This is a genomic window from Pseudomonas avellanae BPIC 631, from assembly GCF_000444135.1.
GTDB lineage: Bacteria > Pseudomonadota > Gammaproteobacteria > Pseudomonadales > Pseudomonadaceae > Aquipseudomonas > Aquipseudomonas avellanae.
In genome coordinates this window covers 1-44,979 of record NZ_ATDK01000211.1, presented here as the reverse complement: position 1 = coordinate 44,979, position 44,979 = coordinate 1, and the positions used below count along the sequence as shown (strand labels likewise).

The window sequence follows — 44,979 nt, the reverse complement described above, 5'->3', positions numbered from 1 at the left end:
TGTTGTGTGAGAACTCCAACAATACGGGCCTGTTCTCATAGGGATCAATGGGTTACGTGGAAACGGGAACAGACCCTAGAAAAGCTCATTTTTTTGATCACGTTACAATTTCTCCACAACCTGTTCTCCACAACTTGTTCTCCACAACTTGCGACTCAGCAAGCTAACGAGTTGCTGGGTTAGCGCTGAACACTCACACCCAGCGAAGCCAGCGCATCCCAGTAACCGGGATAGGTCTTGGCGACGCAATCGGGGTCCTGAATATGAACACCTTTGATCTTCAAACCTGCCAAGGCAAAGCACATGGCGATGCGATGGTCGGAATGGGTGTCGATCAGTGCGTTGACCGTGGTACCTGCCAGCGCCGGGTTGGCGTGCACGATCAGGTCGTCGCCCTCTTCAACCGCAAGGCCCGGTGCGATGGCGCACAGGCCGTTACACAGCGCTGAAATTCGGTCACATTCCTTGACCCGCAGGTTGGCGATGCCGACAAAACGCACTGGCTGACGATTGAAGGCCGCGAGCACTGCGAGGGTGGGAATGGCGTCCTGCATTTGCGAACCGTCGATCACCGCCGGCATGTTCGGGAAGCTGTCGATGATCTGGCTGGCCAGCGCGTCAGGCTGAGTGAATGCATCACTGGCCACGCCCAGATCGATGCTGCCTTTGGTCAGGGCTTGTGCGGCCCAGAGGTAGGTGGCTGCCGATGCATCCGGCTCGATGTGGAAATCCGTGGCGTGGTAGCCAGTGGCCGAGACTTTCCAGGCGGCGTCGCCGATGGCTTGAACTTCGGCGCCGAAGGCTTGCATCGCCGCCAGGGTCAGATCGACATAGCCGCGTGCGCCGATCTCGCTGCCGGTCAGCGCCACTTCAAGCGGGCCTTTGCCACAGGCTCCGGCCATCAGCAGCGCCGATACGTACTGGCTGGACAGATTGCCGTCGATTTCAATACGCCCGGCTTCCAGACCGCCCTTGCCCTTGATCGCCACGGGCGGGCAACCGCTGGGCGCGCTGATTTCCACGCCCATGCGCTGCAAGGCATCGACCAGCGGGCCGATCGGGCGTTTACGCATGTACTCGTCGCCATCCACCACGAAGTCGCCTTCAAAGTTGGCCAGCGCAGCGGTCAGAAAGCGCGTTGCGGTCCCGGCGTTGCCGAGAAACAGCGCTTGCTGCGGCGCTTGCCAGTGGCCGCTGCTGGTGACCACAAAGGTGCTGTCATCCGGCTCGTCGACCTGCACGCCCATCAGGCGCAGTGCTTCGGACATCACACGGGTATCGTCACTCTTCAGCGCGCCGGTCAGGCGGCTGGTGCCTTTGGCAAGCCCCGCCAGCAGCAGTGCGCGGTTGGTGATCGACTTGGAGCCCGGCGGGCTGACGCGCCCGACCAGCGGGCGCTCGACAGGCATAACAGTGAGGGTGGCTTGAGGTCGCATGATGTCCCTGAGCGTCAGCGGAAAATCGCGATCCTAGCACGAGCGGGATCAAGCCCACAGGGCGGTTTTGCTCACCCTGCGAGCCTGATGGCCGATTACTTTTGCTCGGCGCCGGTCAATCGCTGCAGCTTGTCGTTGGCCGCCTGCAACTGATTGCGGTTGGCAGCCACGTCGGTGACGTCGTAGATCACCAGGCACACATGGCTGATCGCGCCGGTGGTCGAGCGCAGCGGGAACAGCGTGGTGTTCTGATACATGAACTCTTCATGCCCGGTAATCGGCTGGTAATTCTTGAAGCGCACCAGGTACGGCCGCTGCTCCCAAATCGTAAATGCCGGTGTGCCGAGGGTCACGACGTTATCGATTTTCTTGCTCAACCATTGCCGGTTCACCTCTGGAAACAGCTCGAAAAAGGTTTTGTCGATGGCCACATAGGGCACCACGCCGGAGCGGTTTTCCATGAAGGTGTTCCAGACCGTCACCCGGTAGTTCAGGTCAAGCACCACAATGCCCACGTCAATGTTCTGCGTGACGGCCAGCAACCAATGAAGCTCGTTGATTTCGATAGCGTTGCTCATGGGTCAGCTCATCATGTAGGCGAGTTTTTTGCTGAGCAGGTCGACCGAATCTTCGGTGAACAGCATCAGCAGATCGAAGTGAATGTTGTGGCCTTCCACGCTGTAACTGATTTCGACCGCCAGGGTCTTTTTCCAGCGCTGCGGATTGATACGGATCAGCTCGTCAATGCCGCCCTGCGCACCCAGCAACTGAGGGTGGCCTTGCGAGAACGCGATGTCGATCTGCTCGGCAATCCCGCTCAGGCAGGCACCGATGAGGATGGTGGAAAGGTCCAGCAGCATCTCCATGTTCGAACTGTCGGAATTATCGTCGCCCATCAACTTCGACACGCCGGAGATTTCCGAGTCATGGAAGATCAGCAGCGCTTCGCCGGCAATACCGCCACCGATGTAGCCCTGACACACGGCCGTCAGGTGCTGATCCGCGTGGGCGTCGGCCAGCGCCATGTGCAACTCGCCCACTTCCAGCATGTTGACGTTGGGCACCGGCAATTGCACGAACACACCCAGCACCTTGGCCAGCAGCGCCGCGGCGCGGCCCATCGCAACGTTGATGGTTTCGCGGAAGGCATCCTGAAAGCTGATCACCCCGCCCGTGCTGTTCAGGGCCGGCAGCGCAACGGGAATAGCCGGCGGTTTGCCCAGCAGGCCGAGGCGTTCCAGTGTGCTTTTCAGTTCGTCCGGGTCGGCAGGCTTTTTCAGGAACGCCAGCGCGCCGAGTTCCATGACCCGGCGCACGGCCTCGTCCTGCACGTCGCCTGACACCACGATGACTTTGGCGTCCAGATTTTCGGCACGAATCGCTGCCAGCGTCTGGTAGCCGTCCATCACCGGCATGGTCAGGTCGAGCAGGACAACCTGGCCCTGCCCCTTACGAATGGCCTCCAGACCTTCCTCGCCCTGGGTGGCCAGCGTGACCGCCACATCCCAATCGGCAGGCAGCGCGCGCAGCAGCTGCTTGCGCGCCATGTTCGAGTCATCGCATATCAACAGTGCAAGCGTGGACATCGTGTAGTTCTCACTGCAAAAAAATCAGGCTGGCGACGGGGACAGCACGTACGCGTTCGACGGCACTACCGAGATTGGGCACTGTCGAGATCGATCTGACACTGAGCCTATAACGCTCGCTCAACAACATTCAAACTAAACCTATAAGCCTTAAGTCGGCGCTGTTTGGCGTTTCTGTAATTTAAGTCACTTTTTGTTGCTGCAAATCACTACCGCGACCCGCCAAACGGGCTTACCATCAAGTGATAGATTTAATAGCAATCACTCGATAGATCAATAACGAGGTGTGTCATGTCTCTGCCCATCAGCGATTACCATCCCGCCCTGCCCCGGCAGGACGATTTCTGGCAGCACCTCGGTATTCCGGCGCGTGGCACTCGCTTGTACACAGCGCTGCACAGCGGCTTGCCCTATGAAGTGTTCGAGCGTCTGGCGCAGTACACCGACCTGAACCGCTCGACGCTGGCTGAACATCTGGGTATCGCCCCGGCGACCTTGCAGCGGCGCCTCAAGGTGCGCCGCTTCAATGCCGAGGAAAGTGACCGTCTGTTTCGCTTGGCAGCCGTCTACAAGGCTGCGCTGGACCTGTTTGAAGACGACACCGAAGCCACGCGCCTGTGGCTGGCCAATCCGGTCTATGGGCTGGGCAATCGCAGACCGCTGGAAATGCTCGCCACCTCAGCCGAAGCCCAGGCCGTGCTGGACCTGGTTGGTCGGCTGGAACATGGAGTCGTGGCGTGATTGCGGTGTATCGCCTGGTCAAACGCAAATGGCTGGCCCAAGCGTTCGACGGCGAAGGCGCAAAGCTCTACGGCGGACGCTGGAACAGTAAAGGCAATGCCTGCGTGTACTGCGCGGGCAGCGAATCGCTGGCGTTACTGGAAATACTGGTTCACCTGAACAACAGCGGCGTGGCCCGGCATTACGCCATGCTGGAACTGCAGATCGCCGAAGCACATATCCTCAACGCCCGCCCCGACACCCTGCCCCCCGACTGGCGCGAAGAACCCGCGCCCCAAGCCACCGCCTCATTCGGCGACGCCTGGCTGGCCTCCGGCCAAAGCCTCGCGCTGGCCGTGCCCAGCGTGATCATCCCGCGCGAGTCCAACTACCTGCTCAACGCCCGCCACCCGGAATTTCAGGCTGTTGTGGCAAAGGCCCGGGAACTGGAGTTTGTGGTTGATCCGCGTTTGGAATGAGCTTGATACGGGACAGCCAGTTGCTCGATAAAGTCAGGTGCGAATTTGATATCGTTATGGCCGAAGGTCGACCACCTCATAAACCGTCTGCAAATCCCGCTCCGGGATTTCCCAGATCAGCAGTTTTGGCGGCGTCTGGCGAAAGGCCGGGTTGTCGAAATAGACGTTGGCAGCGCCCGAGAACTCGCCGCCGTCCTTGGCGAAGTTGCCAATCGGTGCACCGAGTTCGCGCTGTATAAACCCGACAAAACCCGAATTGCGTGAGAACGAGGTGCCGATCAAGGCGACGTTGGGCAGGTTGCTGTCGCCGAACAGGTCGTCGAGGTTGTCGCCGCCTGCCGCTGCTTCACTGGCAAGCTCGGTGATTTGCGTGGCGGCGACGCTTTGTGCGGCAGGCTGCAACGACAGCGGTAGCCAGTCGAGCCCGGCCAAACGCACCAGATCGCCGGGGCGCTCGGCAATCGGGGCGATGCTGGTTTGAAACTGCCGTTGTGGAGTGGCCTGAAAGCCGGCTTTGCGCAGGTGCAGTGCCAGCGCTCTGGCGGCCACGTTGGCACCGCATTCGCTCCAGTGCGTGTCGGTGTGCAGGTATGCGGTTTCACCCAGCGGTTGCAGGGTAGCGGTCAGGTCCAGCGTATCGACACCGGCGGCTTTAAGGCTGGTGGTCCATTGCACAACACGGGCCTGCTGCACCTCGGGGCGATAAAGCCCGCACAGTTGGGCTGCAGCAATGCGGCTTTTGTCTGGCACCACGGCGACCAGCAGGTCGATGCCGCGCTTTTTCAGGCTGCGTTGCACATTGATGACGGCCTGCGCCTTGTGTTGCGCATTGGCCTGCGCGTCGCGATTGAGCCTGAATTCATCGGTCAGAAAAAGCCAGCCCGGACACCCCTGACGGACCTGCGGGCCGGTGTCGTGAAACAGCAACCAGCTTGCGCCACGCTCGATATTCGCTGCGCGCTGCGCCAGAAAAGTCCCTGACAGTTGCCTGGCCAGTTTGTGAGTCACCTCGCCATGCAGCGCTGCGTCGAGGGTGAGGGGTTTTGGCAGCAACTCGACCTTGCCGCTGGCCAGCAGCATGCAAGAGGCCAGCAAGCCGACGCCGATGAAAACCGCCAGCGTGATGCCCGCCACGCCACAGGTACGCACGGCCAGTTCGCTGGGAGGAGGCGGTACAGCAGACGGAGCAGTCATGGCCACCGACCTCAGAACTGGAAATATAGAAAAGGAACTGTCTCGCGGCTGGCAATCAGCGCGAACGACAACAGAAAGCCGGCCACCGGCCACAGTGCGGCGCCCGCTATGAACAGAGGGCGACTGGCGAAGCGCTGCTCAACGCGAACCTGCCACAACGGCGCGAGCACACAGGCCACGCCCAGCAGCGCCGCCATGCCGTGCGCCGGGCGCAGGGTCACGGCCAATGCATCGCCCAGCCCCAGGCCATGCAGGCCGAACTGTCCGGCATACATGGTCAGCGCAGTGGCAAAATCCGGCGCGCGGAACAGCGTCCAGGCCAGGCACACAAACAGCAGCGTCAACACGTGCGCCAGTGGTTTGGGAACAGCGGGCAGGCTGGAGCGCGACCAGGCGCGATCCACGCACAGCGCCACGCCATGCGCCGCGCCCCACAACAGGTAGTTCCAGCTGTCGCCGCCATGCCACAGACCGGCGATGGCCATGGTCAGAAACAGGTTGCGATAGGTGTTCCAGACGCCATGCCGATTGCCGCCCAGCGCGATGTACAGGTAGTCGCGCAACCAGCTGGACAGCGACAGGTGCCAGCGTCGCCAGAAGTCCTGAATGCTGCTGGCCAGGTAAGGCCGGTTGAAGTTCTCGGGAAAGTGAAAACCCAGCATCAATCCCAGGCCGATGGCCATGGAGCTGTAACCGGCGAAGTCGAAAAACAGTTGCAGCGAGTACGCCAGGCAGCCGATCCAGGCATCGACCAGCGACGGATCGGGCAAGTGAAACGCCACATCGACCAACGGCGACAAGGTGTCGGCCACCAGCACTTTCATGCTCATGCCGATCATGAAACGGCGCGCGCCCAGCGCGAAATTCAGGCGGTTGAAATGACGCTGCACCAACTCGCGGCGCACCCAGTCATAGCGAATGATCGGCCCGGCAATCGAGTGGCCGAACATCGAGATGTAGGTCGCGTAATTGATGAAGCTGCGCTCGACCGGCACGGTGTGCCGGTGCACATCCACCAGATAGGAAATCGCCTGCAGCACGATGAATGACAGCCCGGCCGGTAACGCCACGCGCTGCCATTCCAGCGGCATCGCCCCGTAATACGTGATCAACTGATTCCAGCTGCCGGCGACGATGTTGGCGTATTTGTACCAGCACAACACGGCGGTGTTGAACACGATCAGTGCCACCAGCAGACGCACTCGCCCTGTTGAACCTTGCCGCGCCCGATCGACCAGCAAACCGCCGACCCAGGCCACGATCGTCAACACGATGTGCAGGCTCAGAAACAGCGGGCTCAGCCAGCCGTAGAACAACCAGCTGCCGATCAACAGAATGACGTTGCGCCAGGCCGCAGGGCTTGCGGCATAGGCCAGCAAAAAAGCCGGCAGGAACACCATCAGAAACTCGAGCGAGGCGAATACCATAACGACGACAGAACCCGATCAGTTGGACAGCGTGTCCGTGGCCGACAACAGGCGCGGGCCTGTGGCGGACGGCACCAGCAATACGCTGTAGCGTTCACCGGCCTTGAGGTCACCCAGATCCAGCGGTGCGCCGACAGTGGCGTTGGCGCAGACCAACTGCACCGACAGGCTCACCGGATTGATCGAACGGCGCTGCAACGTACCGGTCGGGATCGCCTTGAACAGATCAGCCGTGCGACCCGCCGGACGCAGGCTTGCCTCCGCACAACCGGCATCCAGACTGAAAAACGCCAGCGATGCCTTCAAACCGTTGAAATCATCAGGCTGCTCACGCACCGTCACCGGCGCAAGGCTGCCATCAGGCTGCACAGTGAGGACGACGGTGGCGAACTCGCCCGGCTCGACGCTGACGTCCATCGGCAGCTTTTTCTCGCCGCTGATCAACGTGCCTTTTATCGAGCTGCTGGCCTGCACCGGAAAAAACAGCGACACCGGTTTTGCCGCGTCCAGTTGCAACGGTGCCTGGCCTTCCTGGGCAACCACTTGCAGCGGCGCGGCAGTGGCATTGATAAAGCGAATGAACGCCGAATCCTGCGCCGGGCCTGTCGGGTACAGGGCGATGTCGGCCGCCTGCGCTTGAGCACCGATCAACAGGGCCGCGACGCTACCGGCCATCAGGCGCAGGGCGATCATTGCTTCGCTCCGGCTGCGCTGACACTGGTGACCGGGAGTTTGCCCAAGGCATCGCCAATCGCGGTGCCCCAGGATTTATAACCGGCGACGGTAAAATGCTGGCCGTCGGTGGTGATCCATTGTCCCGGTTTAGAGAAGCTCAGCGAGTCGATGTACGTGCAGGGCGCCACGTTGCTGGCCAGAAACTGCGACATCAACTGAGTGCGCGCATCGTTCTTCTGGTACATGCCACCCACCTTGCCCCACGCAGGGCCCACCCAGGCGCACTTGGTGCCCGTGGCCGCAATCGCCTTGGTCAGGCCGGTGACGCTCTGCCATGCCCAGGCCTTGGGAAACGAAGGCTTGTCATAGGAAGCCATGGTGTCGCCGATCACGATCACCACCAGATCAGGCTTGTCGGCCGCAATCAGCTCGCCGATGGGCGTGGTCGTGGCGTCACGTCCCTTGATGACGATCTTGCCGTTGCCTTTTTGCTCGGCCCCACAATCGACCTTTTTAGTGATCAGCCAGTCACCGGCACTCGCGCCACAGGCACCGATCGAATGCACGATAGCGCCCTGTCTGGTCAGGTTGTCGTGCAGCGGTTCCATCAAATGATCGGCCAGACTCATGTGGCTTTCTCCCAAGACCAGAAGGGTCATACCGGCAAGAACGGAAGGCATCGAATTCTCCAGAAATCAGTTGGAATAAGGTGAACGGTAAGGGCTGACCGGCAGTGCCATCGGGCCGGTCATGCCCTCGAACATGTAACGCAGGTAAAGCGCGCCGCTGAACTGGCGATAGTCCCGGGCGTTGTCCAGGCCCAGATTGGCGCCCATGAACAGGCTGGAATCGAGCTTGTACTCGCCTGCCGCGCTCAGGTTGTAGCCAATTCCGGTTTTGCTTTGCCCTGTGTAGCGCTGACCGGACGCGGCCTGCAGCGTGCTGTCGTCGGGGAAGAATTCGGCGCCGTCCTGCTTGAAGTGCTGGACCCCGATCGAACTCTTGACCTGATAGCTGAAACGCTCGGTGCGCTGTGCCCACATCACCGGCACGCCGATGGCATAGAAGCTCTGCGGGCTGAAATAACCACCGTGGCCGTACGTGAAGTAGCTCTGGTCATTGTCATAGCTCATGCCCATCAGGCTCAGGCCTGCGGTCAGTTTGCTGTCCTCGGCATTGCGCAGGTACCAGTAAACGCCGCCACCCACTTCGCCTCGGGTGTTGGATTTCACGTTGTTGCCGACCAGTTTGTGCCACGAGCCGTAGCCATAACCGCCGATGGTCTGGTCGTCATAGCTGAGCTGGCCACGCCCGCCGTTGGCCGTGACGCCGCCCCAGGACAGGCCGCTGCGCTCGTCGGTGGAACCGGCAAACGAGGTCACGCTGTCCGTCACCGGACGCCGTGACACATTGAGGCCGTAGCGCAGGTCCGGGTTGTCACCCAACGGCCGGTCGACACTCGCGCCACCCGCAACCGTGGTGTATTTGAAACCCATTGGCGTGGTGCCGATATCGGCCTTGAGGCCTTCTTCGGGGCGCTCGAACGCTACCGCCAGGCCGACACCCTTGTCGCTCTGCGAACCCGCAGCACCGCTGGTGCCACCGCCAAAGCGGGCACCTGCATCGGACTTCACGCTGCCAGCATTCAGCGACACCGGCGTGACGCGCACGGCCACCCGGTTATCACCGGCAGGCACGTTGATCTCAAGCGGGGTCTCGACCACGGTCAGTTTGCTCAGACCCGACTCGCTGTTATTGCTGCGCACGGTCAGGCCCTGACTGACAAAGCCGCTGCGCTGCTCAAGAATGCGATTGAGCGCCTGCTGTGCGCCGCTGGCCTGATCACGGTCGGTGGCTGCCATGAACGGATTGCCGCGCACGCTTTGCGCACGTGTGGCAGACAGCGGTTGTTGTTGTTGTTGTTGTGCGGCGATCTGGCCGGGGTAAGCCGTGTCACGCGGAGCAGGTGCGTCAGGCGCGTTATTTGTTTCAAGTGCTCTCCCACCGCTTAGCGACACCTGAGCCGGGGCGGGAATCGCCGAAGCCGCCGCCAGACTACGTGAACCACCCGCCGCAAACGGGTTAGACGACGTGGTGCTGGTCGGCACAGCCTGCGCAGCCATCGCGCGCTGCTTTTCAGTCTGTTCGATGGCCACGGCCTTGCGCAGCAACTCGGTGGCCGCGCCAGTCTGCCCCATGCTCTGGTAGATACGTGCGGCTTCGGTCAGGGTCTGCGGTTCGTTGCGCTCCAGTTTGCGGAACTGGCTCAGGGCTTTTTCGGCAAAACCATAATCATGCGCTTTGACCGCCGCATCAGCTGCGCCCAGCAGTACTTGCGGGTCATTGGGCTGACGCTGCAACAACGGTTTGTACAGCTCGAACGCTCGGGCGCTGTCTCCGTTGGCGGTGTACATCCGGGCGAAGGCCGACACCGCCTGAATGTCGTCCGGGCGCTGCGCCAAAGCCGGTGCCAGCGTATCGTATGCGCCCGCCAGATCACCGCCTTCACGCAGCAGATCGGCCTGGCGAATACGGTAGCGGTACAAAAGGTCATCAAAACGTTTGCGGGCCTGCGCGCTCATCGGCTGACCCTGCACGTTGCGCAGGATCGCATTGACCTGCACGTCATCGCCCGCTGCGAGCAGCAGACCGGCGTATTGCAGCATCAGGTCGGCCGACGGCGCAGGGGCCTGAGCGATGGCCGCACGGGCCATGTCCCGACCGCGCGCGGGCTCGCCCGCATCGATGTAAGCGTTGGCCAGCGTGAGTTGACGCTCCGGGCTGCCGCTGGCGACCGGTTGCAAGCGATCGAGCAGCGCCAACGCTTCCTGGCGCTGACCGCGCCGGGCGATGCCGATAGCCAGGTTGATCTGCACGGTCATGGTGATTTCATCAGCGAGCGCTTTCATGTCCGGCGTGCGCTGATCAACCGGGATACGCGCAAACGTGGTCTGTGCGTCCTGCCACTGGCCCATTTCCACCGACAGCAGCGCGCTGGTGTAGAGCGCATCGATATTGTTGGGCTGGGCCTTGAGCAGCTCGTCGATCAGCGCGCGCGCCTTGGGCGCTTCGTCGGTCTTGAGGTACAGGCGCGCCAGGTCAAAACGCGTCCAGACATTGTCCGGGTCGTTCTTCACCGCGTCTTTCAAGGCCGCCTGGGCAGCACGAACATCGCCACGCTGCTCGGCCAGCCGCGCCACCTGGGTGGAACGCAGCGCCTTGAAACGACCGCTGTCGCCCAGTTTGGCCTGTTCGCCCGGCGACAATGTGTCGAGCAGGCGTAGCGCTTCATCAGCCTGACCACGCTGGGCCAGCACATTGATCAGCCCGCGTATTGCCTGCGGGTTGCCGCGCTGGGTGGCCAGTACCTGACGATAGCCCGCTTGCGCGGCGTCCAGTTGCCCGGCCTGCACCTGCACGTCGGCCAGGGTCAAACGCACGTCGATGCTGTCAGGGTTTTGCCGCTGCGCCTGCGCCAGCAGCGCTTGAGCCTGGCTGGTTTGCCCTTTGGCCTGTAGATCACGGGCTTGTTGCAGCGAGGTCCAGAGCTGTGCGTTTTCCAGCGCGTTTTTCCAGCGCGCACCGCCCGGCTGACGCGTGGCGCGGGTCAGCAATTGTTCGGCTTCAGGCAGCCGGTTCTGCTGCTGACGCACCACGCCTAGGCCGCCCAGCGCGTCGGCATCGTCCGCCTTGATTTTCAGGCGGGCGGCAAAGGCTTCTTCGGCCGCCGCGTGATCATTTCTGTCCAGCGCCTTCAACCCGCGCGCCACCAGCGGGTCTTGCTGCCAGCCTGAGGCAGCGCCACTGGAGTTCTGCTGGCGGCCCTTGTTCAACTGGTCGCGGATTTCCTGATCGTCGGGATGAACCTTGAGAAACGCGTCAAACAGTGGCACCTGTGCAGCCGCAGGCGGGCCGATCCAGACCAGCGCCATGCGCCAGCTCTGATCGGCATCGCCGGCGATGTCCGGGTGAGTGCTCAGGCGCGCCAAAGCAGCGATGCCTTCGGCGCGGCTGTCTTCGCGGCGGGCCAAGTGCTTGGCGAAGAACAGCGCCAGAATCGAGTCGTCCGGGTTCTGCCGCATCAGGCGTTCAAAGCCCTTGCGCGCCTCGGGCCAGTCCCCGTTGTTGAAGCCCAGGTTGGTGTAGTACTCGCGGCCCACAGTGCCTTGAGGTAAACGGCCGTTGAACAACTGGCGAAACACCCCGGTCGCCTTGTCACGCTCATCGGCGTCGGCCAGGCGTCGGGCGTCATCCAGCAGCGCCTGATTTTGCGGCTGGCCAAGGGCAATGTCCTGCTCCAGCTGCACCGCCTGCCAGGGCACTGGCGACAGCGCTTGCAGGCGCGTCAGGTAGGTTTGCGCCTGTTGCGGTTTGTTCTGTTTGACGCCGATCAGGCCCATGCCATAAAGCGCTTGCACCTGATTGGCGTCGATCAGCAATACTTTCTGCCAGATTTCGGCGGCGCGCACTGTGTTCGAGCGCGCCTGCCAGTACTGGCCCTGCTCGATCAGTTGCGCCTCCACGGTGGCGCCCTGGGCATGAGATACGCTGGCTGCAATCGCGGCAACCAACCCGATGACTAACGTGTGGCGGCGCGCGGGCATGACGTCTCCCATGACAACTTGAGGGTCCCGTCTTCACGGAACTGATAGCGTTTTTCGACCCAGCCCAAGGCAAACAGGCTGAGCATGAGGTTGTAATAGGCAGGTTCGGTGCGATCTGTCGGGTCGCGGGCCAGCGCCGTGCTGACGCCTGCTTCGACCCTGCGCTGCTGCTGTTCCGCCAGCCACGTCTGACCCTTGGCCTGGAAGTACGGCAGCAGCGCCGCCGAATAACCAAACGGAGCCTGGCCTTGGCTCACGCCACTCATCACCTGGACTTTTTCCGGGGGCGTACCGCTGGAGGCCGTGCTGACCGCCATGCCGTCGAGACGCGCCAGCAAGCGCGCGGCCAACGGGTCGGACGCAGGCGTCATGCCCGCCCAGAGGTAGACGCGAATCGCGTCGTAGCTGCCCAGCTTGCCGGTGACCGGATCGACCACGAACAGCCCGGTTTTCGGTGATGTGCCGCGATAACCCACCCAGTCGGCGATAAAGCCTTTCGGGCTTGATGCGTCAATCAGCTTTGCCGTGTTGTCGGCGATTTCCTTCCACGGGCCAGCCGGTTCTTCCTTGGCCAGACGCCGTAACAGCGGCACCGGCAGGTAGCTGGCGTTCAAACGCCATAAGTGGTCGGGCTGCACGAAACCTTCGGGGCCGGGGAGAAGCATCTTGCCCAGCCCCGGCAGGTTGACCACCAGCCGCGATTCAACGGTATTGAGCAGCGCCAGCGCGTCGTTTCGATACGCCGGGTGCTGCCAGATGCGGGCGGCTTCCAGCAGCGCATAGATGATCCACAGGTCGGCGTCGGACGCAGAGTTGGCGTCCTGCAGTTTCCAGCTGCCATCTTCGCCCTGCCCCCACAACCAGCCGGACAGGCGTGTCCTGGGGTCGGCACCGTTCATGTTTTCGGCAGTCCACGTCCAGAGCCTGTCGAAGCGCTCGCGATCATTGGCCACCAAGGCGAAGAGCATGCCGTAGGACTGGCCTTCGGAAGTGCTGTGGTTGGCTTTCAGGCTGGATTCGAGCATGCGCCCGTCGGCCTGCACGTAGCGCGTGGCGTAGTCCTGCCAGAACGGCCAGGCCGGGCTGTCGCAGGTGCTGGCCGCAAGAACCGGCGTCAGCGTCGCCGACGCCAGCACACCGGTCATCCAGCCAACAGTGCGGCGCAAATTGATTACCAGAGCCGGCATGACTTATTCATGCTCCAGTCGGCGTTTGGCAAGCGAACGCAGGGTCAGGTAAGCCACCCCGGTGATCAGCACCACACCCACGGCGACTATCAACAACAACCACAGCACGTTGCGCGACATCAGCCACTGCACGTATTTGATCGGCCCAAGATCACCGACGTAGTAATTCTGTTCGGCAACCAGTGCTTCGACGGAATCGCCGCGCACCACCACCAGACTGCCCTGCACCTTGTCGCTGTTGCTCAGCGCACGGGCCACGTCGCTCATGCCGCCGGGTTGGCCACTGGAGATCAGCACCACGCTGCGGCCTTTGTGCAGCGGCGATTCGAAACCGGTCAGGAAGGTGCTGCGCGCATCGCTGGAGAACGCCATCGCCAACCGCGCCCGACGCAGGTTTTCATCCGGGTCCGGGCTCATCCAGTCACGCAGGCGGAACGCCATATCGGAAAGCTCGAAGCCCTGCTGCTGACCGTTGCTGGAGGTCGGCAGGCGGTTGGCCCACAGGTTGAGCAAAGGCTGATCGGGTCCGGAAGACATGACCAGAATGTCCTTGTCGGCGGCGCTGGCGATTTGTGCGGCCTGCATCACTGTGACACCGGTCGCCGGGTAACCGGTGGACTCACCAAAACGACCCAGCACGTTCAGGTACGCGCTGACGTCTTCGGTACTCGGCTGGTCAGCCAGCACCACCGCCGTTTGCGACAGGTCAGCCAGACGCGTGAACGGGAAACCCGAGTCCTTGAACACGCCCAGGTTGGGCATCGCCATGAAGTGGTCGTAGCCGCTGAAATCCAGCGTCGATTCCGGGTCGATGCTGCCGCGCATGTTGTCGATGATGATGTCGCCACATTCGCCCTGCTTGAGGTAATCGAACATGTAACGCAGTTGCAGCCGCGATTGCAGCGCCACCGAATTGAGCGGCAGGTACACGTGCGCTTCACGGCTGACTGTGTCGTTGCCACCGGTCAGCCGGGCCAGGATCGAATTGCTCAGATTATCGATCGACGGCAGCGGCTCGGCCTTGATCAGGGTGTCGTTGAGGCTGACCATGATCGACGAATTGTTGGAGCGCTCTTGCGGCGTGTAGCGGTATTTGAGGTTCAGCGGCACACCGTCTTCGCGCCAGCTGAACAGGTCTGGCGGCAGGTTCAGCGGCACAGTGATGTCACCCGGATCGTAACCGGACACATTCAGTTTGTTGGCAGGCATCAGCTCGCCAAGCTTGATCGGCCGATCACTTGGCAGCCAGTTCGGCGCGTCATACGGCTTACGCGGCGCGAGCATGTCGACCCGTTCGATCAGCGCACTGCTGCCGACCAGGCTCTGCCCGCCGACCACCAGCGCGTTGACCGCTTTTTTCAGCTCGGCGGAATTACGCCCGGTGATCACCAGCAACTTGCCGTTCGGGTCGTTGGGGTGCGTCACCATCGTCAGGGTCGGGCCTTTTGGCGCAGGCATGGTCAAAGCGCCCAGTTGCAGCGGACCCTCGCCCTTGAGCAATACCAGCGCATTGCCCTTGGCCGGCAGTTCGTTGAAGTGCGCCGGGAAGCTGGCCATGCGCGAGCGGGTCTTGGCCGCACCGATCCACGACGCCAGCGCACCGGCGGCTTCCAGCGTGGCGTTGTCGGGTGCCGCGCCCATCACCACCGGCAGGTTTACGTCACGGTCATCGCGACGGTCGAAGAACGGCAGCGGCAAAATGGCCAGATCGTTGGGCAACGCGAACGGCGTCACGCGGATGTCCAGACGCGTGTCGTTGTTGATCCGCGCCCACAGGCTGGAATGCTTGGGGTCTTCGCAGCTCATTGTGTAGTGGCCGATGAACTGCAGGTTCAGGCGGTTGAACTCGGTGATCATCTGCGGTGGAATTTCGATCACTTGAGTCTGCGGCTTGCCAGCGCCCTCTTTGGGCAACGGCAGAGTCGCTGCGACTTCGTCGTTGATCATGACGTTGATCTGCGACAGTTCGGCCAGCAATGCCGGTGAGTAGCTGTAACTCAGGGTCAGGCTCGCGCCGGTCACCACCTGATCGGCACGCACGTTGAAGTTGACGCTGTCAGTGGCGTCCACGCCGCGCAGGCTCATAGGGTAATTACGCCCCAACTGCTTCAGCGTCACGCTGTAACCATCGTTTGCAGCAGCCGTTTCGGCCGCTGTTGCGACACCCCCCGTGGAGAGCACGGGCAACGCACAGGCCAACAAAGCCCATGAGCGGCGAACGGCGAACCGTTCGGCACCGATAAAATACCGTTTAGTCATGACTACTCAATCCATCAGTTTACGGGAGGTGGGGAGGTTTTTTTACGTGTGGGTAACAGGCGGCCGAAATCCTTGCGGGTGGCCTTGAGCAGCTCGACAACGCCACGAACGCCGATATGGCTGACTTCGCGCAGCGCGGCCAGCGGCGTATCCGGTTTGCCACGCCCCCAGGTCGATGCCCAGGTGTCGGCCCGCCCGAACGTCAGGCGTACCAGTTCGCTCTGCTGGCGCAGTGACAGATCATCGAAACGAGTGCCCAGATAGCCATCGCGGCAGAACATCACCGTGGCGGGGAAATGGCTGGTCTGCGCACCGCGATACAGCGACACCGTAATGCTGTCGCCACTGTCGATACCGGCATCGGCAGGCAGGACAAGCCCCAGGCCGGTCTGAGAAAAGTCCTGCGTCACAGCGTTGAACACCACGCCATCAGCGCGGGTGACGCGAATCGGCAGTCTGGCCTGTACACGCGGTTCAGTGCGCACCTGGCGGATCTCGCTGGCCACCGCAATCGCGGCGCTGGTGATGATGATGTTGTAGATCGTCCAGGCCATGTTGATGATGATGGTCAGGGTGATCGCATCGTTGTTCCAGCCCAAGTTGATACAGGCTGTAGATACCGAGCGTGAAAACCACAGCGTTGAGCGTCAGCAGCACGATGTAGGGCCGCGCCAGCGTCCAGTCGAAGAACTTCTCCTCGACCACGCCGCCTTTGTCGGTGACGTTGAAACCACCGAATTTCGGGTTGATCAGGGCCATCAATACCGGGCCCATGATGTACCAGGCCAGCACGGCCTCGTAGACCTCGTTCCAGAACGAATGGCGGAATCGCCCCTGAATCCTGGAGTTGGTCAGGCTGGCGTGCGCCAGGTGCGGCAATACGTAAGCGGTGATCATCAGCGCCGAGGCGTGCATGACCTCGGCACCGAACAGCAGGTAGGCCAGTGGTGCAGTGAGAAATACCAGACGCGGCAAGCCATAGAAGAAGTGCAGCATGGAGTTGGCGTAGCACAGCCGCTGGCCGATCGACAGGCCCTTGCCCAGCAACGGATTGTCGGTGCGAAAGATCTGCGCCATACCACGCGCCCAGCGAATGCGCTGAGCCACATGGCGCGACAGGCTTTCGGTCGCCAGCCCCGCTGCCTGCGGGATTGCCAGATACGCGGTGTTGTAACCGGCGCGGTTGAGCTTCAGCGCAGTGTGCGCATCTTCGGTCACGGTTTCGGTGGCCACGCCGCCGATTTCCAGCAGCGACGAACGCCGCAGCACCGCACACGAGCCACAGAAGAAGGTCGCGTTCCACAGGTCGTTACCGTCCTGCAACAGGCCGTAAAACAGCTCGCCTTCGTTGGGCACACTGCGGAAGGTATCGAGGTTCTTTTCGAACGGGTCCGGCGAGAAGAAAAAGTGCGGCGTCTGCAACATCGCAAGCTTTGAGTCCTTGAGGAACCAGCCCATGGCGACCTGCAAAAAAGAGCGGGTCGGCACGTGGTCGGCATCGAACATGGCGATGTATTCGCCATCGGTGGACTTGAGCGCTTCGTTGAGGTTACCGGCCTTGGCGTGGTAATTGTTTTCACGGGTCAGGTAGCCAACACCGATCTGCTCGCAGAACTCGCGAAAGTCTTCTCGGCGGCCGTCATCGAGTACGTAGACGCGCAGTTTGTCTCGCGGCCAATCAATGGACTGCGCCGCAAAAATGGTCAGTTTGACGATGCTCAGCGCTTCGTTGTACGAAGGGATGAACACATCCACAGTCGGCCACTGGCTGGAATCGCTCGGCATGATCACAGGCTTGCGGTGCAGCGGCCAGGCCGTCTGCACGTAACCCAGCACGATGACGATCAGCGTGTAGAACTCGGCGACGATCAGCCCGTAGCCCAGCAAGCTGTCCAGCCAGTTATCGAAATCCAGAGTCGAGGTCAGCCGCCAGTACATGTACCGCAACGACGCCAGCAACGACAGCGTCACCAGCGCCAGCACCGAAATGCGCCCCGGTATCTTGCGAATCACCAGCATCGCGGCAAAACAGGCCAAGGCAAAAAAGCACTGCGCGTAGAGGTCCAGAGGCACCGTGACGACCAGCGCCATCAGCAGCAGGCCGACAACAATGGCCACGGTTTTCAGTGCGCGGCGCAGGGTTCTGGACTGCTGGCCGAACCTTGCCGACAAAGCATTCAGCCACAGCGATGAGCGCGTCCGGGGTGGGGACGCGTCGAGCGACAGGTTAGTCATGACAATCGGGTCTCTTCTACGTCCTGAGTCAGCAGTCTGGTGGTCAGCAAGTGACTCAGCACGCGCAGGTCCTGAGTGCCGGTGGAGGCGCTCGGAACCTGTACTGCGTTGTGTCCGTAAGCCAGCGCTTCTGCGAGCGCGTTATCCTTGTGCACGATGCCCAGCAAACGCCCGCCAAGACGCTTTGCCATGACATCGCGCATGTCGCGACTGAACGTGCGCGATGCATCGAACTGATTGATGACGTAATGACAGACCGGCGGCTGCGGACCGGCCAGCACGGGCTCAAGCCAGCCCTGCATCTGGTCCAGCGTCAGGTAGCACGCCGCATCGGCGGTGAGCACGACCAGCACCTGGCTGGCGGCATTCAGTGCCTGTTCCAGCATGAGCAAATCACCGCACGGCACGTCGAGAATCACCACGTCGCGCGCACTCAATTGCATGCGCGCAATCTGGCGAACCAGCCAGTCCGCGTCACTTTGCTGAAAACGCTCCAGAGAACGACGCTCGTCAAGCTGCAGCGAGCCATACGCCAGCAACTGCGTGTCGGCAGACCCGTTCAACAACAGGGCCCGCCAGTTCTCGCCGCTCAGGCTGGCACCACCCAGGCCTGCCACATCCGGGCTGGCGTTGAGATGGTGCTGCAAGGCGTTCTGCGGGTCGAGGTCGATGGCCAGCGTCTGGCCGCCTGGCACTTTGACCAGGCTGGTCAGCGCCGCGCTCAAGGTGCTTTTACCCACCCCGCCTTTGGCTGACACCACCGCGATGACGTGTGCCGGGGTTCTGGAAAGTTGGCCTTTGCCCATCGACTGAGCCAGTGCCTCGCTGTTACGCGCCTGCGCCTCGGCCTGCCGCGCCTGAACAGCCTCGGCGAGCAGTTTCGCCAATGTGTCAGCGGCTATGCGCCTGGTTTTATCGGGCGTTATCGAATCAGGTGCAGTCGCGTTGTTTTGCGCCGGCAGCGTTGAACAAGGTTGCTCACGAGACGGCTGAGAGGTCGCTCGTTGCAGTGCAACAGACGGGATGCTGGAAACGGACGATTCCTGATAATCCAGGCTGTTGTCCGTCTCCAGATAACCTTCCGAGCTCGCGCCAAAACGTTGAAACAGATTGGCCACATCGTCAGCACGACTCATTCTGCACGACCTCAAGCGGGACCGCTAAACACGATCCCTGTGAAAAAGCATTAATACCAATGGGTAATGTCATTGTGACAGTGTCAATAAACCGATATATGGCGTCCAGAGTTTACCGATGAGCGGTAAATTACTCGCTTTTCGACATTTTATTGGCGTTACAAAATTGTAGATTTGGAAATATTCGGGGTAAAACGGGGTTGAATCGAGGGTTTTACCCACTTGCAGCTATATATCCAATGGATCGGATATATAGCCGCTCAAGGGAAGGATCGAATTAAATCAGTGGCTGGCGGGCGCAGGTGCTGCATCGACAGTCTGCGGCAACGCCATGCCCTTGGGCCATAGCAACCAGATGTTGCCTTTCTGTTTCATGTCACCTGCCAGCTTCCCGGCCTCATCGCCAGTGCCCCAGAACAGATCAGCGCGGACTTCACCCGCAATCGCACCGCCCGTGTCCTGCGCAGCAACCGGGCGCACCACGCTGCTGCCATCCGGTCGCGTGGTAGACAACCAGAGCAGGCTGCCCAGCGGAATCACCTTGCGGTCGATGGCCACGCTGTAACCCGGCGTCAGCGGCACGTTGAGCGAGCCACGCGGGCCTTCGTTGCTGTCAGGGTTACGGCCGAAAAACACGTAGCTGGGGTTACTGGCCAGCAACTCGCTGACCCGCTCCGGATGCGCCTTGGCCCAGGCAGCGATGCTGCCCATCGTCACGTCTTCCTTCTTCAACTCGCCCTGCTCCACCAGCCAACGGCCGATGGCGCGATACGGACGACCGTTCTGATCGGCGTAGCCCAGACGCAACTGTGAGCCGTCTTCCAGGCTAACCCGCCCGGAGCCCTGAATCTGCAGGAACTGCAGGTCCATCGGGTCGGTCAGCCAGGCGATCACCGGCGCATTCAAACCTTGCGCGTTGATGGTCGCGGCATCGTCGTAAGGCTTGAGCACCCGCCCCTCAAGCCGGCCGCGCAGACGCTTGCCTTTGAGCTCAGGGTAAATGCTGTCCAGATTAACCACGATCAGGTCATCGGGAATGCCGTACACCGGCACATTGGCGGTCGCCGTCCGGGTCAGGCTGCCAGGGTAAACAGGTTCGTAGTAGCCGGTGATCAGGCCATCGGCACTGCCACCGTCGGCACGCAAGCTGTAGACCTGCAACTGCCCCTGCAGAAACGTACGGATCTGCGTCGCATCCGGTGCCGCCGCAACGCTCGCCGCCGCCGCACACGTCGGCCCCCAGACCGCATCAGCCTTCAAACGAACACACGCGCTGCGCCATGCGGCGAAACCGGCTTGCAAATCGGCCTCGGAAACCGCTGGCAGCGCCTCCCAAGAGGCCTGAGTGTAAGTGGTGTGCGGCGCAGCCGGCGGCGTTACCGGTTTATCGGACTTGTCACACGCCGTCAGCAAAACGGCCAATGGCAAAGCCAGCGCCAGGCCCCGCGACCACGGCTTGAGGGAGAACATCATCAGCAGCACCAATCCGTTTACAGCCTGCAGCAGGCTGGTGGGTAAAGGGCGTCATTGTGGCGGAATGAGGCCTAGGGGCCTAGTGGGGAGCTGCATTCGCAGCTTAGCCGGTGACCTTAGTAGATTGCCGCCATGCTTATGGCATCTATATATTCACCATTCCGATAAGCGTATTTCTTGTGTATGCCCTCTACCACGAAGCCATTTTTCTTATAAAGCTCGATAGCAGGCTCGTTATCAATGAAGACCACCAACTCCAGACGCTTAATGTTCTGCCAGCGAGAGGCGGTATCGGTCAGCTCTTTTAACATCAGCCCACCAATACCTTGACGATGATGACGGTCGTCGACGCCCATCCAGAAATCAGCTACATGCTGCCTTCTCCCCTGAAATCTATAAAGCATGGCGCACCCCACAACTAAGCCATCCAATTCAGCAACCAATGACAATCCAGAGGACGCTCGATTCTCAACAAGCTTTTTTATATCGTTGGAAGACTGATACGGCATCCGAAGCGTCCACCAGCGAAATACCGGTTGCTCGAACATATGAGCCAGAGAAGACCAATCGCTATCGGCCATCGCACGCACAACCAAGCTCATTTCGAACTCTGGCCCGGATGCGGTTCCGGGTAGTCGCGATTGATGTCGATGGGCTTGGCATACGGCCCATCCCAGAGTTGCGCATGCAACAGACCGATGCGCCTGGCCATCGCGCTGTCGTGCATCACCACTTCCAGGTTGCGCGAGTTGTCGAGGTAGCCGCCGAGCCAGTTGCTGGTGCCGACCCAGGCGACCTGGTCATCGATCTCCATGGTTTTGCTGTGGATCACCCGTGCATAGGGGATGAAACCCTGAGCGGCCATTGGCAACGTCACGATGCGCACTTGTACGTTGGGCACCAGAGCCAGACTTTTCAGATAGGCGACCTCGGGCATGCCGGTGTTCCAGTCCGAAACCATGAGCTTGATGGACACGCCACGGGCGGCGGCGCTGCGCAGGGCGTTGTCGATGACCGCGTAATACGGCCGGGTTTTATCAGGCCCATAGGACAGGGGCGCGTAGTCCAGCAACTGGACACGAACCTCGCTTTTGGCTTGCGCCAGCAAACGCGGCAGCTCGGTCTCGGAGTCGCGCACGCCCGATGGGTTATAACGCTGCGGGCTGGCGACCAGATAATTGCCACCGGGCGATGAGCCGGTGGCGGGAGGTGCAACAGGGGCAGAAACAGGCTTGCCGTCGGCGATGGCCGCCTGGGCACGCCAGTCCTGATCGAACACAGCCTGCGTCTGGCGCACGACCGTGGGCTCGTCAATACGCAAACCGGTTTCGTGAATGTGTTCCAGTGAACGCCAATCGAAATTCTGACTGCCGATAAAAGCCTGTTTGCCGTCTACCACGAAGAACTTGGCGTGGATGATGCCGCTGCCGGTCAGCCTGGCATAAGGCAGCACCCGCAAGGTGAGGTTGGGGATCGCCCGCAATCGCGCAAGGGTTTCTGGATCGGAAAGCTTCAAGCCCTTCTCTTCCAGCAGAAAACGGATGTTTACCCCGCGCTGCCCCGCTGCAGTAAGGCTTTCAAGCACCTTGCCCATCACCGAGCCTGGCTGATCGGCCACATAAAACTGTTCGATATCGATACGCTCGCGAGCCCCATCGAACAGCTCGCGCCAGACATCGCCAGGCGCTCGCAGGTCCGGGGTTTGCAGGTCGGTCCCGACGGGCACGGTGTGCACCAGTTCGAAACCGGGAATGGCGAAATCCGCATAGGCAACCGGACTGCTGAGCAGCAATGCGGCAATCAGGCTGCGATAGCGTATGGACGTCGAGCGTAACCAGATAGAGAAGTGCATGGCAGTCTCATGGCCAGAACAGGCGAAAGCGGCGCACGTCAGAGACCTGCGCCGATGTGTTGATCATGCCGTCCGGAAATTGGGCTGGGGAATGGCGACCGGATGCGGCATTTCACCCTGCACCCGCGCCCCGCTGGCGGCACGGATCAGGAGGATCTTGAGTTGATCGTTGATGCGCTCAAGGCTGTCCTGAAAATAGTTGTGAAAGACTACGCAGAACAACGCAATCGCAATACCCAGACCTGTCGCGAACAACGCTGTACCGATACCGGCAGAAATCTGACCGGGGTCGGACACGCCGGCGCTGGCGAGGGCTTTGAAGGTATCGATGATGCCCAGAATCGTCCCCAGCAACCCCAGCAAGGGCGCTGCGGTGGTGATGGTTTCGATCAGCCAGAGGCTGCGGGACAGCGGCGCGCGAGTGCTCAGGTACTGGGTTTCAATGACGTCATCCAGGTCCCGGCGTGAACCGTGAGCGTTTTTCTGCGCCAGTACCGGCAACACCATTTCCAGCGGCAGGCTGATGCGGCGTGTCAGCGCTTCCGGCAGGTCTTTTTCACTGTGCACTGACGCGCTGAGTGCCGTTTGCAGCGCCCGCGACTGGCGACGCACGTAGGCAAAGTAGATGCCGCGTTCAATCGCGACGAAGATCGCAATCGCGATGGCGGCGTACATCACATAGAAGGTGATGTCGTGGAGCTGATTCATGTCCATGGCGCAGACCTCTGGTCAATGAAGGGTTAGAAATTGGCTTCCAGGGAAACTGTGACGGTACGCTCGACGCCGACGATGTAGGCCGGGTCGCCATCGCGGAAACCGCTGTAAGTGCCTGCGTTGGTTTTGGTGGTGTAAACGCCGTCCAGGTATTTCTTGTCGAACAGGTTGTCGACGTTCAGGCGCAAGGTGGCGTCCTTGACGATTTTCTTGTCCACCGGCAGATAGATACCTGCGCCCAGATTGAAGATGGTCCGTCCCGGAATGCTTTCGTCGTTGGTCAGGTCGCCATAGAGCTTGCTGGTGACCTTGCCGCCGAACGTGCCGTAATAACTGCCGTCGTCGTAACCAATATTGGCCGCCAGCATATTCTTCGGTACGTTGGCGAACTGCTTGCCGCTGGTCGGCAATTCGATGGCTGCGCCGTTGTTGAACACCGTCAGGTCATCTTTCTGTTTGGCGCGGGTGTAGGTGTACGAGGTGTAGTAGTTGAAATGGTTGGGCAGCAGGCCGCTCCACTCCAGTTCCAGACCGCTGTTGTCCACTGCACCGGCGTTGATGTCGGCAAAGTCACCGTTGATATCACGGGATGAGACCTGGCGATCCTTGAACTTCATATAGAACAGGGTGGCCGCCAGCGTCATGTCCTGATCGGTGAAACGCCAGCCCAGTTCGTGGTTCCAGCTGGTTTCCGGTTTGCTGTTGATAGAGCCTGCACCCTGGTCATACAGTACGTAGTTCTGTGGCACGCGCATGTTGCGCGACAGGCTATAGAACAGTTGGTCACGTTCATCCAGCTGGTATTTGAGACCCACGTTGGGCAGCAGCTTGTTATACGTCTGGTCACGCTCTTCCGGGCGCTCGGTCAGGCTGCCGTGGTTGGTGCCTTCGCGCTTCACATTCATGTAAGCCAGGCCGCCAATCAACGTCCAGTCAGGGGCGAAATACCAGGTGTCCTGGGCCCAGACTTTCTGCGCCGGCGTTACGGTATAGCGGTCCCTACCCTGGATCTCATTGCCGTTGGCATCGACCATGTAGTCGGAGTCTGGCCAGATGCTTTCCGGCTTGCCGTTGCTCTTCAGACGGATAAAAGGCTGGGTCTGCAACTGGCGCGCCCGCTCATACCAGTAGCCGACTTGCACGCTGTGCTCGTCGTTGACATCCCAGTTCAGCTTGGTGGTGATGCCCGGGCGCCAGGTCTGGGTACGCGAAGGCCGGTAATAAACGCCAGTGGTCGATGAACCGTCTGCGTTGTAGGCCGCTGCAGTCGGCAGGTTGCTCAGGTCGAATACGCCGTTCTGATTCGAGCCGCGATTGAGCGCGTAAGAAGAGCTGTTGACACCGCTGCCGTTACCCCAGAAGTAATACGGAATGACTGACAGTGCCAGATTGTCGGCCAGTTTGAATTGGGTATTGAGCACACCGGTGAAGGTCTGGAAGGGGTTTTGCGCCAGCTCGTAATAACTGGACAGCTTGCCGTTACTGCCCAGCGCTGGCGTCGACGGGTAGGGGTCGAACTTGCGCCCGCCCTGCTGGAACTGGCTCTTGGTGAGCTGGCTGTAACTGTTGTTGTCCTGCTCGTGATACTTGAGGATCAGGTTGGCGGTGTTGCCCGAGCCCATGTCGAAAAAGCTGTTCCACTCCACCTTGTCAGCGCGCACAGCACCCTCACCGCGCCACTTCTGGCCTTCGGTGTGAGACATCGACAGCCAGTTGCTCAGCCCGTTGATTTCGCCGGTGTTGAGCCGTGCAAAGGTCTTGTAAGTGCCGTTGCTGCCCGCCACCTGCTTGACGAACACGCCGGTTTCCTTGGTGGGCCGAATGGTCACAATACCGATGTTGCCGCCGCTGGAGCCGATATGCGGGCCATCGCTTTCGGCAGAACCTTGGGTGACGAATATCTGATCGATGTTTTCCGGGTCACCCAACAAGTTGGAATACAGCGCGTAGTTGCCGGAGTCATTGATCGGCATGCCGTCTACCGACATGCCGACCTGATCGGAGTTAAGCCCGCGCATGGTAAAACGGAAGCCCGAAAGACCGGTGGCGTCTTCGCTCGAGATATTCAGGCCCGGGGTGTACTTGAGCTTGTCGATCGCGTTACCGGTAGCAGTCTGTTTGTCGAGCGCCTCCTTGGTCACGGTGGAACGCGCCTTGATGCTTTCCTCCTGAACCATGTAACCGCCACCGGCAGTCGCTTTGCCCTGCACGCCAATGGTACCGACGTCACTCACACTCTGGTCAGCCATGACCATGCCGTGGCTCATGCCAGCGGCGACCAACGCAAGGTGAATCCTGGAAAACTTCATCACTTTGTTCCTTGTCAGTGCTATTGCACGCTGTAGTTGAAGGTGGCGGTAAAGCGCTGTTCGTTGCGCCCGCCGAAGGCTTGTTCGGGAAACGGTTTGACTTGCTTGATGCGTCGCAGGCTATTGGTCGCGGCTCGATTGAGCAGCATGCTGGAGGCCTGGGTCTGAATGCCGGAATCCAGCACGCGACCCTGCCGATCGACCAACAACCACACCACCACTTCGCCACTCGGGCGCTCCAGTGAGGCCTGACGTCCGGTCGGATACTGTTTGTAGCCGTCCAGATCGTTGCGCAGCCCTTTGAGGTAGCCGCCCTCTATACCTTGAGTGTCCACTTTCGGCGGCGCGGGTGGCGCAGGCGGTGACGGCGTTGAAATCGGGGCGCTGGCTATCGGCTTGCTGGGGGCCTGAACCGGTTCGACGGGTTTGGCCACTGCCGGCTTGGGCAACGGTTTGGGGCGCGGTTCTGGTTTAGGCGCAGGCTTGGGTTCTGGCTTGGGCTCTGGCTTGGGAACAGGCTTGGGAGGCGGTGGCGGCGCAGGCTCGGACTCTTCGCTCTCGATGACGGGCGGCGCAGGTGGTGGCTCTTCGGGCTGTACCGGAGGCGGCTCGGGCTGCGCCAAAGGCTGCGGAGCAGGCGGTTCGGGTTCGACCAGCGCCAGTTCCACGGCAGACTCATCGTAGACCGGCTCCATTTTCAGAGGCCGGGTTTGCACGCCGATCACGATTGCAATCAGCGCCACCAGCGCAGGCAAGCCGCCCAGCCACTGACGCATCCGAAACAGGGTATACATCAGGATTTACGCGTAGCGATGGAAACGGACGTGAATCCACCCAGACGCAACGTGTCCATGATCTCGACCAGACGCGCAACTTCAACGCCCTTGTCGCTGTTTACAATGATGGTTGTTTTGGTGTCAGTTTTTTCCAGCGCCTTCAAGGCAGGCACCAGCGCATCAACGGTGGTTGCCTTGCCATCGAGCTGCAATTCGCCGTTGAGGCCCAGGGTCAGGATCGATTTGTTCTGCGGCTTCAGCTGTTGGGAACTGCTGGCACTGGGTAACTGGGTCTTCATGCCCAAAGCCGGAATCACGTTCAGGCTTACCAGCACAAAAAACACCAACAGGAACATCATCACGTCGATCATCGGGATCAGTTCGATGTGCGCCTTACGCTTCTTGGGTTCGTCCCACGTTCTCATGCCAGCTTCTCCCTCTTCTTAGAGGCCGAAAATCTAGCAACCGAACATGACCGATCGGTTAGTTTTACAAGAACGATACATGACGGTTACATGGCCTTTGTTCGCACATTGCATGGCACTTAAATGTTTCTTGCACCTGTCACGCAAACGCCATCGCAACGCGGCAGCGTTTGAGCATTTATCTCGACGGAAAACACCGATGTGCATTCAGAAACGAGGTCTGCTCAACGACATGTCGCTGTTCGGGCTGTTGCGCGCGCAGTACGAAGCGTCGGAGGCCCTGTCATGAGCGATTTCAATCCGGACCGCCGCCGCATCATTACCGGCGTGGCCGGGGCCACACTGCTGTCGATCCTCAGCCCGTTTGCCCGCAGTGCAGGTGTCGATTATCCGTTCACGCTGGGCGTGGCGTCCGGTGATCCATTGCCTGATGGTTTTGTGATCTGGACACGTCTGGCGCCCAAGGTGATCACCCCGGCAGGCGACGGCGGCTTGAGCAAACCCGTCGAGGTGCGCTGGAAAATCGCCAGCGACGCCGCCATGACGCGCATCGTGCGCTCTGGTCAAGCCACCGCCCAGTCACGCTTTGCGCATTCGGTGCACGTTGAAGTGAGCGGCTTGCAGCCGGGGCGGCCCTATTGGTATCAGTTTGAAAGCCTGGGCGCACAAAGCCCGGTGGGTCAGGCCTGCACGGCACCGCCGGCAATGGCCATGACCGCGGCACGGTTCGGCTTCGTTTCGTGTTCGCATTGGGAAGCCGGGTATTTCAGCGCCTACCGACACCTGGCTGCGGAGCGGCCGGATCTAGTGTTCTTTCTGGGTGACTACATCTATGAGATGAACGTTTCTCCAGCAAATATCCAGTTCCCGCGCCGCCATGCCACATCAGACCCGATGGACCTGGCGGGCTATCGCAACCGATACGCGCAGTACAAGACCGACCCGGACCTGCAAGCCCTGCATGCTTGCGCGCCGAGCGTCGTCACCTGGGACGATCACGAAGTGCAGAATGATTATGCCGCGCAGTGGTCCCAGGATCCGGGCGTTCCGGTAGAGAGCTTTCTGCGTCGCAGAGCGGCCGCTTATCAGGCGTTTTACGAGCACATGCCGTTGCGCGCCAGCAGCCTGCCCAAGGGGCCGGACATGCGTATTTACCGGAACCTGGACTATGGCCGCCTGGCACGCTTTCATGTGCTGGACGGTCGGCAGTGCCGTTCCGAACAGGCGTGCATTCAGGCCAACGGTAGCCGTCGAGGCTACGTAGCGCCCAGCGATTGCCCGGATCTGAGTGACCCGAAACGCACCATGCTTGGCTGGGAACAGGAAGCCTGGCTGGACCGCAGCTTCGCTGAGTCACCTGGACAATGGAATGTCATTGCCCAGGACTTGCTGGTCGCTCCGCTGGAACAGCGCAATCTCAAAACGCAGGCGCTGGGCCACTGGACCGACGGCTGGGACGGCTACGCGGCGACCCGCGAGCGCATGCTGGCATCCCTGCAACGTCACCAGACCCGCAACCCGGTGTTCTGGGGTGGCGACATCCATTCGTTCTGGACCACCGACCTGCACGCCGATGCGGGCAATCCGGATTCAGCCGTCGTCGCCACTGAGTTCGTCGGCACCTCGGTCACCTCCAGCGGACCGCCATTCGACGCCTTCAACAGCATTCTCGGGCTCAACCCCCATGTGAAGTTTTTTGACAGCCGCCAGCGCGGTTATGTGGCCGTGGACCTGAGCGAGCAACAGATGCTGACCCGCTTTCAGGTGGTTTCAGATGTGCTGAACCCAGCGGCCAACGTGTCGACGCTCAAGCGCTTCGTCGTGGAGGCGGGAAAGGCAGGGGCTGTTGCCGGGTAGGCGAATGTCGGGATAAACCGGCTTGGGACAGTATTGTCCACTGTGGGGGGACAGTAAAACCCGCCTCAGGCGCTTTTTACCTTTCCGGTGAACTACTAATCTGAGCCCATGTTGCACGCCAGACCTCACCCACCCAAACGAAAGGACTTGACCATGACCAACACCCCCTACAACCGCCTGAACAAAGATGACGCCATCGTTCTGCTGATCGACCACCAGACAGGCCTGATCTCGCTGGTGCAGGACTTCTCGCCGAACGAGTTCAAGAACAACGTTCTGGCGCTGGCTGACCTGGCCCGGTTTTTCAAACTGCCGACCATCCTCACCACCAGTTTCGAGCAAGGCCCCAACGGCCCGCTGGTTCCGGAGCTCAAGGCCATGTTTCCCGATGCGCCGTACATTGCGCGTCCAGGTCAGATCAATGCCTGGGATAACGAAGACTTTGTAAAGGCGATCAAGGCGACCGGCCGCAAGCAGCTGATCATTGCCGGGGTAGTGACCGACGTGTGTGTGACCTTTCCGACCCTGTCGGCACTGGCTGAAGGGTTTGAAGTGTTCGTGGTCACCGATGCATCCGGCACCTTCAACACCACGGTTCAACAAGCCGCGTGGTCGCGCATGACGCAGGCGGGTGCACAACTGATGAACTGGTTCTCGGTGGCCTGTGAGCTGCAGGGTGACTGGCGCAACGACATCGAAGGTTTGGGTAACCTGCTTTCCGAGCGCATCCCGAACTACCGCAACCTGATGAACAGCTATTCGGCACTGACTGCTCGGTAGAGGCTGTTGCTAATGGGGTTCGACATGGGTATGCCATATCGAATTCATGGCACGACAGTTGAGATTATCGTTCCTCACGCTCCAGCGTAGGAATGCAGTTCTGGACGCTCTGCGTCCGATCTTGAGCGCGCGGCGCGTCATGAATGTGTGACGCGGAGCGTCACGAACCACATTCCTACGCTGGAGCGTTGGAACGATAATGATAGTGAGCAGGTGAGATCACAAACGATCCGGCAGCGTGGTGGCTTTGGTCAGCCTGGGCTCATCCAGCAGTCTGGCTTTGTAAGCCATCAGCTCATCCTCTTCGATATCGAAGCGTTTGAGCCATTGCTCGGCTGCCCAGCCGATGATGCGTGGCTCGCCGTCCCTGGAAGCGTAGTGCAGGCTGAACTTTGGGGCACGGATTGCCTTGAACAGTCTGTTCGGCAACACCAACCGGGCGGGCTTTGGTTGATCAGTCGGCGCGGCTTCCGGTGTAGGCCCGGACTGGATGACCAGCCCTGAACCGTAGTCATAGAGCGCAAACCAGTCCATCGGCAGTTCGGCCTGAATTTCCCCTACCCCGCCTATTTTCTCTACCAGCTCATGACTCAAGGCCGTCAGCCATGAGACGGTTTTGATGCCTTTGTGGGCATGAGTAGACCCGGCAACAGGATGACCCACATCAAGCCCGTGTAGTTTTTCGGCCAGAAAAGCCTCGTATGGCTGATTGTCACTCATGCGCACGGCAGACAGCACCAGACCATGACCGCCATAGCCATGAATAGCCTTCAAGCGCTTGGCAAAACTCACGAACATCGCTTGAAAAGCAGCCGGATGTTACGCTGAAACGCAGCGCTGAGGTGCCGCGCACGATCATTTTTGCCTCCCAGCCGCGCCGACCGAAGACCTTGAACTCCCAGTCACCGGCGTCATGAGCCTGTTTACCACTAATGTAGGTAAAGCTGACCAAGTCGTTTTCATGCATGCGTTTCATCATGGTCCGCATTGCCGGAGCCTTGGAATAGGCAAACTTGTCCGGACCCTCTGGTGGCTCCTCACGCCACAACCATGTCAGGTGTTCCTTGGCGAGGGCTTCATACTCGTCGAAGCACAGACAAATAGCCTCGCGTACCTCAGGCAGGTGCGCATCATTGAAGAATAACGTACCGGTAATTGCAGGCACGCCGCCTACATACTCCTGCGGTCCCTGCTTGGTCAGCAGCCCTCCAGGAATACGCATTTTCTCGGGATGCTCACGCATCAACTGAATAGGGTCGAACGGTAAGTCGGTCATATCGAGTCCTTAAAGCGCAGGCACCATTCCAGGGGGCGGGCGTTTAGTCAACAGCATGTACACAATGCCTGTAACCATAACAGCGGGGCCGAGCTGCTCAACCGGAATCTTGGAAGGATTATGCTCGGATTGATTACAGTCGCAATGACCAGGCTCTAACTCCACGAGCTTGTCCTCTTCCCCGGCAATAACGGTGTAGGCCTCCCGCTGAGCTTCGCTCATCTTATCCGGCGGAAACTTTATCTCCACAACCTGCTTGATATTGTCCTGCGTTGGAGGCTTGGTCGGATCGTTGACGATCACCACGTCTGGCCGCCGAACCATGCCTTCACCGGCGATGAATGGCGGTCGCCGGGAGCCCTGATCATCCGGCGCATCCCACCACTTCTTAATCCAGCCGGGCAGCCAGTCGTGCCCTTTGGTTTCCACGCTCCGGTCCATGATGGGCGCCGGAGGTTGTCGGGTCATGTCGTAGTTGACCTCCGGCTTGTACAGGCTGCGGTGCTGGAGGATGCCGTCGAGTGCTTTGAGCTGTCCGGAGACGCAGGACTGTTTGAGCGAGCGACCGTCCTTGCCGATGCCCGGCGTGTTCTTGCATTTACAGATCGCCGAGCACAGCACTTTCTTGTCAGCGAAGTCCAGTTCGGGCTGGCTGAGTTTCACCGGCGTGGTGCTGCCCTCCGGGGACATTTCGCCATTGGCTAACGGCGCACCGGGCTTTATGGGCTCGCTCATGATTGGCCGGGTTCCTCAATGAGGTAAAACGCCAGCGCTTCGTCGGTGTCGCGTTCGACCCATTGGGTGAAACCTTCGTCATCGGTGCTGCCGGTCAGGTACTGGCCGTCGGACGAGCGCACACGCACTGGCTGGCCAGCGATGGGCTTGCCAGTCGCTGCATCCAGCACTTGAAAGCGACCGCGAAAGACCTTCGCGGATGAATCCAGCGGCTCATCCTCATAGCCCGCCACCAGGCGGGGCTGATGCTGCCAAATCTATAGATAAAGCCGCCCTGGACGCCCGAGGCCGCGCCGCTGGAGGGATAGGTCATGGTGCTGACCTGGCTGGAATAGAGCATCGCGCCGCAGGTAGTCCGGCAGCCATGATAGGCAATGGCTTTACCGTCTTCGATGAGGCTGGGATCGCCATCGGCGATCGGGAACACGCCTTTACAACGCGGGCACGTCACCATGTCGCCTATACGCGCGCACCCCTTGCCATTGATCAACATGGTGGCGGCACCCGATACAACGACGCCACCGTGGGAAGTCATATCGCCGATCACGATCAGGGGCAGCATTACGATGCTCCCGTTGGGGAAACGGGGTCGAGCAGGCCTGGAACCGCCGACTCGTCGGCATACTCCACGACGACTATCCCGCTGTGATCGGGACCGGTGATGACGTCGCCATTTTCAAAAAGGCTGCCCACCAAGGCGATTTGATGATCTTCATAGGGCATTGCAGGGCCTGCACCAGACACGATGCACGATTGGCTGCCATCGGGGTAATGCGCAAGGTCTCCCACCAGTGCCACGCGCCCGCCCGTCGTTTGCATGTTGCTGGTGGCGACGATACGGCCACCGCGTTGTGTGGTCGAGCCTTCGGTTGCGACCGGAAAGCGCTTTTTAACGGGTTTGATCGCTACCTTCGCCATGAACTCGTCGGCCAGGCGTGTTGCATCGGTTTTCATGTCGCTCATGGTTGCTCCCTGCAGTTATGGTCTGTGCGGGGATTTTGCCAAGCGAACAGGCATCACGCTAACGGTTTGGCGTCAGACAAACGCGCGCCGTTTTGAGCGAAATAACTGTAGGAAAAGTCGCTGCTCAAAAGAAAAAGGCTTTTCCGCTTAATCGCGAAAAAGCCTTTTCGTCTATTTAATGCGCAACAGTTGAGACGAAGTCTCGGAGAGCAGAGGGCACTACTTCAACTGATTGGCGAACCGCCCGACGGCACCCACCACCTGTTTGGCGCCTTCCTGAATCTCGACGATCACCGCGCCGGCTTCGTTGGCCAGTGCCAGCCCTTGTTCCGCCTGGGTGCGGCTGTTGGCCATGCCGCGTACGGCTTCATCGGCCAGTGCCTGATTCTGCTGCACGACGTTGACGATTTCTTCGGTTGCCGCGCTGGTGCGGCCGGCCAGTTGTCGAACTTCGTCAGCCACCACGGCAAAGCCTCTGCCCTGCTCACCGGCACGCGCGGCTTCGATGGCGGCGTTGAGGGCCAGCAGGTTGGTCTGCTGGGCAATGCCACCGATGGTTTGCACGATGGAGCTGATCAACAGCGATTGCTTGCCCAGCGCTTCAATGCCTGAGGACGCCGACTGCATCTCTTCGGAAATCTTGCGCATGGTCTGCACGGTGTTCTGCACCACGTCTGCGCCACGCTGGGCACTGACGTCGGTCTGCTGGGAAATTTCGAACGCCACGCTTGCCGCCTGACTGACTTCGTCTTCGCGAGCCACCTGATCGGTCACCAGCGTGGCGAACTTGACGATCTTGTAGAGCTTGCCCTGAGCATCGTGGACCGGGTTGTAAGTAGCTTCCAGCCAGACCTCACGCCCGCTGCTGTCGATACGCTTGAAGCGCCCGGCAACGAACTCGCCCCGGTTGAGCATCGCCCAGAACTCACGGTACGGTGCCAGTGAGGTTTCTGCCGGATCACAGAACAGGCTGTGGTGTTTGCCCTTGATCTGCGCCAGATTATAACCCATGCCTCGCAGAAACTGGTCATTGGCCGTCAGCACGTGGCCGCCAAGGTCGAACTCGATCACAGCGGTAGAGCGCAGCAAGGCCTGGATGAAGGCAGAGTTCTCGGCAGCGGTCTCGACGGTCTGGGTGATATCCGACCCGCAGCACTGCAGCGTCATCAGCTTGCCCTGGTCATCCAGAACCGGCTGCCACATGGCGCGAACCCACACCAGGCTGCCGTCGGCATGCAGAAAACGGTAGTTGTCGATCACCGACTCGCCCTTCTGCACTGCCAGTTTGAGGTTGCGGTAGCAATCGAGCTGTTTGACGTAAGTCGGCACCATCTGGTCCAGGTCCTTGCCCAGTAACTGCTCGGCCGTATAGCCAAGCGCTCTGAGGAAGTTGTCATTGGCGTGGGCAATACGATTGCTGGCGTCCAGACTCAACGACACCATGCGCGCGTCCATTCCTTTCTGCATCTGCCGGTACATGGATAACTCGGCCTGCTGTGCCTGTAATTCCTTTTTCAAGCGAGTATTGAACATGGCTGCACCGTTTGTGGGGTTGTACGATGATATCGGCACAAGCGTAGACCGGATTAAGACATTTCGTCTGGCCATGAAAAATCCCATTAGGATTTTTCTTGACCGGTGGGGCTTGAAAACTGAAAAACCCGGCCTGACCCAGCGTGATGACAAAAATCAGGCAGGCGAGGCCAGCATTTACCGGCAGCGCATACGGCCTGCCTGATCAGCCGCATCTGTTAAGCTCCATTACCTGACACAGTCAATGAGAGGCCCGACGATGCGACGCATTCTGATCACTGGTGCAAACGGTTTTGTGGGTCAGATCCTGTGCAGCATGCTGCGCCAGACGGGTCATCATGTCATCGCGCTGGTCGGTGCCGAGTCAGCTCTGTCATCGCATGCTGACGAATCATTGCGTTGTGACATCCGCGATGCCAGTGGCCTGGAGCAAGCACTGTCTCGGGCGGCTCCCACTCATGTCGTGCATCTGGCCGCGATAACTCATGTGCCCACCAGCTTCAACGACCCTGTCCTGACCTGGCAAACCAACGTCATGGGCAGCGTAAACCTGCTTCAAGCACTGCAGCGAAGCGCCCCGGAGGCATTTGTGCTGTTTGTGAGCTCGTCGGAGGTGTACGGCGAGACCTTCAAGCAAGGCACTGCGCTGGGCGAAGACAGTGTCTGCAAACCCATGAACCCCTATGCAGCCAGCAAGCTTGCCGCCGAGGCAGCGTTCAATGAGTATTTCCGCCAGGGCCGGAAAGGTATCGTCGTTCGCCCTTTCAATCATATCGGCGCCAGGCAATCGCCTGATTTCGCGACGGCTTCATTTGCCCGGCAGATCGCGTTGATTGAAGCCGGGAAACAGGCCCCTCAGTTGAAGGTTGGCAACCTGCAGGCAGCGCGGGACTTTCTCGACGTGCACGATGTGTGCGATGCCTACGTCACGCTGTTGCAGCTCGCCGACGAGCAGGAGCGTTATCCAGAGTGCCTGAACATCTGCCGCGGAGAGCCGACAAGCCTGCAGACGCTACTCACGCAGTTGATGGCACTGAGTTCAAGCGTCATCGAGGTGACAATCGATCCGGACCGGATGCGTCCTTCAGACATACCCAGCGCCTTCGGCGATAACTCCGCCATGCGCTGTGCCACCGGCTGGAAGCCCAGGACGAAACTGGACGATACGCTCGAAGCGTTGTTGAACTACTGGCGTCACGAGGTGATTTCGGCGGTTTAATCAGTCAGGGCTTTCAGTGAGGGCGTCATAATTGATAACGCCCTGACGAACGCCTCAGGTTGAAGGCCGACCGCCAATCAGAACGAGGTGCCGTTCTTGTTGCGCCTCAGGTCAGCCTCAACCATCAATCGACAAAGCTCCTCAAGCCCGGTTTTGGCCTCCCACCCGAGCACGTTTCTGGCTTTTTCAGGATTGCCGATCAGCAACTCGACTTCAGAGGGGCGATAGAACTTCGGATTGATCTGCACAAGGGACTTGCCTGTACTGACGTCAATGCCCCGCTCGTCTTCCGCGCTGCCCACCCACTCAAGGTTAATGTCGACAGCCTTGAAAGCCATGGATACAAAGTCACGAACCGTTTCTGATCGGTTGGTTGCCAGAACGAAGGAGTCGGGCTCTTCGGCTTGCAGCATGCGCCACATACCTTCGACATACTCTTTGGCAAACCCCCAGTCACGCCGTGCGTCCAGATTACCCAACTCCAGAACGTGCGGCAGACCCAGTGAGATTCGAGCAGCTGCGTCGGTGATCTTGCGGGTGACGAACTCTTTACCGCGCAGGGGCGACTCGTGATTGAACAGAATGCCGCTGGCGCCAAAAATACCGTAGGACTCCCGATAATTGATGGTCATCCAGTGCGCATACAACTTGGCGACACCGTAGGGGCTACGCGGATAGAACGAAGTCGTTTCAACCTGAGGAACCTCTTGCACCTGGCCGAACATTTCAGAGGTGGAGGCCTGATAAAAGCGTATTTTCGGGTTCACGATCCGAATCGCTTCAAGCAGGTTGACGGCGCCCAGCCCTGTGATTTCAGCAGTCGTTATGGGCTGATCGAAGGAAACACCGACAAAGCTCAATGCGGCCAGGTTGTAAATCTGAGTGGGTTCGGCTTTCTGCAACAAGCGAATGCTGGCGCTCAAATCCGTCAGATCATGCTCAACCAGATGCAAATTCGGGTGTCTGGCGACGCCGAGTTCTTCAAGACGCCAGAAGTTGACCGAGCTGGTACGACGGAACGTACCGTAAACCTTGTAGCCCTTTTCCAACAGCAACTGAGTAAGGTACGCGCCATCCTGGCCCGTGATACCAGTGATAATTACGGATTCTTGCGGTGCGCTCATAATAGGATTCCGGTCTGGGGCTGGCTCGACTAACGTTATTTGTGCTGCGATCCAGTCATGAATTGCAGCACGCTCGCTTCGAAGGCACCCACAGAGTTTGAGTCGAAGCACCTGATCACTATAGATCCAGAACTTGAAGTGCAAGCGGTCAATTTCAAATAACCTGCGCTTGAGATTGGACAGCGGGGATCAAAAATTCGCGCTCGGAAGCGCACCTGAATCCTTTCAGCAAAGACCCCGCAGACCGCCGGTCGCTATTTGAAATTAGCATGCTGCAGTTTGGTGGCACTAAGGCATCATGCGTACTGTCCCAAGTCTCTCGATGTCAAAGTCCCGGTGCAACATGCTCGCTTCAACACTTGATCGTCCCAGCCCTGAAGATTCGCAAACCCTTGCCGAGGTCGAGCGAACCATTACTTCAGGGGTCGGAGCGCTGTGCTTCAGCCGTGGCCTTGAGCGACGTTATCAAACGGAAACACGGCCGCAACGGCGTGAGTTTCTGACTGCAATGGGTATCGGCGACAGCCTGATCTATAACCTGTTTCTGATCACCGACTGGTTGATTCTGCGCGATGTTTTTGTCTACGTGGCGATAGGCCGTCTGTGCCTGATCACGCCGATGTTCATCATCCTGCTGATCCTGGCTCGGCGCCTTGCTTCTCGTCGGGCGATGGAGAGCACTGCGGCGGTCGCGACGGTGCTGTGTTCGCTCATGCCGATGGTGGTGATGATTTACAGCGAGAGCCCGTATCAGATCTTTTATCAGTTGGGCATGCTGTTGATCATGGTCTATTGCACCATGATCCAGCAGTTGCCGCTGCGCCATGCCGCCGCCGCGTTGTCCTGCATGCTGATCATTCAACTGGTGACAACCTACATTGCAGACTTCGCGGACTTCGTCATCTGGCAGGCCAATGCCCTGCTGTTCGTCTCGACGGTCATGCTGCTGTTGATGGCTTCCTATTGTCTGGAGCGGGCAAGCCGTCTAAGTTATCTGTTTGCGCTGCGCGGACGCTTGCTGCAAGTGCAGTTGCTGGAGTTTGCACGCACCGATGCGCTGACCCGCCTGTTCAATCGACGTTATCAGGATGAAGTGCTGACGTCGGTCTGGGAACGTGCCCGGAAAAATCCGGCAAACGTGGCGATCATTTTGCTGGACATCGACCACTTCAAATCCTACAACGACAACTACGGCCATCCACAGGGTGATGTTTGCCTCAAGTTGCTCTGCAAGGCAATCCAGCAAAGCGCAAATGACGGCGGTGCAGTGGCCTTCCGGTTCGGCGGTGAAGAGGTGCTGGTATTGATGAATGCCGATGCCGGGCAGGCCACGAAGATGGCCGAGACCCTGAAAGCCACGGTGGCCGCCCTCAAGCTGCCGCACCTGGCCCTGGGCGAAGACGCGCACGTCACCATCAGTCTTGGCGTCGCGTCGGGGATTGCCCCTCTGATCACTTACGATACGCTGATCAGCGCTGCCGATAACGCGCTGTACGCCGCCAAGCACGCCGGGCGCAACTGTGTATTTTGCCAGCCATAATGGCTCCTGACATCTTTACCCCGCCCGCTTCCGGCTTTAATCTCGACGCGCAATCATTTGGCTGGGAGCCACTGCATGAGCGTGCATATCGACATCAATACAAACCCCACGGAAGAGGATCGTCTGGCGATTCTGGAACCGTTGAAGCGTTTCAATGCCGAGCAGGCGGGTGACGGGAAGTCAGAGAAGGTGGCGATGTTTATTCGCGATGATCAGACCCGGGAAGTTCTCGGTGGCCTGCACGCGCGCATTTTTTATCAGTGGTTGTTTATCGAGTTGCTGGTCGTGCCGGAACAAACCCAGGGCCAGGGCATGGGCTCACGCCTGATGCAGATGGCCGAGGATCTGGCCGTCGAGAAGGGCTGTGTCGGGATTTGGCTGGACACCTTCGACTTCCAGGCACCGGATTTCTACCGCCGTCACGGTTACACCGAGTTCGGCCAGATCGATGACTATCCGCCCGGCAGCAAGCGCTTCTTTTTCCAGAAGCGCCTGCCGGGCGAACAGTCCTGATCCCTATGTCAGACCTTGAATCGGCCGACCAGGTCGTTGAAGGAAATGGCCAGGCGAGACAACTCCTGACTTGAAGCGCTGGTCTGGTGAGCGCCAGCGGCGGTCTGGGTGGAGAGGTCCTGGATGTTGACCAGGTTGCGGTCCACCTCGCGGGCGACATGGGATTGTTCTTCGGATGCGGTCGCAATCAGCATGTTGCGATCGTTGATCTCGGCAATGCTCTTGGCGATGCGCTCCAGCGACTGGCCGGTGGCCTGGGCCAGCGACTGGGTGTTGCTCGCCAGCGTGCGGCTGTTGCCCATGGCGCGCACGGCCTGATCGGCACTGGCCTGGACGCTGCCGATCATGGTTTCGATTTCGCCCGTGGACGCCTGAGTGCGGGCCGCCAAGGCGCGTACTTCGTCTGCTACCACGGCAAAACCACGCCCTTGCTCGCCCGCACGGGCAGCCTCGATGGCCGCATTGAGCGCCAACAGGTTGGTCTGCTCGGCAATACCGCGAATCACATCGAGCACCTTGCCGATCTCGCGAACACGCCCGGCGAGCTCTTCAACCATCGTGGTCGAACTGCTGATCTCGTTGCTGACGTTGTTGATCGCAGTCACTGCGTCGCGGGCCTGATCACGGCCAGTAGCCGCTTCAGTGCTGGTCTGCTTCGAGGCGTCGGAGGTGGACATGGCGTTGCGCGCCACTTCTTCGACCGCTGCGGTCATTTCGTTGACGGCGGTAGCGGCCTGCTGGATTTCATCGTTCTGTCGCGTCAGGCCACGACTGCTTTCTTCGGTCACCGCATTCAGTTCTTCTGCAGCCGAGGCCAACTGGTCGGCGGCGCTGGATATCTGCCCGATGGTGCTCTTGAGGCTGGCCTGCATGTCACCCAGGGCCGCGAGCATCAAGCCTGCTTCATCGCGGTGAGTGCTGACAATCGGCTGGGTCAGATCGCCACCGGCAATACGCTGCGCACTGACCAGTGCGGAAGCGATGGGTGAACTGATTACCCGACTGATAAACAGTGCCAGGACAAACGCGACCACGAACGCCACGCCGATACCGATGTACAGATTGAGGTTGGCTGTCGACTCTGTCTTCTCGGCAGCGATAGCGCCTTCGCCGATCTGACGATTGTTGGAGCCAACCATGATGCTCAGCTCGTCCATGACCTTGAGGTAGGCCGTGCGGACCTCGCCATCGACCAGCGCCCTTGCCGTACCAAGATCACCGGAAGTTATGATGCCCATCGCCCGATCAACCAGCGCTTGATAGGCGGGCCAGTCCTTGTCCATCTGATCGCCCGCAGCGCGTTCGTCATCTTCAAGTGGCGTGGCACGATAGGTTGAATACGCCTTTTCTGCTTCAGCGCGGTTTTTTCGCAGGCTGGCGATGACATCATCTTTTGCACCTTGCGACGGATTGGCAGCCACGACCGTGATGAGGCGATACAGGTCACGATTCTGTTCGACCACATTGGTCATCGCCTCGTTGGTTTTGGACACCGACACCAGGTTGTTGGAAAACGCGAGTTTGAGATTGCTCGCAAGTTCGGCAATACCCCGACTGGCAACCGTACCCACCCCGAGGGTAATCAACGCACACAGTGCGAATGAGATGAATAGCTTGGTAGAAAGCTTGGCGTTGTAGAACCAGTTCATAATCGGAATTCTCGCGTTAGCATTGGCGGAGAATGCGCGGTTTTGCAGGGGATACCGGCAATTTTCGAACGTTGTGTAGAAGTGTCTATCGGCAACGCTACGCATCACTGAAGCTGCACAACCATGCGTTTCATCCGGTCAAGTGATCGCGGCTCATATTCCCTCGCTGCAATGCCTTGAAACAGGCTGAGCCTGGCGACCCAACTGTGTAACAAGAACTTTCCACGCCTGCTGCGTTACTATCCGGCCTACGATCCATCAGAGCCTTGAATCAGGATGTCCTCTTCGTCCGCCGAACACTCCGAATCACTGCCATCCATCCTCGCAGGCCCACTGTTACGTCGTCAGGAAGCCGGCCGTCTGGTGCTGTGGCTGGTAGGTTCGCGCCCGCTGAACCTGACGTTGAGTCTGCGTCATGGCGCTGCTGATGGTTCATCAAGCGGCTTTATCGATTACCCCCTGACCGGCCAGCAGTGTCAGGTTGTTGCAGTGGGTCGCCATGCGTTCATTCACCTGATCGACCTGCAACTGGAGGCCGACCTGCCCCTGGACACATGGGTCGATTACGACCTGCGGGTCGAGGGCGAACCGGGCGGTATTGCAGAATGGGCACCGCACCTGCTGTACGAAGGTGCCGGTTATCCGGACTTTGTCGTGCGCAGCAGCATCGACCATTTGCTGCACGGCTCCTGCCGCAAGCCACACCATTGCGCCGCAGAAGGCCTGCTCTGTGTCGACCGTTTGCTGGCCGACACCCAAGACCCACTGCAACGCCCTGCCCTGTTGATGATGAGCGGCGACCAGATTTACGCCGATGACGTCGCCGGCCCGATGCTGCGCGCCATTCATGCGCTGATCGAACGGCTGGGCCTGTTCGACGAGCAACTCGACGGTGCGGTGGTCGATGACAGCGCCAGCCTTTATCGGCATCCGGCCAGTTATTACCAGCGTGCCGACCTGCTGCCTGCACTGAAAAGCAACGACACCCTGCGCGAGCGTTTCTTCGGCGGCGCAAGCAAGCCGGTGTTCACCAGCAGCACCGCCGACAACCACCTGGTGACCCTGGCAGAAGTCATTGCGATGTACCTGCTGGTCTGGTCGCCTACGCCCTGGACGTTGATCGAGCCGGACATGCCACAACTCGACGCCGAGGAGCTGGAACGTTACGCCAAAGAGCAGCAACTGATCGATGGTTTCGTTGCCGGGCTGGGCGGCGTGGCGCGGGCGATGGCGCATGTGCCGTGCATGATGATCTTCGATGACCATGACATCACCGATGACTGGAACCTGTCGGCGAACTGGGAAGAAACTGCGTATGGCCACCCGTTCTCGAAGCGCATCATCGGCAACGCCCTGCTTGCCTACTTGCTCTGTCAGGGCTGGGGCAACAATCCTGACGCGCTCAACGAACTCGTCGGGCAGGCGCATGCCCTCAGTAGCGAGGCTGTGCGCAACGATCACTGGCTGGACAGCGCCTCCCAGAACACCCTGATCGATCATCTGCTGAAGTTTCAGCAGTGGCATTATGTGCTGCCGACCCACCCGGCGCTGGTGGTGCTGGACACCCGGACCCGGCGCTGGCGCAGCGAATCGAATTTCAACCATCCGTCAGGCTTGCTGGACTGGGAAGCACTCTGCGAACTGCAACAGGAACTGATCGATCATGAGTCAGCCATTATCGTGTCGCCTGCCCCGGTGTTTGGCGTCAAGCTGATAGAGGCGATACAGCGGGTTTTCAGCTGGTGCGGCTATCCGTTGCTGGTGGATGCAGAGAACTGGATGGCCCACCGCGGCGCAGCCAATGTCATTCTGAACATCTTTCGCCACTCCAGAACACCGGGCAATTACGTGATTCTCTCAGGCGATGTGCACTACTCGTTCGTCTACGAGATTCTGATTCGCCATCGCAGCGGCAGCCCGCATATCTGGCAGATCACCAGCAGCGGTATCAAGAATGAATTCCCCCGACGCTTGCTGGATACTTTTGATCGGCTGAATCGCTGGTTATACTCACCCCGCTCACCATTGAACTGGTTCACCAAGCGACGCCTGATGAAGGTCATCCCGCGCACGCCCGAGCACAGCAAGGCCGGTGAACGCTTATGGAATTCGGCAGGTGTCGGTCAGGTATTTTTCAATGACCAAGGCCAGCCGACACGGATCAACCAGCTCAATGCCAATGGTGACTCGCCCACTCGTTTCGTCGAACCGGAGGAATACAGAGACGAACGGTCCGGTAACGATCGCGGTTTTCTGGAAAACAACCGGGAAACAAGGGATAGTCACCGCTAAACTTATCGGCGATTGCCGGGTCGATAGTTGCTACCAGTCAGGTTTGCGGCACGCCCTGGCAAGCATTATTTCCTGGAGAGCGCCCCCGTGATTACCAATCAACGCATAGCCAGACTCAACGCCTGGGGCGCGCATGGCTTCACCGCCACCGGCGTCGTCCTTGCGTTTCTGGCAACTATCGCCCTGTTCAACAATGAACCCAAAGCCTGCCTGCTGTGGCTCGGTGCCGCTCTGATTGTCGACGGAGTGGACGGCTCGCTGGCTCGCAAGGTCAACACGACCTCGGTATTGCCGCACTTTGACGGCTCGGTACTGGATCTGGTCATCGACTACCTGACCTACGTGTTTATCCCGGCCCTGTTCATCTACCGCTACATTCCGGTGCCGGACTACACGTTGCTGTTGAGCGTGTCGGTGATTCTGGTTTCGTCGCTGTTTTGCTTCTGCAATGTCGATATGAAGAGCAAGGACAACTACTTTCAGGGCTTCCCCGCCGCCTGGAACGTCGTTGCGCTGTGCCTTTATATTCTGTCACCCGCGCCGTGGCTGACGTTCATTACCATCATCGCCCTGGCGTTGCTGACCATGACCCGCATGAAGTTTCTGCACCCGTTCCGCGTGCGCCGTTTCATGCCGCTCAACATTGCAGTCACCACGGTATGGCTGCTGGCCAGCGCGCTGCTGATTATCAACCATCCGCACAATGGTCCGCTCGTCATGGGCTTGTGGCTGGCGATGTCAGCGTATTTTCTGGGGATTTGTATCTGGAGAACGTCGCTGGAATGGCTGGGCCGGCTCAAGGCCTGACTTGAAGACCTGAACCCGCTTGCTCGCTGACTGCCTTGCGCAGTCAGCAAGTGTTGTACGGATCAGTGTTTAGCGTCAGCCTGCATCTCTGCATGAGGCTGCGTCTTGCCGAATAGAAACGTCGTATAGCAAACCAGCCCCAACCCGCCAAGGGCCAACAGGCCGCCTACAATGCCGACATTCGCCACGCCCAGGTGACTGCTGACGACGCTGCCCAGCAGGGCACCGCCGCCAATGCCGATGTTGAATATCCCCGAGAACAGCGCCATCGCCACGTCGGTCGCATCCGGCGCCAGCGCCAGCACGCGCGCCTGCAGCAACAGCCCGAAGCACATGATCGCCATCCCCCAGACCACGGTCAGCGTGCCGAGCATCGTAGCGTCGCCAGACAGTGGCAACAGCATCAGCAAGCAGACCGCCAGGGTGCCAATGGCAGTGATCAACAGACCGTTTGGAAACCGGTCGCTGAACAGGCTGAACACAATCGAGCCCATGATTCCGGCACCGCCGAAGACCAGCAGCAAGATGGTGGTCATTTCACCGCTGAGGCGCGATACGGTCTGCGTGAACGGCTCGATGTAGCTGTAGGCGGTGAAGTGCGCAGTCACCACGATGGCTGTCAGAAGGTAGATGGCCATCAGGCGCGGACGCTTGAACAGGATGGGCAGGCTGCGTAGCGAGCCGGAGTTCTGGCTCGGCAGTAACGGCAACGCGCGTGCCAGTAGAAAAACCACCAGCGCAGCGACTCCGGCGATACCCAGGAATGTGGTGCGCCAGCCAAGAGCTTCACCCAGCACACGTCCCAACGGAATACCCAGAACCATCGCCAGCGAAGTGCCGGTCGCCAGCAAACCGAGGGCCTGGACTTGTTTGCCCGGCGGCGCGATGCGCACGGCAAGGGACGCCGTGACCGACCAGAACACCGCATGCGCAAACGCAATGCCGACCCGGCTCACCAGCAGAATCGCGAAACTGGACGCCATCGCAGAGATGACGTGGCTGACCACAAACAGGCCGAACACAAACATCAACAGTTTGCGGCGCTCAATGTTGCGCGTCACCAACATCATGGGCAGCGACATCAACGAGACGACCCAGGCGTAGATCGTCAGCATCAAACCGACTTGTGCCGGCGTCATGTCGAAGCTCTGGCCGATGTTGCTCAGCAAGCCGATCGGCACAAACTCGGTGGTGTTGAAAATAAAGGCCGCCAGGGCCAGCGCGAAAACGCCCAGCCAGCTGCCGGTGTGCTCACCGGTTTGTTCATTGGGAGGTGAAGTGATCAAGAATCTACAGCTCTCTAAAAATGTTCCGACCTGATGGCCGACCGCCACGCCTTGAAAGCACGCATGGCACCTGTACCGAAAACCACGGCTCGCCCCACTGAAAAACCAACGCAAAAACGCTCCGCTCGACAGTCATGATCGAGCGCAGTGTGCAAAGTGGATTATTGTGAATATGGGGGATCCAGCCAGGATGTGAATTCTACGGACCGCTCAGGTGGATCACAACCCGTCCATACGTCTGAGACTTTACAAGTGACCGCCGGTAGGCAGTTGCCTTAAAACGCGAACGCCCCGCCTGTCGAGTGACTGGCGGGGCGTGCGAGCTGAATAGATCGCCTGTCTGAATCAGACTTTGCGAACGAACTCGGACTTCAGCTTCATGGCGCCGATGCCATCAATCTTGCAATCGATATCGTGGTCGCCATCGACCAGACGGATATTCTTGACCTTGGTGCCGACCTTGACCACCAGCGATGAGCCTTTGACTTTCAGGTCCTTGATCACTGTGATGGTATCGCCGTCCTGCAGCACATTGCCCGTGGAGTCCTTGATGACCTTCACGTCGTCGGAAGCATCGGCGCTGCTGGCGTCAGCGGACCATTCATGGGCGCATTCCGGGCAGATCAGCAGGCTGCCGTCTTCGTAGGTGTATTCGGAATTGCATTTCGGGCAGGACGGTAAGCTCACAATGGTTCTCGCATCAAGGGGGGTAAAAACCATGAATTATAAAGGGCTTTTCCCGTTTCAGGTTAAAGACCGGTTTTTTACCCCTCCCTACCGACCTCGACGATTGGACAGATGCCGATACCTGAGCTAGTGTGCCGTCTCAAAATTAACTTCTCTCATGCCTGCGTGCTCATTGCCGCGCGGGCTCGCTGTATTTTGTTCAAAATATCTTCTCCCTTAGCGTTCCAAACG

The 44,979-nt window shown here is 59.7% G+C and carries 34 protein-coding genes and 6 pseudogenes; 10 read left to right on the top strand and 30 right to left on the bottom strand.

Features of this window, described 5'->3' with window-relative positions; all coding sequences use genetic code 11:
- Positions 1 to 179 precede the first annotated feature (179 nt).
- From aroA to DW49_RS0107845, 3 genes are all read right to left on the bottom strand, one after another.
- A complete protein-coding gene (gene aroA / locus DW49_RS0107855; protein WP_024419859.1) occupies positions 180 to 1,436 on the bottom strand; it encodes a 3-phosphoshikimate 1-carboxyvinyltransferase in 1,257 nt (418 codons plus the stop codon).
- 95 nt (positions 1,437 to 1,531) lie between these two features.
- On the bottom strand, positions 1,532 to 2,014 hold the full coding sequence (locus DW49_RS0107850) for a PAS domain-containing protein (protein ID WP_003380358.1): 483 nt from the start codon (positions 2,012 to 2,014) through the stop codon (positions 1,532 to 1,534).
- 3 nt (positions 2,015 to 2,017) lie between these two features.
- Positions 2,018 to 3,022 (bottom strand): response regulator, encoded by a 1,005-nt coding sequence (locus DW49_RS0107845; protein ID WP_005615022.1) that lies wholly within the window; start codon positions 3,020 to 3,022, stop codon positions 2,018 to 2,020.
- Positions 3,023 to 3,313: 291 nt separating this feature from the next.
- Between DW49_RS0107845 and parS the strand changes: the two genes are divergently transcribed.
- Both parS and DW49_RS0107835 read left to right on the top strand, forming a co-directional pair.
- Complete coding sequence (gene parS, locus DW49_RS0107840; protein WP_005615020.1) at positions 3,314 to 3,763, top strand: type II RES/Xre toxin-antitoxin system antitoxin; 450 nt, start codon at positions 3,314 to 3,316, stop codon at positions 3,761 to 3,763.
- Positions 3,760 to 4,221, top strand: a complete 462-nt coding sequence (locus DW49_RS0107835) for an RES family NAD+ phosphorylase (protein WP_005615017.1) — start codon at positions 3,760 to 3,762, stop codon at positions 4,219 to 4,221. The genes parS and DW49_RS0107835 overlap by 4 nt, the downstream gene beginning before the upstream one ends.
- Before the next feature lie 54 nt (positions 4,222 to 4,275).
- On the opposite strand, the gene DW49_RS0107830 is transcribed toward DW49_RS0107835, so the two are convergent.
- The 16 genes and pseudogenes from DW49_RS0107830 to DW49_RS0107755 all read right to left on the bottom strand — a co-directional run bounded on the left by DW49_RS0107830 (position 4,276) and on the right by DW49_RS0107755 (position 26,487).
- Complete coding sequence (locus DW49_RS0107830; protein ID WP_024419861.1) at positions 4,276 to 5,415, bottom strand: alginate O-acetyltransferase AlgX-related protein; 1,140 nt, start codon at positions 5,413 to 5,415, stop codon at positions 4,276 to 4,278.
- A gap of 11 nt (positions 5,416 to 5,426) precedes the next feature.
- Positions 5,427 to 6,842 carry an MBOAT family O-acyltransferase gene (locus tag DW49_RS0107825; RefSeq protein ID WP_024419862.1) on the bottom strand — a complete coding sequence of 472 codons (1,416 nt, stop codon included), beginning with the start codon at positions 6,840 to 6,842 and terminating at the stop codon, positions 5,427 to 5,429.
- 18 nt (positions 6,843 to 6,860) lie between these two features.
- Entirely contained in the window at positions 6,861 to 7,535 is a 675-nt protein-coding gene (locus DW49_RS0107820; protein WP_005615007.1) for an alginate O-acetyltransferase AlgF, read from the bottom strand.
- Positions 7,532 to 8,197 carry an SGNH/GDSL hydrolase family protein gene (locus DW49_RS0107815; RefSeq protein WP_002556137.1) on the bottom strand — a complete coding sequence of 222 codons (666 nt, stop codon included), beginning with the start codon at positions 8,195 to 8,197 and terminating at the stop codon, positions 7,532 to 7,534. Before DW49_RS0107815 ends, DW49_RS0107820 begins: the two co-directional genes overlap by 4 nt.
- 15 nt (positions 8,198 to 8,212) lie before the next feature.
- On the bottom strand, positions 8,213 to 12,121 hold the full coding sequence (locus tag DW49_RS0107810) for a cellulose biosynthesis protein BcsC (RefSeq protein WP_005614999.1): 3,909 nt from the start codon (positions 12,119 to 12,121) through the stop codon (positions 8,213 to 8,215).
- Positions 12,097 to 13,308 (bottom strand): cellulose synthase complex periplasmic endoglucanase BcsZ, encoded by a 1,212-nt coding sequence (bcsZ, locus tag DW49_RS0107805; RefSeq protein ID WP_024419863.1) that lies wholly within the window; start codon positions 13,306 to 13,308, stop codon positions 12,097 to 12,099. The genes DW49_RS0107810 and bcsZ overlap by 25 nt, the downstream gene beginning before the upstream one ends.
- Positions 13,309 to 13,311: 3 nt before the next feature.
- Positions 13,312 to 15,567, bottom strand: coding sequence for a cellulose biosynthesis cyclic di-GMP-binding regulatory protein BcsB (gene bcsB / locus DW49_RS0107800; RefSeq protein WP_005614994.1), 2,256 nt, complete (start codon positions 15,565 to 15,567; stop codon positions 13,312 to 13,314).
- Between the two features lie 14 nt (positions 15,568 to 15,581).
- A pseudogene (bcsA, locus tag DW49_RS01000000128180) lies at positions 15,582 to 17,802 on the bottom strand (UDP-forming cellulose synthase catalytic subunit).
- Positions 17,799 to 18,938: a cellulose biosynthesis protein BcsQ gene (bcsQ, locus tag DW49_RS0107790; RefSeq protein WP_005614991.1), complete on the bottom strand. Its 1,140-nt coding sequence runs from the start codon at positions 18,936 to 18,938 to the stop codon at positions 17,799 to 17,801. The pseudogene bcsA and the gene bcsQ overlap by 4 nt, the downstream one beginning before the upstream one ends.
- A 282-nt stretch (positions 18,939 to 19,220) precedes the next feature.
- The gene (gene mltA, locus DW49_RS0107785; RefSeq protein ID WP_005614989.1) at positions 19,221 to 20,423 is read right to left on the bottom strand and encodes a murein transglycosylase A; all 1,203 of its coding nucleotides are present in this window, start codon (positions 20,421 to 20,423) and stop codon (positions 19,221 to 19,223) included.
- A gap of 104 nt (positions 20,424 to 20,527) precedes the next feature.
- Complete coding sequence (locus tag DW49_RS0107780) at positions 20,528 to 21,013, bottom strand: GNAT family N-acetyltransferase (protein WP_024419865.1); 486 nt, start codon at positions 21,011 to 21,013, stop codon at positions 20,528 to 20,530.
- Positions 21,010 to 22,263 (bottom strand): phospholipase D-like domain-containing protein, encoded by a 1,254-nt coding sequence (locus DW49_RS0107775; protein ID WP_024419866.1) that lies wholly within the window; start codon positions 22,261 to 22,263, stop codon positions 21,010 to 21,012. The genes DW49_RS0107780 and DW49_RS0107775 overlap by 4 nt, the downstream gene beginning before the upstream one ends.
- Positions 22,264 to 22,326: 63 nt before the next feature.
- Positions 22,327 to 22,977, bottom strand: a complete 651-nt coding sequence (locus DW49_RS0107770) for a MotA/TolQ/ExbB proton channel family protein (protein ID WP_005614983.1) — start codon at positions 22,975 to 22,977, stop codon at positions 22,327 to 22,329.
- Between the two features lie 26 nt (positions 22,978 to 23,003).
- Positions 23,004 to 25,286 carry a TonB-dependent receptor gene (locus DW49_RS0107765; RefSeq protein WP_005614981.1) on the bottom strand — a complete coding sequence of 761 codons (2,283 nt, stop codon included), beginning with the start codon at positions 25,284 to 25,286 and terminating at the stop codon, positions 23,004 to 23,006.
- Positions 25,287 to 25,306: 20 nt separating this feature from the next.
- Positions 25,307 to 26,080, bottom strand: coding sequence for an energy transducer TonB family protein (locus tag DW49_RS0107760; RefSeq protein WP_024419867.1), 774 nt, complete (start codon positions 26,078 to 26,080; stop codon positions 25,307 to 25,309).
- The gene (locus DW49_RS0107755; protein WP_005614978.1) at positions 26,080 to 26,487 is read right to left on the bottom strand and encodes an ExbD/TolR family protein; all 408 of its coding nucleotides are present in this window, start codon (positions 26,485 to 26,487) and stop codon (positions 26,080 to 26,082) included. The genes DW49_RS0107760 and DW49_RS0107755 overlap by 1 nt, the downstream gene beginning before the upstream one ends.
- Before the next feature lie 285 nt (positions 26,488 to 26,772).
- Here DW49_RS0107755 and DW49_RS0107745 point away from each other — a divergent pair, with 285 nt between their 5' ends.
- Together DW49_RS0107745 and ycaC are read left to right on the top strand one after the other, a co-directional pair.
- On the top strand, positions 26,773 to 28,344 hold the full coding sequence (locus DW49_RS0107745) for an alkaline phosphatase D family protein (protein WP_005614976.1): 1,572 nt from the start codon (positions 26,773 to 26,775) through the stop codon (positions 28,342 to 28,344).
- Positions 28,345 to 28,497: 153 nt separating this feature from the next.
- Entirely contained in the window at positions 28,498 to 29,124 is a 627-nt protein-coding gene (gene ycaC, locus DW49_RS0107740; RefSeq protein WP_005614975.1) for an isochorismate family cysteine hydrolase YcaC, read from the top strand.
- 219 nt (positions 29,125 to 29,343) lie between these two features.
- On the opposite strand, the pseudogene DW49_RS01000000128175 reads toward ycaC, so the two are convergent.
- The 6 genes and pseudogenes from DW49_RS01000000128175 to DW49_RS1000000134195 all read right to left on the bottom strand — a co-directional run.
- A pseudogene (locus DW49_RS01000000128175) lies at positions 29,344 to 30,400 on the bottom strand (type VI immunity family protein).
- 9 nt (positions 30,401 to 30,409) lie between these two features.
- The gene (locus DW49_RS0107730; protein WP_005614972.1) at positions 30,410 to 31,135 is read right to left on the bottom strand and encodes a VRR-NUC domain-containing protein; all 726 of its coding nucleotides are present in this window, start codon (positions 31,133 to 31,135) and stop codon (positions 30,410 to 30,412) included.
- A pseudogene (locus DW49_RS01000000128170) lies at positions 31,132 to 31,697 on the bottom strand (PAAR domain-containing protein). Before DW49_RS01000000128170 ends, DW49_RS0107730 begins: the two are co-directional and overlap by 4 nt.
- Positions 31,697 to 32,098 carry a PAAR domain-containing protein gene (locus DW49_RS0107720; protein WP_005614971.1) on the bottom strand — a complete coding sequence of 134 codons (402 nt, stop codon included), beginning with the start codon at positions 32,096 to 32,098 and terminating at the stop codon, positions 31,697 to 31,699. The pseudogene DW49_RS01000000128170 and the gene DW49_RS0107720 overlap by 1 nt, the downstream one beginning before the upstream one ends.
- Positions 32,099 to 32,317: 219 nt before the next feature.
- Positions 32,318 to 32,752 (bottom strand): annotated as a pseudogene (locus DW49_RS1000000134200) (methyl-accepting chemotaxis protein); the annotation flags it as partial.
- A 165-nt stretch (positions 32,753 to 32,917) separates the two neighbouring features.
- Positions 32,918 to 33,541: pseudogene (locus tag DW49_RS1000000134195) on the bottom strand (PAS domain-containing protein); the annotation flags it as partial.
- Between the two features lie 88 nt (positions 33,542 to 33,629).
- Between DW49_RS1000000134195 and DW49_RS1000000132805 the strand changes: the two are divergent.
- Both DW49_RS1000000132805 and DW49_RS0107705 read left to right on the top strand, forming a co-directional pair.
- Positions 33,630 to 33,836, top strand: coding sequence for a hypothetical protein (locus DW49_RS1000000132805; protein ID WP_024421208.1), 207 nt, complete (start codon positions 33,630 to 33,632; stop codon positions 33,834 to 33,836).
- A gap of 54 nt (positions 33,837 to 33,890) precedes the next feature.
- Positions 33,891 to 34,850 (top strand): GDP-mannose 4,6-dehydratase, encoded by a 960-nt coding sequence (locus DW49_RS0107705; protein ID WP_005614968.1) that lies wholly within the window; start codon positions 33,891 to 33,893, stop codon positions 34,848 to 34,850.
- A gap of 77 nt (positions 34,851 to 34,927) precedes the next feature.
- On the opposite strand, the gene gmd is transcribed toward DW49_RS0107705, so the two are convergent.
- Positions 34,928 to 35,974, bottom strand: a complete 1,047-nt coding sequence (gmd, locus tag DW49_RS0107700; RefSeq protein ID WP_005614966.1) for a GDP-mannose 4,6-dehydratase — start codon at positions 35,972 to 35,974, stop codon at positions 34,928 to 34,930.
- A 343-nt stretch (positions 35,975 to 36,317) separates the two neighbouring features.
- On the opposite strand from gmd, the gene DW49_RS0107695 reads away from it, so the two are divergent.
- A complete protein-coding gene (locus tag DW49_RS0107695; RefSeq protein WP_005614964.1) occupies positions 36,318 to 37,514 on the top strand; it encodes a GGDEF domain-containing protein in 1,197 nt (398 codons plus the stop codon).
- A gap of 75 nt (positions 37,515 to 37,589) precedes the next feature.
- Entirely contained in the window at positions 37,590 to 38,027 is a 438-nt protein-coding gene (locus DW49_RS0107690) for a GNAT family N-acetyltransferase (protein ID WP_005614963.1), read from the top strand.
- A gap of 8 nt (positions 38,028 to 38,035) precedes the next feature.
- Here DW49_RS0107690 and DW49_RS1000000134190 read toward each other — a convergent pair whose 3' ends face one another.
- Both DW49_RS1000000134190 and DW49_RS1000000134185 read right to left on the bottom strand, forming a co-directional pair.
- Entirely contained in the window at positions 38,036 to 38,899 is an 864-nt protein-coding gene (locus DW49_RS1000000134190; RefSeq protein ID WP_414813064.1) for a methyl-accepting chemotaxis protein, read from the bottom strand.
- Positions 38,894 to 39,676 (bottom strand): annotated as a pseudogene (locus DW49_RS1000000134185) (MCP four helix bundle domain-containing protein); the annotation flags it as partial. The gene DW49_RS1000000134190 and the pseudogene DW49_RS1000000134185, both read right to left, overlap by 6 nt.
- A gap of 276 nt (positions 39,677 to 39,952) precedes the next feature.
- On the opposite strand from DW49_RS1000000134185, the gene DW49_RS0107680 reads away from it, so the two are divergent.
- Entirely contained in the window at positions 39,953 to 41,968 is a 2,016-nt protein-coding gene (locus DW49_RS0107680; protein WP_005614961.1) for an alkaline phosphatase D family protein, read from the top strand.
- An 87-nt stretch (positions 41,969 to 42,055) separates the two neighbouring features.
- A complete protein-coding gene (gene pcsA / locus DW49_RS0107675; RefSeq protein ID WP_003380309.1) occupies positions 42,056 to 42,775 on the top strand; it encodes a phosphatidylcholine synthase in 720 nt (239 codons plus the stop codon).
- Between the two features lie 62 nt (positions 42,776 to 42,837).
- Here pcsA and DW49_RS0107670 read toward each other — a convergent pair whose 3' ends face one another.
- Positions 42,838 to 44,061 carry a sugar transporter gene (locus DW49_RS0107670; protein WP_005614960.1) on the bottom strand — a complete coding sequence of 408 codons (1,224 nt, stop codon included), beginning with the start codon at positions 44,059 to 44,061 and terminating at the stop codon, positions 42,838 to 42,840.
- A gap of 345 nt (positions 44,062 to 44,406) precedes the next feature.
- Positions 44,407 to 44,751: a zinc ribbon domain-containing protein YjdM gene (locus tag DW49_RS0107665; protein ID WP_032618249.1), complete on the bottom strand. Its 345-nt coding sequence runs from the start codon at positions 44,749 to 44,751 to the stop codon at positions 44,407 to 44,409.
- Positions 44,752 to 44,979 lie beyond the last annotated feature (228 nt).

Excerpts from the sequence above, each read along its gene's own strand:
- aroA (WP_024419859.1), bottom strand. The coding sequence starts at position 1,436 with ATGCGACCTCAAGCCACCCTCACTGTTATGCCTGTCGAGCGCCCGCTG.
- DW49_RS0107850 (WP_003380358.1), bottom strand. The coding sequence starts at position 2,014 with ATGAGCAACGCTATCGAAATCAACGAGCTTCATTGGTTGCTGGCCGTC.
- DW49_RS0107845 (WP_005615022.1), bottom strand. The coding sequence starts at position 3,022 with ATGTCCACGCTTGCACTGTTGATATGCGATGACTCGAACATGGCGCGC.
- parS (WP_005615020.1), top strand. The coding sequence starts at position 3,314 with ATGTCTCTGCCCATCAGCGATTACCATCCCGCCCTGCCCCGGCAGGAC.
- DW49_RS0107830 (WP_024419861.1), bottom strand. The coding sequence starts at position 5,415 with ATGACTGCTCCGTCTGCTGTACCGCCTCCTCCCAGCGAACTGGCCGTG.
- DW49_RS0107825 (WP_024419862.1), bottom strand. The coding sequence starts at position 6,842 with ATGGTATTCGCCTCGCTCGAGTTTCTGATGGTGTTCCTGCCGGCTTTT.
- DW49_RS0107820 (WP_005615007.1), bottom strand. The coding sequence starts at position 7,535 with ATGATCGCCCTGCGCCTGATGGCCGGTAGCGTCGCGGCCCTGTTGATC.
- DW49_RS0107815 (WP_002556137.1), bottom strand. The coding sequence starts at position 8,197 with ATGCCTTCCGTTCTTGCCGGTATGACCCTTCTGGTCTTGGGAGAAAGC.
- DW49_RS0107810 (WP_005614999.1), bottom strand. The coding sequence starts at position 12,121 with ATGCCCGCGCGCCGCCACACGTTAGTCATCGGGTTGGTTGCCGCGATT.
- bcsZ (WP_024419863.1), bottom strand. The coding sequence starts at position 13,308 with ATGCCGGCTCTGGTAATCAATTTGCGCCGCACTGTTGGCTGGATGACC.
- bcsB (WP_005614994.1), bottom strand. The coding sequence starts at position 15,567 with ATGACTAAACGGTATTTTATCGGTGCCGAACGGTTCGCCGTTCGCCGC.
- bcsQ (WP_005614991.1), bottom strand. The coding sequence starts at position 18,938 with ATGAGTCGTGCTGACGATGTGGCCAATCTGTTTCAACGTTTTGGCGCG.
- DW49_RS0107780 (WP_024419865.1), bottom strand. The coding sequence starts at position 21,013 with ATGAGCTTGGTTGTGCGTGCGATGGCCGATAGCGATTGGTCTTCTCTG.
- DW49_RS0107775 (WP_024419866.1), bottom strand. The coding sequence starts at position 22,263 with ATGCACTTCTCTATCTGGTTACGCTCGACGTCCATACGCTATCGCAGC.
- DW49_RS0107770 (WP_005614983.1), bottom strand. The coding sequence starts at position 22,977 with ATGGACATGAATCAGCTCCACGACATCACCTTCTATGTGATGTACGCC.
- DW49_RS0107765 (WP_005614981.1), bottom strand. The coding sequence starts at position 25,286 with ATGAAGTTTTCCAGGATTCACCTTGCGTTGGTCGCCGCTGGCATGAGC.
- DW49_RS0107760 (WP_024419867.1), bottom strand. The coding sequence starts at position 26,080 with ATGTATACCCTGTTTCGGATGCGTCAGTGGCTGGGCGGCTTGCCTGCG.
- DW49_RS0107755 (WP_005614978.1), bottom strand. The coding sequence starts at position 26,487 with ATGAGAACGTGGGACGAACCCAAGAAGCGTAAGGCGCACATCGAACTG.
- DW49_RS0107745 (WP_005614976.1), top strand. The coding sequence starts at position 26,773 with ATGAGCGATTTCAATCCGGACCGCCGCCGCATCATTACCGGCGTGGCC.
- ycaC (WP_005614975.1), top strand. The coding sequence starts at position 28,498 with ATGACCAACACCCCCTACAACCGCCTGAACAAAGATGACGCCATCGTT.
- DW49_RS0107730 (WP_005614972.1), bottom strand. The coding sequence starts at position 31,135 with ATGAGCGAGCCCATAAAGCCCGGTGCGCCGTTAGCCAATGGCGAAATG.
- DW49_RS0107720 (WP_005614971.1), bottom strand. The coding sequence starts at position 32,098 with ATGAGCGACATGAAAACCGATGCAACACGCCTGGCCGACGAGTTCATG.
- DW49_RS1000000132805 (WP_024421208.1), top strand. The coding sequence starts at position 33,630 with ATGGCTGCACCGTTTGTGGGGTTGTACGATGATATCGGCACAAGCGTA.
- DW49_RS0107705 (WP_005614968.1), top strand. The coding sequence starts at position 33,891 with ATGCGACGCATTCTGATCACTGGTGCAAACGGTTTTGTGGGTCAGATC.
- gmd (WP_005614966.1), bottom strand. The coding sequence starts at position 35,974 with ATGAGCGCACCGCAAGAATCCGTAATTATCACTGGTATCACGGGCCAG.
- DW49_RS0107695 (WP_005614964.1), top strand. The coding sequence starts at position 36,318 with ATGCTCGCTTCAACACTTGATCGTCCCAGCCCTGAAGATTCGCAAACC.
- DW49_RS0107690 (WP_005614963.1), top strand. The coding sequence starts at position 37,590 with ATGAGCGTGCATATCGACATCAATACAAACCCCACGGAAGAGGATCGT.
- DW49_RS1000000134190 (WP_414813064.1), bottom strand. The coding sequence starts at position 38,899 with ATGCAGGCCAGCCTCAAGAGCACCATCGGGCAGATATCCAGCGCCGCC.
- DW49_RS0107680 (WP_005614961.1), top strand. The coding sequence starts at position 39,953 with ATGTCCTCTTCGTCCGCCGAACACTCCGAATCACTGCCATCCATCCTC.